The sequence below is a fragment of the Acidovorax sp. SUPP2539 genome (assembly GCF_030158975.1).
GTDB lineage: Bacteria > Pseudomonadota > Gammaproteobacteria > Burkholderiales > Burkholderiaceae_C > Paracidovorax.
The window spans coordinates 449,729-505,182 of record NZ_BQXJ01000001.1; the positions used below are offsets into that span (position 1 = coordinate 449,729).

General features: G+C 65.2%; 55 protein-coding genes, 2 tRNA genes and 1 pseudogene (2 of these 58 running past the window's edge). 28 read left to right on the forward strand and 30 right to left on the reverse strand.

The features are described 5' to 3' along the window. From AVTE2539_RS02095 to pdxA, 3 genes are all read left to right on the forward strand, one after another. On the forward strand, positions 1-38 hold the 3' end of the coding sequence (locus AVTE2539_RS02095; RefSeq protein WP_284393696.1) for a lipoprotein-releasing ABC transporter permease subunit. It extends 1,216 nt beyond the left edge of the window; the window shows 38 of its 1,254 coding nt (coding positions 1,217-1,254); its start codon lies beyond the left edge, outside the window; the stop codon is at positions 36-38. After that, the gene (lolD, locus tag AVTE2539_RS02100) at positions 31-759 is read left to right on the forward strand and encodes a lipoprotein-releasing ABC transporter ATP-binding protein LolD (RefSeq protein WP_284408198.1); all 729 of its coding nucleotides are present in this window, start codon (positions 31-33) and stop codon (positions 757-759) included. Before AVTE2539_RS02095 ends, lolD begins: the two co-directional genes overlap by 8 nt. 81 nt (positions 760-840) lie before the next feature. After that, positions 841-1,902 (forward strand): 4-hydroxythreonine-4-phosphate dehydrogenase PdxA, encoded by a 1,062-nt coding sequence (gene pdxA, locus AVTE2539_RS02105; protein WP_284408199.1) that lies wholly within the window; start codon positions 841-843, stop codon positions 1,900-1,902. Between the two features lie 55 nt (positions 1,903-1,957). Here pdxA and mscL read toward each other — a convergent pair whose 3' ends face one another. Next, a complete protein-coding gene (gene mscL / locus AVTE2539_RS02110; RefSeq protein WP_284393702.1) occupies positions 1,958-2,386 on the reverse strand; it encodes a large conductance mechanosensitive channel protein MscL in 429 nt (142 codons plus the stop codon). A 136-nt stretch (positions 2,387-2,522) separates the two neighbouring features. On the opposite strand from mscL, the gene petA reads away from it, so the two are divergent. The 6 genes from petA (at position 2,523) to AVTE2539_RS02140 (ending at position 6,728) form a co-directional block, all read left to right on the forward strand. After that, positions 2,523-3,122, forward strand: a complete 600-nt coding sequence (petA, locus tag AVTE2539_RS02115; RefSeq protein WP_284408200.1) for a ubiquinol-cytochrome c reductase iron-sulfur subunit — start codon at positions 2,523-2,525, stop codon at positions 3,120-3,122. 11 nt (positions 3,123-3,133) lie between these two features. Continuing rightward, the gene (locus tag AVTE2539_RS02120; protein WP_284405471.1) at positions 3,134-4,549 is read left to right on the forward strand and encodes a cytochrome b; all 1,416 of its coding nucleotides are present in this window, start codon (positions 3,134-3,136) and stop codon (positions 4,547-4,549) included. Between the two features lie 20 nt (positions 4,550-4,569). Next, a complete protein-coding gene (locus tag AVTE2539_RS02125) occupies positions 4,570-5,325 on the forward strand; it encodes a cytochrome c1 (RefSeq protein ID WP_272565533.1) in 756 nt (251 codons plus the stop codon). A gap of 99 nt (positions 5,326-5,424) precedes the next feature. Continuing rightward, entirely contained in the window at positions 5,425-6,036 is a 612-nt protein-coding gene (locus AVTE2539_RS02130) for a glutathione S-transferase N-terminal domain-containing protein (protein WP_272565532.1), read from the forward strand. A gap of 33 nt (positions 6,037-6,069) precedes the next feature. Further along, complete coding sequence (locus tag AVTE2539_RS02135; RefSeq protein ID WP_284409383.1) at positions 6,070-6,603, forward strand: ClpXP protease specificity-enhancing factor; 534 nt, start codon at positions 6,070-6,072, stop codon at positions 6,601-6,603. Positions 6,604-6,652: 49 nt separating this feature from the next. Beyond that, positions 6,653-6,728, forward strand: a tRNA-Thr gene (locus AVTE2539_RS02140). Between the two features lie 48 nt (positions 6,729-6,776). Here AVTE2539_RS02140 and AVTE2539_RS02145 read toward each other — a convergent pair. Further along, positions 6,777-7,076, reverse strand: coding sequence for a hypothetical protein (locus AVTE2539_RS02145; RefSeq protein ID WP_272565530.1), 300 nt, complete (start codon positions 7,074-7,076; stop codon positions 6,777-6,779). Positions 7,077-7,080: 4 nt separating this feature from the next. Here AVTE2539_RS02145 and AVTE2539_RS02150 point away from each other — a divergent pair, with 4 nt between their 5' ends. From AVTE2539_RS02150 to AVTE2539_RS02180, 7 genes are all read left to right on the forward strand, one after another. After that, positions 7,081-8,088, forward strand: a complete 1,008-nt coding sequence (locus AVTE2539_RS02150) for a M23 family metallopeptidase (protein WP_284409385.1) — start codon at positions 7,081-7,083, stop codon at positions 8,086-8,088. A gap of 135 nt (positions 8,089-8,223) precedes the next feature. Continuing rightward, positions 8,224-10,989, forward strand: coding sequence for a preprotein translocase subunit SecA (secA, locus tag AVTE2539_RS02155; RefSeq protein ID WP_284408201.1), 2,766 nt, complete (start codon positions 8,224-8,226; stop codon positions 10,987-10,989). 152 nt (positions 10,990-11,141) lie between these two features. Further along, the gene (locus AVTE2539_RS02160; protein WP_284408202.1) at positions 11,142-12,869 is read left to right on the forward strand and encodes an ABC transporter permease; all 1,728 of its coding nucleotides are present in this window, start codon (positions 11,142-11,144) and stop codon (positions 12,867-12,869) included. A 17-nt stretch (positions 12,870-12,886) separates the two neighbouring features. Next, positions 12,887-14,224, forward strand: coding sequence for an ABC transporter ATP-binding protein (locus AVTE2539_RS02165; protein WP_284408203.1), 1,338 nt, complete (start codon positions 12,887-12,889; stop codon positions 14,222-14,224). A 64-nt stretch (positions 14,225-14,288) separates the two neighbouring features. Then, positions 14,289-15,518, forward strand: a complete 1,230-nt coding sequence (gene argJ / locus AVTE2539_RS02170) for a bifunctional glutamate N-acetyltransferase/amino-acid acetyltransferase ArgJ (RefSeq protein ID WP_284408204.1) — start codon at positions 14,289-14,291, stop codon at positions 15,516-15,518. A gap of 22 nt (positions 15,519-15,540) precedes the next feature. Continuing rightward, entirely contained in the window at positions 15,541-16,413 is an 873-nt protein-coding gene (locus AVTE2539_RS02175; protein ID WP_284408205.1) for an ATP-binding protein, read from the forward strand. Beyond that, entirely contained in the window at positions 16,406-16,861 is a 456-nt protein-coding gene (locus AVTE2539_RS02180) for an NUDIX domain-containing protein (protein WP_284408206.1), read from the forward strand. Before AVTE2539_RS02175 ends, AVTE2539_RS02180 begins: the two co-directional genes overlap by 8 nt. 40 nt (positions 16,862-16,901) lie before the next feature. Here the strand turns inward: AVTE2539_RS02180 and AVTE2539_RS02185 are convergent, their stop codons facing one another. The 8 genes from AVTE2539_RS02185 to AVTE2539_RS02220 all read right to left on the reverse strand — a co-directional run bounded on the left by AVTE2539_RS02185 (position 16,902) and on the right by AVTE2539_RS02220 (position 23,601). Beyond that, positions 16,902-17,150 (reverse strand): DNA gyrase inhibitor YacG, encoded by a 249-nt coding sequence (locus tag AVTE2539_RS02185; RefSeq protein WP_272565521.1) that lies wholly within the window; start codon positions 17,148-17,150, stop codon positions 16,902-16,904. 13 nt (positions 17,151-17,163) lie between these two features. After that, positions 17,164-17,919, reverse strand: a complete 756-nt coding sequence (gene zapD / locus AVTE2539_RS02190; protein WP_272565520.1) for a cell division protein ZapD — start codon at positions 17,917-17,919, stop codon at positions 17,164-17,166. Between the two features lie 64 nt (positions 17,920-17,983). Further along, a complete protein-coding gene (coaE, locus tag AVTE2539_RS02195) occupies positions 17,984-18,604 on the reverse strand; it encodes a dephospho-CoA kinase (protein WP_284408207.1) in 621 nt (206 codons plus the stop codon). A gap of 4 nt (positions 18,605-18,608) precedes the next feature. Continuing rightward, positions 18,609-19,493: a prepilin peptidase gene (locus AVTE2539_RS02200; RefSeq protein WP_284408208.1), complete on the reverse strand. Its 885-nt coding sequence runs from the start codon at positions 19,491-19,493 to the stop codon at positions 18,609-18,611. Beyond that, positions 19,493-20,710, reverse strand: coding sequence for a type II secretion system F family protein (locus AVTE2539_RS02205; RefSeq protein ID WP_272565514.1), 1,218 nt, complete (start codon positions 20,708-20,710; stop codon positions 19,493-19,495). The genes AVTE2539_RS02200 and AVTE2539_RS02205 overlap by 1 nt, the downstream gene beginning before the upstream one ends. A gap of 20 nt (positions 20,711-20,730) precedes the next feature. Further along, positions 20,731-22,461, reverse strand: a complete 1,731-nt coding sequence (gene pilB / locus AVTE2539_RS02210) for a type IV-A pilus assembly ATPase PilB (RefSeq protein ID WP_284408209.1) — start codon at positions 22,459-22,461, stop codon at positions 20,731-20,733. A gap of 113 nt (positions 22,462-22,574) precedes the next feature. Further along, positions 22,575-22,651, reverse strand: a tRNA-Pro gene (locus AVTE2539_RS02215). A 20-nt stretch (positions 22,652-22,671) separates the two neighbouring features. Next, on the reverse strand, positions 22,672-23,601 hold the full coding sequence (locus AVTE2539_RS02220) for a polyprenyl synthetase family protein (RefSeq protein WP_284409387.1): 930 nt from the start codon (positions 23,599-23,601) through the stop codon (positions 22,672-22,674). A 256-nt stretch (positions 23,602-23,857) separates the two neighbouring features. On the opposite strand from AVTE2539_RS02220, the gene rplU reads away from it, so the two are divergent. The 4 genes from rplU (at position 23,858) to proB (ending at position 26,856) form a co-directional block, all read left to right on the forward strand. After that, positions 23,858-24,169, forward strand: a complete 312-nt coding sequence (gene rplU, locus AVTE2539_RS02225) for a 50S ribosomal protein L21 (RefSeq protein WP_092741307.1) — start codon at positions 23,858-23,860, stop codon at positions 24,167-24,169. A 14-nt stretch (positions 24,170-24,183) separates the two neighbouring features. Beyond that, positions 24,184-24,441, forward strand: coding sequence for a 50S ribosomal protein L27 (gene rpmA, locus AVTE2539_RS02230; RefSeq protein ID WP_272548923.1), 258 nt, complete (start codon positions 24,184-24,186; stop codon positions 24,439-24,441). A gap of 123 nt (positions 24,442-24,564) precedes the next feature. Continuing rightward, positions 24,565-25,635, forward strand: coding sequence for an Obg family GTPase CgtA (cgtA, locus tag AVTE2539_RS02235; protein WP_272565511.1), 1,071 nt, complete (start codon positions 24,565-24,567; stop codon positions 25,633-25,635). A gap of 81 nt (positions 25,636-25,716) precedes the next feature. After that, a complete protein-coding gene (gene proB / locus AVTE2539_RS02240) occupies positions 25,717-26,856 on the forward strand; it encodes a glutamate 5-kinase (protein WP_272565509.1) in 1,140 nt (379 codons plus the stop codon). A gap of 55 nt (positions 26,857-26,911) precedes the next feature. Here proB and AVTE2539_RS02245 read toward each other — a convergent pair whose 3' ends face one another. Beyond that, positions 26,912-27,619 carry an RNA pyrophosphohydrolase gene (locus AVTE2539_RS02245; RefSeq protein ID WP_284408210.1) on the reverse strand — a complete coding sequence of 236 codons (708 nt, stop codon included), beginning with the start codon at positions 27,617-27,619 and terminating at the stop codon, positions 26,912-26,914. A gap of 91 nt (positions 27,620-27,710) precedes the next feature. Here AVTE2539_RS02245 and AVTE2539_RS02250 point away from each other — a divergent pair, with 91 nt between their 5' ends. Then, positions 27,711-29,453, forward strand: coding sequence for a proline--tRNA ligase (locus AVTE2539_RS02250; protein WP_284408211.1), 1,743 nt, complete (start codon positions 27,711-27,713; stop codon positions 29,451-29,453). After that, positions 29,450-30,139 (forward strand): lytic transglycosylase domain-containing protein, encoded by a 690-nt coding sequence (locus tag AVTE2539_RS02255; RefSeq protein WP_284408212.1) that lies wholly within the window; start codon positions 29,450-29,452, stop codon positions 30,137-30,139. The genes AVTE2539_RS02250 and AVTE2539_RS02255 overlap by 4 nt, the downstream gene beginning before the upstream one ends. Positions 30,140-30,172: 33 nt before the next feature. On the opposite strand, the gene paeA is transcribed toward AVTE2539_RS02255, so the two are convergent. The 6 genes from paeA to hemA all read right to left on the reverse strand — a co-directional run bounded on the left by paeA (position 30,173) and on the right by hemA (position 36,684). Then, positions 30,173-31,501 carry a polyamine export protein PaeA gene (gene paeA / locus AVTE2539_RS02260; RefSeq protein WP_272565502.1) on the reverse strand — a complete coding sequence of 443 codons (1,329 nt, stop codon included), beginning with the start codon at positions 31,499-31,501 and terminating at the stop codon, positions 30,173-30,175. A gap of 126 nt (positions 31,502-31,627) precedes the next feature. Then, positions 31,628-32,635 (reverse strand): AAA family ATPase, encoded by a 1,008-nt coding sequence (locus AVTE2539_RS02265; RefSeq protein WP_284408213.1) that lies wholly within the window; start codon positions 32,633-32,635, stop codon positions 31,628-31,630. Between the two features lie 155 nt (positions 32,636-32,790). After that, positions 32,791-33,117, reverse strand: coding sequence for a Grx4 family monothiol glutaredoxin (gene grxD / locus AVTE2539_RS02270; RefSeq protein ID WP_272565499.1), 327 nt, complete (start codon positions 33,115-33,117; stop codon positions 32,791-32,793). A gap of 172 nt (positions 33,118-33,289) precedes the next feature. Then, entirely contained in the window at positions 33,290-34,138 is an 849-nt protein-coding gene (gene prmC, locus AVTE2539_RS02275) for a peptide chain release factor N(5)-glutamine methyltransferase (protein ID WP_284409389.1), read from the reverse strand. 62 nt (positions 34,139-34,200) lie between these two features. After that, positions 34,201-35,283, reverse strand: coding sequence for a peptide chain release factor 1 (gene prfA, locus AVTE2539_RS02280; protein ID WP_284408214.1), 1,083 nt, complete (start codon positions 35,281-35,283; stop codon positions 34,201-34,203). Positions 35,284-35,385: 102 nt separating this feature from the next. Then, a complete protein-coding gene (hemA, locus tag AVTE2539_RS02285) occupies positions 35,386-36,684 on the reverse strand; it encodes a glutamyl-tRNA reductase (RefSeq protein ID WP_284408215.1) in 1,299 nt (432 codons plus the stop codon). 73 nt (positions 36,685-36,757) lie between these two features. On the opposite strand from hemA, the gene AVTE2539_RS02290 reads away from it, so the two are divergent. Continuing rightward, positions 36,758-37,033 (forward strand): hypothetical protein, encoded by a 276-nt coding sequence (locus AVTE2539_RS02290; protein WP_284408216.1) that lies wholly within the window; start codon positions 36,758-36,760, stop codon positions 37,031-37,033. Between the two features lie 28 nt (positions 37,034-37,061). On the opposite strand, the gene AVTE2539_RS02295 is transcribed toward AVTE2539_RS02290, so the two are convergent. Next, a complete protein-coding gene (locus AVTE2539_RS02295) occupies positions 37,062-37,700 on the reverse strand; it encodes a LysE family translocator (protein ID WP_284393750.1) in 639 nt (212 codons plus the stop codon). A 348-nt stretch (positions 37,701-38,048) separates the two neighbouring features. Between AVTE2539_RS02295 and AVTE2539_RS02300 the strand changes: the two are divergent. Next, positions 38,049-39,306, forward strand: a pseudogene (locus AVTE2539_RS02300) (IS3 family transposase). Between the two features lie 35 nt (positions 39,307-39,341). On the opposite strand, the gene AVTE2539_RS02305 reads toward AVTE2539_RS02300, so the two are convergent. The 5 genes from AVTE2539_RS02305 to AVTE2539_RS02325 all read right to left on the reverse strand — a co-directional run bounded on the left by AVTE2539_RS02305 (position 39,342) and on the right by AVTE2539_RS02325 (position 41,833). Next, positions 39,342-39,596, reverse strand: a complete 255-nt coding sequence (locus AVTE2539_RS02305) for a phage virion morphogenesis family protein (RefSeq protein ID WP_284408217.1) — start codon at positions 39,594-39,596, stop codon at positions 39,342-39,344. A gap of 63 nt (positions 39,597-39,659) precedes the next feature. Further along, the gene (locus AVTE2539_RS02310) at positions 39,660-39,869 is read right to left on the reverse strand and encodes a hypothetical protein (RefSeq protein WP_284408218.1); all 210 of its coding nucleotides are present in this window, start codon (positions 39,867-39,869) and stop codon (positions 39,660-39,662) included. Between the two features lie 519 nt (positions 39,870-40,388). Further along, positions 40,389-40,919 (reverse strand): hypothetical protein, encoded by a 531-nt coding sequence (locus AVTE2539_RS02315; protein ID WP_284408219.1) that lies wholly within the window; start codon positions 40,917-40,919, stop codon positions 40,389-40,391. A gap of 11 nt (positions 40,920-40,930) precedes the next feature. Continuing rightward, a complete protein-coding gene (locus tag AVTE2539_RS02320; protein WP_284408220.1) occupies positions 40,931-41,290 on the reverse strand; it encodes a DUF6232 family protein in 360 nt (119 codons plus the stop codon). Positions 41,291-41,341: 51 nt separating this feature from the next. Beyond that, a complete protein-coding gene (locus AVTE2539_RS02325; RefSeq protein ID WP_284408221.1) occupies positions 41,342-41,833 on the reverse strand; it encodes a hypothetical protein in 492 nt (163 codons plus the stop codon). Positions 41,834-42,068: 235 nt separating this feature from the next. Here AVTE2539_RS02325 and AVTE2539_RS02330 point away from each other — a divergent pair, with 235 nt between their 5' ends. Together AVTE2539_RS02330 and AVTE2539_RS02335 are read left to right on the forward strand one after the other, a co-directional pair. Continuing rightward, positions 42,069-42,266 (forward strand): hypothetical protein, encoded by a 198-nt coding sequence (locus AVTE2539_RS02330; protein ID WP_284408222.1) that lies wholly within the window; start codon positions 42,069-42,071, stop codon positions 42,264-42,266. A gap of 112 nt (positions 42,267-42,378) precedes the next feature. Then, complete coding sequence (locus AVTE2539_RS02335) at positions 42,379-43,302, forward strand: Bug family tripartite tricarboxylate transporter substrate binding protein (RefSeq protein WP_284409391.1); 924 nt, start codon at positions 42,379-42,381, stop codon at positions 43,300-43,302. Between the two features lie 98 nt (positions 43,303-43,400). Here the strand turns inward: AVTE2539_RS02335 and AVTE2539_RS02340 are convergent, their stop codons facing one another. From AVTE2539_RS02340 to ugpB, 7 genes are all read right to left on the reverse strand, one after another. Then, complete coding sequence (locus tag AVTE2539_RS02340) at positions 43,401-45,860, reverse strand: DUF3772 domain-containing protein (RefSeq protein ID WP_284409393.1); 2,460 nt, start codon at positions 45,858-45,860, stop codon at positions 43,401-43,403. 77 nt (positions 45,861-45,937) lie between these two features. Then, entirely contained in the window at positions 45,938-46,720 is a 783-nt protein-coding gene (gene ugpQ / locus AVTE2539_RS02345; RefSeq protein ID WP_284408223.1) for a glycerophosphodiester phosphodiesterase, read from the reverse strand. 117 nt (positions 46,721-46,837) lie between these two features. Continuing rightward, positions 46,838-47,200 (reverse strand): bleomycin resistance protein, encoded by a 363-nt coding sequence (locus AVTE2539_RS02350; RefSeq protein ID WP_284408224.1) that lies wholly within the window; start codon positions 47,198-47,200, stop codon positions 46,838-46,840. A gap of 8 nt (positions 47,201-47,208) precedes the next feature. Beyond that, positions 47,209-48,213, reverse strand: a complete 1,005-nt coding sequence (locus tag AVTE2539_RS02355; RefSeq protein WP_284393758.1) for a sn-glycerol-3-phosphate import ATP-binding protein UgpC — start codon at positions 48,211-48,213, stop codon at positions 47,209-47,211. A gap of 42 nt (positions 48,214-48,255) precedes the next feature. Beyond that, the gene (gene ugpE / locus AVTE2539_RS02360; RefSeq protein WP_284393761.1) at positions 48,256-49,107 is read right to left on the reverse strand and encodes a sn-glycerol-3-phosphate ABC transporter permease UgpE; all 852 of its coding nucleotides are present in this window, start codon (positions 49,105-49,107) and stop codon (positions 48,256-48,258) included. Between the two features lie 54 nt (positions 49,108-49,161). Next, a complete protein-coding gene (ugpA, locus tag AVTE2539_RS02365) occupies positions 49,162-50,043 on the reverse strand; it encodes a sn-glycerol-3-phosphate ABC transporter permease UgpA (RefSeq protein ID WP_284393763.1) in 882 nt (293 codons plus the stop codon). A gap of 100 nt (positions 50,044-50,143) precedes the next feature. Continuing rightward, positions 50,144-51,454: a sn-glycerol-3-phosphate ABC transporter substrate-binding protein UgpB gene (gene ugpB / locus AVTE2539_RS02370; RefSeq protein ID WP_272565484.1), complete on the reverse strand. Its 1,311-nt coding sequence runs from the start codon at positions 51,452-51,454 to the stop codon at positions 50,144-50,146. Between the two features lie 359 nt (positions 51,455-51,813). On the opposite strand from ugpB, the gene serA reads away from it, so the two are divergent. Both serA and AVTE2539_RS02380 read left to right on the forward strand, forming a co-directional pair. Beyond that, positions 51,814-53,043: a phosphoglycerate dehydrogenase gene (gene serA, locus AVTE2539_RS02375; RefSeq protein WP_284408225.1), complete on the forward strand. Its 1,230-nt coding sequence runs from the start codon at positions 51,814-51,816 to the stop codon at positions 53,041-53,043. 236 nt (positions 53,044-53,279) lie between these two features. After that, positions 53,280-55,454 carry the 5' portion of a DUF3683 domain-containing protein gene (locus tag AVTE2539_RS02380; protein ID WP_284408226.1) on the forward strand. Its footprint extends 1,740 nt past the window's final position, so only the first 2,175 of its 3,915 coding nucleotides appear in the window; the start codon lies at positions 53,280-53,282; the stop codon falls past the right edge of the window.

Consider the following 55,454-nt stretch of genomic DNA (forward strand, 5'->3'; position numbering starts at 1 on the left):
GCCGCGTGAACCCCGCGGAGGCCCTGCGCTATGAATGACCTGTCCACGCCCGGCGCCGCCGCGCCCCATGCCGCTGCCGCCGCCCGCGGGCCGGTGGTCCTGCAGGCCCGGGGCCTGACCAAGCGCTTCACCGAAGGCCGCCTGGACGTCACCGTGCTGCAAGGGGTGGACCTGGACGTGCATGCCGGCGAGACGCTCGCCATCGTCGGCGCTTCGGGCTCCGGAAAGAGCACGCTACTGCACCTGCTGGGCGGGCTGGACGCGCCCACCGCCGGCAGCGTGCAGCTGCAGGGCAAGGCCTTCGACACGCTCTCGGCCGACCGCCAGGGGCAGCTGCGCAACCAGCACCTCGGGTTCATCTACCAGTTCCACCACCTGCTGCCGGAGTTCAGCGCGCAGGACAACGTGGCCATGCCGCTGCGCATCCGCCGCATGCCGTATGCCGACTGCGTGGCGCAGGCGGTCGAGATGCTCACCGCCGTGGGGCTGGCCGGCCGGGTGCAGCACCGGCCGGCCGAGCTGTCCGGCGGCGAGCGCCAGCGCGTGGCGATCGCGCGGGCCTTGGTCACCCGGCCCGCCTGCGTTCTGGCCGACGAGCCCACGGGCAACCTGGACCGGGCCACCGCCGACGGGGTGTTCCAGCTCATGCTGCAACTCGCGCGCGACAAAGGCACGGCGTTCGTGATGGTCACCCATGACGAGTCGCTCGCCGCGCGCTGCGACCGCGTGGTGCGGCTGACCTCGGGCGTGCTGGCGTGAGCCCTGGGCCGGCCGTGGTTTTTAAATGCTATTGAATTAATAGCGGTATGCCCTAGAAATATATGCGCTAGAGCCCGATTCATGCCTTCATCCGACACCCCCCTCGCCCTGCCGCCCCTGGCCATCACCCAGGGCGATCCGGCCGGCATCGGCCCTGAAATCGTGGCCAAGGCGTTCCGCGATGCGCCGGACGACCTGCGCGGCTGCTTCGCCGTGGGCGATCTGGCCACGCTGCGCCGGGCCGCCCAGTGCATCCAGCGGCCCGGGGAGCCGTCGCTGCCCGTGGCCATCCTGCAGGCGCCCACCGACGTGGCCGGCGTGCCGCCGCGCTGCCTGCCGGTGTGGCCCCTGCCGGGGTTGCCGGGGCCGGTGCCCTTCGGGCAGGTGAGCGCTCAGGCCGGCCGGGCGGCGGCCGACTGCGTGGTCTGGGCCGCGCAGGCCGCCCTGCGCGGCGAGATCGCCGCCCTGGTCACCGCGCCGCTGCACAAGGAGGCGCTGAGCGCCGCGGGCGTGGATTTTCCCGGCCACACCGAACTGCTGCAGGCCGAGGCCGCGCGCCACGCCGGCGTGCCGCTGGCCGACATGCCCGTGCGCATGATGCTGGCGAGCGACGAGCTGCGCACCGTGCTGGTGAGCATCCACGTCTCGCTGCGCGATGCGATCGCGGCCGTCACGCGCGAGAACGTGCTGGACTCGCTGCGCATCACCCACGAAGCGCTCTCGCGCAGCCTGGGCCGCGCGCCGCGCATCGGCGTGGCGGGGCTCAATCCGCACGCGGGCGAGGGCGGCCTGTTCGGCCGTGAAGAGTTGGAAGTGATCGCCCCGGCCGTCGAGGCCGCGCGCCGCCTGGGCGTGGACGCGCACGGCCCCTACGCCCCGGACACCATCTTCATGCGGGCACGCCACACGCCGCAGCGCGCGGGCGAGTTCGACGCCGTGCTGGCGATGTACCACGACCAGGGGCTGATCCCGGTCAAGTACCTGGGCGTGGACAAGGGCGTGAACGTGACGCTCGGCCTGCCGCTGGTGCGCACCAGCCCCGACCACGGCACGGCGTTCGACATCGCCGGCCAGGGCATCGCGGATGCCTCCAGCCTGATCGAGGCCGTGCGCATGGCGCGGCGGCTGGCCTCGGCCGCCTGAGCGGCCGGGAGGCCGCCCGTGCCGGGTGCTCCGGGCGCGCCGCGCGCCCTGGCTTTCAGCGCTTGAGGCTGTCGCGGATCTCGCGCAGCAGCACGATGTCTTCCGGCGTCGCCACCGGGGCCGGCGCGGGGGCCGGCGCCTGGCGCTTGAGGCGGTTGATCTGCTTGACCATCATGAAGATGATGAAAGCCAGGATCAGGAAGTTGACCGCCACGGTGATGAAGTTGCCGTAGGCCAGCACCGGAACGCCGGCCTTCTTGAGCGCGTCCAGCGTCTGCGGCACGCCGGGCGGCACGGTGCCCAGCACCACGAACAGGTTGGAGAAGTCCAGCCGGCCGAAGACCAGCCCCACCACCGGCATGATCAGGTCGCCGACCACCGAATCGACGATCTTGCCGAAGGCGCCGCCGATGATCACGCCGACCGCAAGGTCTACCACATTACCTTTGATCGCGAACTCTTTGAATTCCTTTGCGATGCTCATTTCGCCCCTCCTTGATATAGCTGAAAACCCTCGCAGTATTGCGCAGGTTGAGGGGTGTTAACGCCTAGGAATACCCATTTTCACTCCGCTACAATTCCGCGATTGCCCCACCCAGCGAAGTACAACGAGGACACCCATGAGTGAAACTCCTATCGACTCCAGCAAGCGGACGTGGCTCATCGCCTCTGGCTGCGCTGGTGCCGTGGGCGGCGTAGCAACCGCCGTACCGTTCGTGAGCACGTTCCAGCCTTCCGAGAAGGCCAAGGCGGCAGGCGCCGCGGTCGAAGTCGATATTTCCGATCTCAAGCTGGGCGAGAAAATCACGGTCGAATGGCGCGGCAAGCCCGTTTGGATCATCAAGCGCACGCCCGACCAGCTCGCCGCGCTGCCCTCGCTGGATGCACAGCTGGCCGACCCGAAATCGGAGCGCAAGCCGAGCGAACTCACCCCCGAATACGCCCGCAACGAGGCACGCTCCATCAAGCCTGAAATCCTCGTGGCCGTGGGCATCTGCACCCACCTGGGCTGCTCGCCTTCGGACAAGTTCGTGCCCGGTGCGCAGCCCTCGCTGCCCGACGACTGGAAGGGCGGCTTCCTGTGCCCCTGCCACGGCTCCACGTTCGACATGGCCGGCCGCGTGTTCAAGAACAAGCCGGCGCCGGACAACCTGGAAGTGCCTCCCCACATGTACCTGTCGGAGACCAAGCTCCTGATCGGTGAAGACAAGAAGGCATGAGGGAACACGACATGGCCCACGAATTCAAGGACATCTCCCCCAACGCCTCCACCGGCGCCAAAGTCACCAACTGGTTCGAGAACCGGTTCCCGACCGCGTTCGACGCCTATCGCGTCCACATGTCGGAGTACTACGCGCCGAAGAACTTCAACTTCTGGTACATCTTCGGCTCGCTGGCTTTGCTGGTGCTGGTGATCCAGATCGTCACCGGCATCTTCCTGGTGATGCACTACAAGCCCGACGCGGCGAAGGCCTTCGAGTCGGTCGAGTACATCATGCGCGACGTGCCGTGGGGCTGGCTCATCCGCTACATGCACTCCACGGGCGCCTCGGCGTTCTTCGTGGTGGTGTACCTGCACATGTTCCGCGGGCTGCTCTACGGCTCGTACCGCAAGCCGCGCGAACTGGTCTGGATCTTCGGCTGCGCCATCTTCCTGGCGCTGATGGCCGAGGCCTTCATGGGCTACCTGCTGCCCTGGGGCCAGATGTCGTACTGGGGCGCCCAGGTGATCGTGAACCTGTTCGCGGCCATCCCCTTCATCGGCCCCGACCTCGCGCTGCTGATCCGCGGCGACTACGTGGTGGGCGATGCAACGCTGAACCGCTTCTTCAGCTTCCACGTGATCGCCGTGCCGCTGGTGCTGCTGGGCCTGGTGGTGGCGCATCTGCTGGCGCTGCACGACGTGGGCTCCAACAACCCCGACGGCGTGGAGATCAAGGGCCCCAATGCCCCCCGCGACGACAAGGGCCACCCGCTGGACGGCATCCCGTTCCACCCCTACTACACGGTGCATGACATCTTCGGGGTCTGCGTGTTCCTGTTCATCTTCTCGGCCGTGGTGTTCTTCGCGCCCGAGTTCGGTGGCTACTTCCTCGAGTACAACAACTTCATCCCGGCCGATCCGCTCAAGACGCCCGCGCACATCGCGCCCGTCTGGTACTTCACGCCGTTCTATTCCATGCTGCGCGCCATCACCAGCGAGATGATGTACGCCCTCATCGCGTGCGTGGTGCTGGCCGCCGGCTTCGGCGTGGTCAAGGGCCGCCTGCCGGTCTTCATCAAGGTGGCGATCGTGGCCATCGCGGCAGCGGCCATCGCCCTCATGCTGTCGATCGACGCCAAGTTCTGGGGCGTGGTCGTGATGGGCGGCGCCGTCATCATCCTGTTCTTCCTGCCCTGGCTGGACATGAGCCCGGTCAAGTCGATCCGCTACCGTCCGGGCTGGCACAAGTACCTGTACGGCATCTTCGTGATCAACTTCGTCGCGCTGGCCTATCTGGGCGTGCAGCCACCGTCGCCGCTGGGCGAGCGTGTCTCGCAGGTCGGCACGCTGTTCTATTTCGGTTTCTTCCTGCTCATGCCCTGGTGGAGCCGGCTCGGCGAGCCCAAGCCCGTGCCGGACCGCGTGATCTTCAAGGCGCATTGAGCAGGCAGGAGACCCATCCCATGAAAAAAATCATCCTCACGCTGATCGCGGCCCTGGGCATCGCCACGGGCGCGCAGGCCGCCGAAGGCGGCATCGCCTGGGACAAGGCCCCGGTCCAGACCAACGACACGGCCTCGCTGCAAAACGGCGCCAAGCTCTTCGTCAACTACTGCCTGAGCTGCCACTCGGCCGCGTTCATGCGGTTCAACCGCCTGAAGGACATCGGCCTCACCGACCAGCAGATCAAGGACAACCTGCTGTTCACCACCGAAAAGGTGGGCGAGACCATGAAGTCCACCATCGATCCGCGCCAGGCCAAGGACTGGTTCGGCGCCAATCCGCCCGACCTCACGGTGATCGCCCGTTCGCGCGCCGGCCATGGCGGAACGGGGGCGGATTACCTCTATACCTTCCTGCGCACTTTCTACCGCGACGAGACCAAGGCCACGGGATGGAATAATCTCGCCTTCCCGAGTGTCGGCATGCCTCACGTGCTCTGGCAATTGCAGGGCGACCGGCGCCCCGTGTTCGAACAGCAGGAGAGCCATGGCCACAAGACGGAAGTCTTCAAGGGCTGGACGCAGGTGAGTCCGGGCACAATGAGCCCCCTCCAATACGATCAGGCCGTGGGTGATCTCGTCAATTACCTGCAATGGATGGGCGAGCCAGCGCAAAATACCCGGTTGCGCGTCGGCGTCTGGGTTTTGATTTTCCTCGGTGTGTTCACGGTGATTGCCTGGAGGCTCAACGCAGCTTTCTGGAAAGACATCAAGTAACCGCACCAACCGCCTGCGGCGCCAGACCTGGCGCTGCCCAGGTTTTCAGAGTGGACGCATCCTGCGCCCACTCTTTTTGATTTTTAGGAGCCTCTCACCATGATGGTGCTTTATTCGGGTACGACCTGTCCCTTCTCCCATCGCTGCCGTTTCGTTCTGTTCGAGAAGGGAATGGACTTCGAGATCCGCGATGTGGACCTGTACAACAAGCCCGAAGACATCAGCGTGATGAACCCCTACGGGCAGGTGCCGATCCTGGTCGAGCGCGACCTGATCCTGTATGAGTCGAACATCATCAACGAATACATCGACGAGCGCTTCCCGCATCCGCAACTGATGCCCGGCGACCCGGTGGACCGCGCCCGCGTGCGCCTGTTCCTGCTGAACTTCGAGAAGGAACTGTTCGTTCACGTGAACATCCTCGAATCGCGTGCCACCAAGGGCAACGAGAAGGCGCTGGAAAAAGCCCGCGCCCACATCCGCGACCGCCTCACGCAACTGGCGCCCGTGTTCCTCAAGAACAAGTACATGCTGGGCGAGAATTTCTCGATGCTGGACGTGGCCATCGCGCCGCTGCTCTGGCGCCTGGATTACTACGGCATCGACCTGAGCAAGAACGCCGCGCCGCTGCTCAAGTATGCTGAGCGCATCTTCTCGCGTCCTGCGTACATCGAAGCGCTGACGCCTTCCGAAAAAGTCATGCGCAAGTGATTGCGCGATCCTTCCTTCCCGCACGCCACCATGATGAACGCCCAGGACTCCACCTCCACTCGCCCCTATCTCATTCGGGCCTTGTATGAGTGGTGCACCGACAACGGGCTCACGCCCTACGTTGCCGTGCGGGTGGACGACTCGGTGCAGGTGCCGCGCGAGTATGTGAAGGATGGCGAGATCGTGCTCAACATCAGCTACGACGCGACCAGTGCGCTGCAGCTGGGCAACGATTTCATCGAGTTCAAGGCGCGCTTCGGCGGCAAGCCACGCGACATCATGGTCCCCGTGGGCCGCGTGATCGCCATCTACGCGCGAGAGAATGGCCAGGGCATGGCCTTTCCGCCCCCGGTGGACGTGCTGGAGCCGAGCGAAGGGGGCGTGCTGTCTTCCTCGGTCCTCAGTACGGCCACCTCCGCGCCCGCAGAGTCCGAGTCTTCGACGGGCGCGGACGATCGTGTGGTGCAGCTGGTGTCCACCGATTCGCCTCCGGACGACGGTGGCGCGCCGCCCCGGCCCACGTCGCCGGGTGCTGGTGGCCGGCCCTCGCTCAAGCGCGTCAAATAGCGTTGCCGTGCGGCTGCGGCGCATTTCGCGCGGCTAGAATGCAGCCTTCGCCGATTTAGCTCAGTTGGTAGAGCACCCGCCTTGTAAGCGGTAGGTCGTCAGTTCGATTCCGACAATCGGCACCATCTTTCCCTCTTTTCGTCTCCCCTTTGCCATGCCTTCCCTTGCGGGCTTCAGGTTTGGATTTTGAGGCGAATGGAGTTAACCTCCCACCCCCGAGTGCGCAAATGCGCCTGCAAGGCAGGCAGCAGCTGACGCACCTTGGCCGCCGCTGCGTTGCTGCGCACCAGCAGGCACCATGTCGGGCCTTCGATCGGCCCTGCCTGAATGGCGGGCCGCAAAGTGGGGGGGATCAATGGCTCGATGGCCTTGAGCCGCTCCGTGGATTCGCGTGTCAGTGCCGCCAGCTTGGCCAATGTGGGGGATTCCTCCGTGGCTTGAAGCAGGGTGACGGCTTGGTGACGGCGGTTCATGGCAATGCGCCGCGCGGCGCGGAGAAATGTAGTGCACTTGATTATCACGGACGCCCGGCTGGCGCGAAGCCGGGCCATACACCTGACAGGGACACGGCTCATGGCGGCAGGCTTGCTGGTCTCGTTCACCATCATGCTGGTCGCGGCCATGCTCTACCACTGGGTCTTTCTCAAAGGCGCGCGCGAAGGCTGGCCCATCGTCGGGTCGCTGGTCAAGCTGGTGGCCAAGGACGAAATGGAAGAGCGCGACCGCTTCATGCGCGCCAACCTCGACGCCATGGCGCGCAAGGTCGGCGAGATGCAGGCGCGCGTCATGCAGCTGGAATCGCTGGGCGAGCGGGTGCTGGGACTGGCGGGCATGCCGGCGTCGGAACTGTCGCGGCCGCCGGGGCAGGGCGGTGCGCTGGTGTCGGGTCACCCCATGGACATGCAGGAACTGGAGCGCACGCTGGATGACCTGGCCCAGCTCACGGACCGCCGGGTGGATCTGATGACGGTGGTGGAATCGCGGCTGTTCGACCAGCACATCCGAAAGCACATGGTGCCGACGCAGGCGCCGGTGCTGGGCAAGCTCCCCGGCTCGGCGTTCGGCTGGCGCATCGACCCCATCACGGGCCACTCCGCCCTGCACACGGGATTGGACTTCCAGGCGGACACGGGCACGCCCATCCTCGCGGCAGCCGGGGGCGTGGTGGTCGCGCAGGAGTACCACCCCGCCTACGGCAACATGATCGAGGTGGACCACGGCAATCAGCTGGTCACCCGCTATGCGCATGCCTCCAAAACGATGGTCAAGCGCGGCGACCTCGTGCGCCGCGGCCAGAAGATCGCCGAGGTCGGCACGACGGGCCGCTCCACCGGCCCCCACCTGCATTTCGAGGTGCTGGTGCAGGGCGTTCCGCAGGATCCGCAAAAATTCCTGATGGCCGGAGCCCATGCCCCCTCCACCCGCGTGGCCAGTGCCGGACCGCCCCAAAAGGCCGATGGCCAGCCCGTCACCCCGCGCAGGTAAAATCCGCGGTCCGGACCTGCCGACCCGGGTTGCGCAACTTGCAACCCGAGAACGCAGCCCCACCTGAACTCACTTCTTCTTTAGGGATTCTGGTCGCGCCGTACGCCTTCGGGCACGCGGCGCGGTCCTGCTCGCATGGCCACCAATTTCCTCACCAAATTATTCGGCAGCCGCAATGACCGGCTCCTCAAGCAATACCGCAAGACGGTGGCCCGCATCAATGCGATGGAGCCCGACTACGAAAAGCTGAGTGACGAGGCGCTGCGCGCCAAGACCGCCGAGTTCAAGGAACGCGTCTCCAAAGGCGAATCGCTGGACGATCTGCTGCCAGAGGCTTTCGCCGTGGTGCGCGAAGGCTCCAAGCGCATCATGAAAATGCGCCACTTCGACGTGCAGTTGCTGGGCGGCATGGCGCTGCATTACGGCAAGATTTCGGAAATGCGAACCGGCGAAGGCAAGACGCTCACCGCCACGCTGCCGGTCTACCTGAATGCGCTGTCCGGCGACGGCGTGCACGTGGTGACGGTCAACGACTACCTCGCCAACCGCGATGCGCAGTGGATGGGGCGCCTGTACAACTTCCTGGGCCTGACCGTCGGCATCAACCTGCCGCAGGCCCCGCGCGAGGAAAAGCAGGCCGCCTACCAGGCCGACATCACCTACGGCACCAACAACGAGTACGGCTTCGACTACCTGCGCGACAACATGGTGTACGAGTCGCGCGACCGGGTGCAGCGCGGGCTGAATTTCGCCATCGTCGATGAAGTGGACTCGATCCTGATCGACGAGGCGCGCACGCCGCTCATCATCAGCGGCCAGGCCGAAGACCACACGGCGATGTACATCGCCATGAACGAGGTGGTGCCGCTGCTGGTGCGCCAAGAGGGTGAGGCCGATCCGCGCACCGGCGAGGGCGTCACCAAGCCGGGCGATTTCACGCTCGACGAAAAGACGCACCAGGTGTTCCTCACCGAGCAGGGCCACGAAACCGCAGAGCGCGTGCTGGCCAGCCGCGGCTTGATCGCCGAAGGCGCATCGCTCTACGACCCGGCCAACATCACGCTCATGCACCACCTGTATGCGGCGCTGCGGGCCAACCACCTCTACCACCGCGACCAGCACTATGTGGTGCAGGAAGGCGAGATCGTCATCGTGGACGAGTTCACCGGCCGCCTCATGTCGGGCCGCCGCTGGAGCGAAGGCCTGCACCAGGCCGTCGAGGCCAAGGAAGGCGTGGGCATCCAGGCCGAGAACCAGACGCTGGCATCCATCACGTTCCAGAACTATTTCCGCCTGTACAAGAAGCTGGCGGGCATGACCGGCACGGCCGACACCGAGGCCTATGAATTCCAGGAAATCTACGGCCTGGAAACCGTGGTGATTCCTCCGAACCGCCCGAGCAAGCGCAACGACCAGCTGGACCGCGTGTACAAGACCACGCGCGAAAAGTACGAAGCGGCGATCAAGGACATCCGCGAGTGCCATGAGCGCGGCCAGCCCGTGCTGGTGGGCACCACGTCGATCGAGAACTCCGAAATCATCGACCAGCTGCTGCAAAAGGAAAACCTGCCGCACCAGGTGCTGAACGCCAAGCAGCATGCCCGCGAGGCCGACATCGTGGCCCAGGCCGGTCGTGCCGGCATGATCACGATCGCGACCAACATGGCAGGCCGCGGCACCGACATCGTGCTGGGCGGCAACATCGAAAAGGCGCTGGCCGCCATCGAGAGCGACGAGTCGCTCGACGAGGCGACCAAGGAAAGCCGCGTGGCCGAGGTGCGCGCGCAGTGGACGCGCGACCACGAGAAGATCAAGGAGCTGGGTGGCCTGCGCATCATTGCGACCGAGCGCCACGAGTCCCGCCGCATCGACAACCAGTTGCGTGGCCGCTCGGGCCGCCAGGGCGACCCTGGCTCTTCGCGGTTCTACCTGAGCCTGGACGATTCGCTGATGCGCATCTTCGCCGGCGACCGCGTGAAGGCGATCATGGACCGCCTCAAGATGCCCGATGGCGAGGCCATCGAGGCGGGCATCGTCACGCGCAGCATCGAGTCGGCGCAGCGCAAGGTCGAGGCGCGCAACTTCGATGTCCGCAAGCAACTGCTGGAATACGACGACGTTTCCAACGACCAGCGCAAGGTGATCTACCAGCAGCGCAACGAGATCCTGGACGCGACCGACCTGTCCGGCCTGATCGCCAACATGCAGGAAGACTGCCTGACCGATCTGGTGCGCCAGTACGTGCCGGCCGAATCGGTCGAGGAGCAGTGGGACTTGCAGGCGCTCGAGAAGTCGCTGGCCGAGGATTGGCAGATCCAGTTGCCGCTGAAGCAGGAAGTGGACAGCGCGCACGCCATCACCGACGACGAGATCCTGGAAAAGGTGCTCACCGCAGGCAAGGCCGCCTTCCAGGCCAAGCTGGAGCTGGTGGGCCAGGAGAATTTCAACCAGTTCGAACGCGCGGTGCTGCTGCAGAGCTTCGACTCCAACTGGCGCGACCACCTGGCGGCCCTCGATTACCTGCGCCAGGGCATCCACCTGCGCGGCTACGCGCAAAAGCAGCCCAAGCAGGAATACAAGCGCGAGGCGTTCGAGCTGTTCCGCCAACTGATCGATCAGGTCAAGAACGAAGTCACCAAGATCCTGATGACGGTGCAGGTGCAGTCGCCTGCCCAGTTGGACGAGGCTGCCGAGGCCCTGGAGAGCCGTGCCGAGAAGATCGCCAACGTGACCTACACCGCCCCCACCGAAACCGGTGAGGTGGAGGTCCGCTCCGAGGCGGCCATGGCCGCCATGGCGGCCGGTGCGCTCGCGGGCGAAGTGCCCCGTGTCGGCCGCAACGACCCATGCCCTTGCGGCAGCGGCAAGAAGTACAAGAGCTGCCACGGCCGTCTGGACTGACCATGCGGCACCGCCCTGATCGCGGGGCGGGATGCCTGTGCCCCGGGCGCGCAGGGATGGGGCGCGGCGGGCTGCAGCAGTGGGGGCTTCGTCTTCGGCTTGTCACGGGCCGCTGCTAGGCTGTTTCGCGTCACAGGGAGAAGGGCGCAAGGATGATCGACAAGCGGTTTTTCCCGCGGCAGGTGGTGCAGGCCACCGGCAACCGATGGGATTGGGCCCTGCTACCCCTGGTGCTGGCCGTGCTTTTCGCGCTGGCCTGGGGCGGCTCGCAGATGGCGCGGCCCTACCAGGTGGGCGACGTGCTGCCGCTGTCGCTCGATCCGTGGATGCTGCCCTACTATCTGCTGCGCACCACGCTGCGCATGTTCATCGCGCTGGGCGCATCGCTGGTGTTTGCCTGCCTCTTCGCGGCGCTGGCGGCCAAGTACCGCATGGCGGAGCGGGTGATGGTGCCGCTCTTGGACATCCTGCAGTCCATTCCGATCCTGGGCTTCCTGTCGATCACGGTGACGGGGTTCATCGCGCTGTTCCCGGGCAACCTCTTCGGCGTCGAGTGCGCGGCGATCTTCGCCATCTTCACCTCGCAGGCCTGGAACATGGCCTTCAGCCTGTACCAGTCCATGCGCACGGTGCCGGCCGAACTGCGCGAAGCCGCTGCGGTGTTCCAGCTGTCGGGCTGGCAGCGCTTCTGGCGGCTGGAGCTGCCCTTCGCCATGCCAGGGTTGCTGTGGAACATGATGATGTCCATGTCCGGCGGCTGGTTCTTCGTGGTGGCGTCGGAGGCGATCTCGGTATCGCACCAGGACATCAAGCTGCCGGGCGTGGGCTCGTACATCGCCCTGGCCATCGAGGCGCGCGACCTGGGCGCGATCGGCTGGGCGATCGTGGGCATGCTGGTGGGGATCGTGCTGTACGACCAGCTGTTCTTTCGCCCGCTCATTGCCTGGGCCGACAAATTCCGGTTCGAGGAGGGCGGCAGCGAAGCCCAGCCGACCTCCTGGCTGCTGTCCTGGATGCGCCGCACGTCGCAGCTCAAGCGGGTGGTGGCGCTGTTCGTGGTGCCGCTGGAGTGGTCGCTCACGCGGCTGCGTCGGCGCCACGATGGCACCTCGATCCGTGCACGCCCCTCCGTGCCCCATCCCGCCCTGACGCGCGCGGGCGATGCCTTGCTGGCGGCGGCGGTGATGTTGGCGGTGATCTGGCTCGTGCGCTTCATCCACAGCGAGGTGGGCTGGCACGAGGTGGGCCATGTCTTCGTGCTCGGCACGTACACGCTGGTGCGCGTGGTCGTGCTGATCCTGCTGGCGGCGGTGGTCTGGGTGCCGGTGGGCGTCTGGATCGGCATGAATCCGCGCTGGGCGGGCCGGCTGCAGGCCGTGGCGCAGTTTCTGGCGGCCTTTCCGGCGAACCTGATGTTCCCGCTGGCCGTGGTGCTGATCGTGCGCTGGCACCTCGATCCGAACCTCTGGCTGGCGCCGCTGATGGTGCTTGGCACGCAGTGGTATCTGCTCTTCAACGTGATCGCCGGGGCTTCCAGCGTGCCGTCGGAGTTGCGCTATGCCGCGCAGAACCTGGGGCTGTCGGGCTGGCTGCGCTGGAAGCGCTATCTGCTGCCGGCGGTGTTCCCCAGCTTCGTCACCGGTGCGATCACGGCCAGCGGCGGCTCGTGGAACGCGAGCATCGTGGCCGAGTACGTGACCTGGGGCGACACCACGCTGCAGGCCGATGGCCTGGGCAGCTACATCGCCCACATGACGGCGATCGGCGACTTTCCCCGCATCGCGCTGGGCATCGGCGTGATGTGTGTCTTCGTCATGGGCATGAACCATTTCGTGTGGCGGCGCCTCTACGCGATGGCCGAAAACCGCATGCACTCCTGACGCCTGGAACCGAACCCATGGAAACCTCTCCCATGTCCCCCATCGCCGAGCTGGCCCAGGTCGGCAAGTCTTTTCGCTCCAGCGACGGCACCGCACGTTCGGTGCTGGAGGGGGTCGATCTTGTGCTGCAGGAGGGCGAGATCGTCGCGTTGCTCGGGCAGTCGGGGTCGGGCAAGTCCACGCTGCTGCGCATCCTGGCGGGCCTAGTTCCGGTGGATGCCGGCGATGTTCGCTACCGGGGCCAGCCGCTGTACGGCCCGGCGCGCGGCATCGCCATGGTGTTCCAGTCGTTCGCGCTCTTTCCGTGGCTCACGGTGCAGCAGAACGTGGAGCTGGGCCTGGAGGCCCGGGGTGTCGCCCCCGCCGAACGATCACGGCGGGCCGCCGCCGCCATCGAGCTGATCGGGCTGTCCGGGTTCGAAGGCGCTTTGCCCCGCGAACTGTCGGGCGGCATGCGCCAGCGCGTGGGCATTGCGCGCGCGCTGGTGGTGGAGCCCGAGGTGCTGCTGATGGACGAGGCCTTTTCGGCCCTCGATGTACTGACGGGCGAACGGTTGCGCGACGACATTCTGGAGCTGTGGGGCAGCGGCAGCATGCCCACGCGCGCCATGCTCATCGTGTCGCACAACATCGAGGAGGCCGTGCTCATGGCCGACCGGGTTCTGATTTTCGCCAGCAACCCGGGCCGCGTGCGGGCCGAGCTGCCGATCCAGCTGCCTCGACCGCGCCACCCCGACAGCCCCGAGGTGCGGGCCCTCATCGACGAGGTCTACGGGCTCATGACGGCACGCCAGCCGGGCGCGGGCCGCCCGGCCGCCGAGCCGTCCCGCAGGCCCCTGGCCGACCAGTTGCCGCCCGCCGATGTCGGGCGGATGGAGGGGCTGCTCGAGCGGCTGTCCGAGGCGCCTTTCGACGGCCGGGCCGACCTGCCGCGCATGGCCGAAGACGCGGAACTGGCCGACGACGAACTGCTGGTTCTGGCCCAGGCGCTGGCCCTGCTGGGGTTTGCGCAGCTGGCCGACGGCGACCTGCACCTGACCGCGCTGGGCCAGCGCTACGTGCAGGCGCCCAACATCGTGCGGCAGACCCTGTTCGGCCAGCAGCTGCTCGCGCATGTTCCGCTGGCAGCCCACATGCGTCACAGCCTGGAGCAAGACCCTGCGGGCGAGCTGCCGGAAAAGCCGTTCCTGCGCCTGCTGCACGAAAGCCTGGACGAGGCCCAGGCCGAACAGGTGCTGCGCACGGTCATCGAATGGGGCCGCTATGGCGAAGTGTTCGAATACGATTTCCACACCGGACTGATCCACCTGCCCGATGGCGATGCCAGCCAGGCCGCTCCAAAAGCCACGCCCTAGAATCGGCAGTTTTCGCCGTTGACCTTCCTTCTTCTTTCCCCCTTACCCGCCGAGACCCACTGCCATGCCCGTGAACCTGATTGCGCCGAATCCCGCTGACCTGCATCCCGTGCCCGGCGTGCGCCTGGGCGTGGCCATGGCTGGGGTGCGCAAGGCCAATCGCCGCGACCTCACGGTGCTGCTGATCGACGAAGGCGCGACCGTGGCCGGCGTGTTCACGCAGAACCGCTTCTGCGCGGCCCCCGTGCAGGTCTGCCGCGAGCACTTGGCGGGCGGCCAAGCCATCCGCGCCATCGTGGTCAATACCGGCAATGCCAATGCGGGCACGGGCGCCGAGGGCCTGGCACGCGCACGGTCCACCTGCCAGGCTGCGGCCGGCTTGCTGGGCCTGTCGCCTTCGCAGGTGCTGCCGTTTTCCACCGGGGTGATCATGGAGCCGCTGCCCGTCGACCGCATCGAAGCCGGCCTGCCCGCTGCCATCGCGGACGCGCAGCCCGGCCATTGGGCGCAGGCGGCCGAAGGCATCATGACCACCGATACGCTGCCCAAGGCCTTCAGCCGGCAGGTGCAGATCGGCGGCGCCACCGTGACGGTGACGGGCATCAGCAAGGGCGCGGGCATGATCCGCCCCAACATGGCCACGATGCTGGGCTTTCTGGCCACGGATGCGCGCATCGAACCCGCACTGCTGCAGCCGTTGCTGCGCGAACTGGCCGACCGTTCGTTCAACCGGGTGACGATCGACGGCGACACCTCCACCAACGATTCGTTCGTGGCCATCGCCACTCAGCAGGCCGCGCATGCGCCCATCGTGTCGCTGGACAGCGCCGAGGGCCAGGCGCTCAAGGCCGCGATGCTGGACGTCGCGCAGAAGCTGGCACAGGCCATCGTGCGCGACGGCGAGGGCGCCACGAAGTTCATCACCGTCCGCGTCGAGGGCGGCAATACGGCGGAAGAATGCCAACTGGTGGCGTACGCCATCGCGCATTCGCCGCTCGTCAAGACGGCATTCTTCGCCAGCGACCCCAATCTGGGCCGCATCCTGGCGGCGGTGGGCTATGCCGGCATCGCCGATCTCGACCAGACCCTCATCGAGCTGCACCTGGACGATGTGCATGTGGTGACGAAGGGCGGACGCAACCCCAGCTACCGCGAGGAAGACGGCCAGCGCGTGATGAAGCAAAGCGAGATCACCGTGCGCGTGGGCCTCGGCCGTGGCGATGCCGCGGAAACGGTGTGGACCTGCGATTTCAGCCACGAGTACGTGACGATCAACGCCGACTACCGTTCCTGAATCCGGGCTTCCTGCAGCGCTTATGACCGCCACCTTCGAACACCTGATGCTCCGTGCGGAGCAATTGATCTCCCGCATCGAATCGGTACTGCCCCAGGCCCTGACCGCACCGGATTGGTCCCGTGCCATCGCGTGGCGCTATCGCAAGCGCAGCGGCGGCCACGGTGCGCTGGAGCCCGTGCGCCACGTGGGGGGCATGCGTCTGGACGATCTGAAGGAAATCGACGCCCAGAAAGAAAAGATCCAGCGCAACACCCAGCAGTTCGTGGAAGGCCGGCCGGCCAACAACGTGCTGCTAACGGGCGCCCGCGGGACGGGCAAGTCCTCCCTCATCAAGGCGTGCCTCAATACCTATGCGCCTCAGGGGCTGCGCCTGATCGAGGTGGACAAGGCCGATCTGACGGACCTGCCCGACATCGTGGAGATCGTGGCGGATCGGCCCGAGAAATTCATCGTCTACTGCGATGACCTGAGCTTTGAAGAGGGCGAGCCGGGGTACAAGGCGCTGAAGTCGATCCTCGACGGATCGGTGGCGGCTTCCACGCCCAATGTGCTGGTGTATGCCACCAGCAACCGCCGCCACCTGCTACCCGAGTACCACAAGGAAAACCTGTCCTATACCCACACGGAAGATGGTGAGGTGCACCCGGGCGAGGTGGTGGAAGAAAAGATCTCGCTGTCCGAACGGTTCGGCCTGTGGGTCAGCTTCTACCCTTTTAGCCAGGACGAATACCTGGCCATCGTGGCGCAGTGGCTTTCCTTCCTGGGTGTCGCGGATGCGGAGATTGCCGCAGCGCGCCCCCAGGCGCTGGTCTGGGCACTGGAGCGCGGATCGCGCAGCGGCCGGGTCGCCTACCAGTTCGCGCGGGACTATGCGGGGCGCCAGCATGGCTGATCCCGTGGCCCCTGTCGACGCCAGAACGCACACCGAAGTGGCGGTCGGCATCCTGCTGCGTGCGGATGGCGCCATGCTGCTGTCCACCCGGCCTGCGGGCAAGCCTTACGCCGGGTACTGGGAGTTCCCTGGCGGCAAGCTGGAGGCCGGGGAGACCGTGGAAAAGGCCTTGCGGCGCGAGTTGATCGAGGAGCTGGGCGTCACCATCGGTGCGGCATCCGTCTGGAAGGTGACGGAGCACGACTATCCCCACGCGCTGGTTCGCTTGCACTGGTGCAAGGTGTGGGAATGGCAGGGCGACTTCGAAATGCGGGAGGGCCAGACCATGGCCTGGCAGCAGTGGCCCCTGCAGGTCTCGCCCGTACTGCCGGGCGCTTATCCCGTACTGGAGTGGCTGGCCCAGGAGAGGGGAGCAACCTTTGACCCTTCCACGATCAATCAGCTATAAAAATAATAGCTAAACGCCCTAGAAACATATGCCCTGGGGGCTATTTTTCCCAGGCGCCCGGCGGAATGTGCGGAAGCCCGTCGCCCAGGTCGGGGTCTTGGGTCGGCGGTTCGGTAGGCACGCGGAATTCTTCGCTCGCCCAGGCCCCCAGGTCGATCTGCTTGCAGCGTTCGCTGCAAAACGGTCGGAAGGGATTGCTGGGGCCGTAGAGGCTTTCGCCACGGCAGGCCGGGCACGTCACGTACTTGGCGTTGGAGGGGGCCGGTGAACGCGGCTGAGAACGGCTCATGGTCAACGGGCGCTCAGGCGCACAAGGTCAGTTCGAACGCGGCATCTTCGTTGGCAGCATGCAGCTTGCCGTCGTCATGCTGGCGCATCAGCCGCACGGAGACGATCAGGCGGTTGCCGCTGATCTCCGGGATCAGGTCCAGGGAAGGATCGATGCGAAGGCGCAGCAGTTGGAAGGTGCGGCCCTGGGGCAGGGTCTGCTGGAACTGCCCATGGTCCGCGGCCACCTTCTGGGGCACGCCCGAATCACGCAGCAGCTTCAGGAGGACGTACAACGACTCCGCCAGGGGGGCGAGGGTGGTCGCCCAGGCTTCCAGATCCTGCTGGCGCTGCTGGGGGGCATGGTGCTGCCAGGCGTAGTAGGCCGGCAGATCGAAGCCGCAGGTTCCCCCGGGAATGCCCACCCGGCTGCGGATGCTCATCAGCCAGTCGTTTTCCGCCAGGGCCTGGCCTGCCTTGCCCGTCTGCGCATTCAACCCGGCAAAGCACCGATCGAGCTGCGCGATGATGCCGTCCAGAACCGCTTCGGAAATCGAAGGGTTGCCCCGATAGCCATCCAGCTGGTGCTTCTGCTTTTCCAGATCCTTGAGCACATCCGACTTGAGATCGGCGCGCGCCGCGACATCCATGATTTCGAAGACCGTCACCAGTGCGTAGTGGTGGTCCAGGGGATGCTGGCGCGGAATCAACTCACCCAGGCGGCGAAACAGCTGCTCGAGCCGCAGGTAGGTTCTCAGTCGTTCGTTGAAGGGATATTCGTAAAGGATCACGCTGCAGGGTTCCTGGGGCACACGGCTGGCGCTGCCAGCTTCGCGCGTCCGTATATGCCGGGCATCATAGCCCGAACCGCTGGGCGATCTGAAGGACATCAGCTCGCAACCCTTGCAGCGAGATTCCGTCGTTGTAGACCACCAGGTCCGCTGCCGCCCGCCGGATCGCGCGGGGGGCTTGGGACGCCATGATGCCTTCGATCGTCTCGCGCGCCAGGGCGCTGCGCTGCTGCACCCGCGAGATCTGGGTTTCGGCGGTGCAGTCCACCACGAGAATCTGGTCCAGCTGTTGCGCCCAGCGGGCAGACTCGACCAGCAGCGGGATGTCGAAGACGATCAGGGCCGCACCGCTTTGCACGGCGCGCGAAGCGGCTTCCTGCGTTGCCAGGGCCACCAGCGGGTGGACGATGCGCTCCAGGCGCTGACGCGCCGCCGGGTCCGTGAACACGCGTTCCCGCATGCGGTCGCGGTCCATCGCGCCGTGCGCATCGATCAAGGCGTCGCCGAACGCGTCGCGGATGGGTCCGATGGCGGCCCCCCCTGGGGCCGTCACCTGGCGCGAAAGCCGATCGGCGTCGATGAGTGCGGCGCCGTGTTCCGCCAGCATTTGGCCCACCGTGCTTTTCCCGCTGCCGATGCCGCCGGTCAACCCCAGACGGAGAGCGGTCCGCGATCCGGTCGCCATGGGCTCAAAGCCCCAGGCTGCGCAATAGCCCCTGCAGGATCGTTTCCGGCCCGAACACCATGGCTGCGAGCCCCGAGCCGACCAGGAACGGACCGAAAGGGACGTATCCGCCTTCGCGCAACTGGCTGGCGAATTTCATGCCGATGCCAATGAACGCTCCGATGACGGACGCAATGAGAATGATGGGCACCAGCGCCGGCCAGCCGAACCAGGCCCCGAGCGCTGCAAAGAGCTTGAAGTCGCCATGGCCCATGCCTTCCTTGCCTGTCGCGAGCTTGAAGGCCCAATACACCGTCCACAGGGACAGGTAGCCTCCCACGGCCCCCATGACCGCGCTGAACAGCGGAACGGTGGTCCACTGCATCGCGGAGGCGATGAGACCCGCCCAGAGCAAGGGCAGCGTGATGTCATCGGGCAGCAGCGTGGTGTCCCAGTCGATGAACGCCAGAGCGATCAGCGCAGCGGCGAATCCACACCAGGCCACTGCGGTGAGCGTCGTGCCCCAATGCCAGCCGCAAAAGAAGAAAAGGCCGCCCGTGGCCAGTTCGACCAGGGGATATCGGGGACTGATCCGCACTTTGCAGGCGGAGCACCGTCCGCGAAGCCACAGATAGCTCAGGACCGGGATGTTTTCATACCACTGCACCGCATGCCCGCAGGCAGGGCACCGCGACGCCGGTGTCCAGAGGTTGAAGGATTCCACCGGCGCCGCGGGCGCCTCCGTGGAGGCCGCATCCTTGTTCGCCATGGCGGCAAAGTCAGCGCATTCTGCAGCCCACTGCTGCTCCATCATCTTCGGCAAGCGATGGATCACGACATTCAGGAAGCTACCGATGAGCAGACCCAAAATGCCGAGTACCGAAGCGTCTCCCCAAGGTCCCAGTTCCATCAGACGACTTGGCCCAGTTTGAAGATCGGCAGATACATCGAAACCACGATGCCCCCAATGATGGTGCCCAGGAACACGATGATGATGGGCTCCATCAGGCTGGACAGCCCCGCGACCATTTCATCCACTTCGGCCTCATAGAAGTCTGCGGCTTTACCCAGCATGTGGTCGATGGAGCCGGATTCTTCGCCAATGGCGCACATCTGGATCACCATGGAAGGGAACACGTTGGCATTGCCCATGGCAGCCGTCAAGCTCGTCCCTGTGGAGACTTCCTGCTGAATTCTTTCCGTCGCAAGGGCATACACGGAATTGCCGGAAGCGCCGCCCACCGAATCCAAGGCTTCAACCAGGGGAACCCCTGCGGCGAACATGGTGGACAGCGTTCGGGTCCAGCGAGCAACGCATGATTTATCGATCAGGGACCCGAACACCGGAAGCCGCAGCAACAGACGGTCCATGAACATCTGTACTTTTTCGCTGCGGCGCCACGCCTGCATGAAGAAATAAAATCCGCCGCCCAATACGCCAAAAATCAGCCACCACCATTTGACGAATACCTCGCTCATGGCCATCACGAGGAGCGTAGGTGCCGGCAGTTCAGCGCCGAAGGAGGTAAATACTTCCTTGAATGCTGGGATCACAAAGATCATGATCACCGTGACCACGACGAATGCAACGATCACCACCGAAATGGGGTACATCAATGCCGATTTGATCTTCGATTTGATGGCCTCGGTCTTTTCCATGTACATGGCAAGCCGGTCCAGCAGCGCCTCCAAGATACCCGCGGCCTCGCCGGCTTCGACGAGGTTGCAATAAAGGCTGTCGAAGTACATCGGGTACTTGCGGAAGGCTGCATTCAGCGACGTCCCGGTTTCCACGTCACTGCGAATGTCGTTGAGCAATTTGGTGACGCTGGCATTGGTATTGCCCCGGCCCACGATATCGAAGGATTGCAACAGCGGCACGCCAGCCTTCATCATGGTGGCCATCTGGCGCGTGAACAATGCGATGTCCTTGGGCTTGATCTTCTTGCCCGAACGCATGCGCCGCTTCTTGATCTTGGTAGGCAGCACACCCTGTCTGCGCAAGGTCGCCTGGACCTGGTTTTCACCTACGGCGCGCACTTCCCCGCGGACAATCTTTCCACTGCGATCCTTGCCCTCCCATTCAAAGACGAAGTCCTTGATATCCCTCGATGCGGCGGTTGCCATAATGATCCTCGCGATTGGCGCTATTCGTTGGTGACGGCCAGCACCTCTTCGAGAGAGGTCAGCCCCATCTTGGCTTTATAAAGGCCTGCTTCGCGCAAGGAGCGGACCCCCTCCGCCTTGGCCTGCTTGGCGATTTCCAAGGCGCTTCCATCGCGCAAAATAATGCGTTGAATTTCTTCGGAAATCGGCATGACTTGGTAGATGCCCAGCCGCCCCTTGTAGCCATTGTTGCAAGCGGAACAACCGACGGGACGATAGGTCACCCAGGTGCCATCGATTTCATCCTCTTTATAGCCTGCCTCGAGCAGGGTTTCATGTGGAATATCGGCGGGCGCTTTGCAGACCGGGCACAAACGGCGAGCCAGGCGCTGGGCCGTTATCAGAATGACGCTGGACGCAATATTGAATGGCGCAATTCCCATATTGCGCATCCGGGTGAGCGTGGTCGGAGCATCGTTGGTGTGGAGTGTGGACAGCACCAAGTGGCCCGTCTGTGCTGCCTTGATGGAAATATCCGCCGTTTCAAGATCGCGAATTTCGCCGACCATGATGATGTCAGGATCTTGACGCAGAAACGACTTGAGGGCGGTGGCAAAGGTCAGCCCCGCTTTCTCATTGACGTTCACCTGATTGACACCAGGCAAATTGATTTCCGAGGGGTCCTCCGCGGTCGCGATATTAACGCCTGCTTTATTCAACAAGTTCAGGCAGGTGTACAAGGAAACGGTTTTCCCTGAACCCGTTGGCCCGGTCACCAAAATCATGCCGTAAGGCCGGCCGATGGCATGCATCAGCCGTTCTTTTTCTTCCGGCTCGTAACCCAGCGCATCGATTCCCAGCTTGGCGCTGCTGGGATCCAAAATCCGGATCACGATCTTTTCGCCAAAGAGCGTAGGCAGCGTGCTCACCCGAAAGTCGATGACCCGGTCCGGGCCGACTTTGAGCTTCATGCGGCCATCTTGTGGGACACGCTTTTCCGAAATGTCCAATCTGGAAATGACTTTGATTCGGGACGCCAGTTTGTCCTTGATGGCAATGGGGGGCGAAGCGATTTCTCGCAATTCGCCATCGATGCGAAAACGCACCCGGTACTGGTGCTCGTAAGGTTCGAAATGCAAATCGGACGCACGCATATTGAACGCGTCCAAAAGCATCTTGTGAAGGAACTTGACGATTGGCGCATCTTCAACGTCGTTGGCGCTGTCCGAGTTTTCGGGGGCTTCTTCGACCTTGACATCGTCGAATTCGAAATCTCCCCCGCCCGACAGGCTTTCCATCGACTCGCTGACCGACTTGGTATTGGCCTCGATCAGCTTGATGAGCTTGTCGTATTCCGCAATGATCCAGTCCACCCCCATCTGGGTCGTGAATTTGATCTTTTCCGCTGCCTCTTGGTCGGTGGGGTCTGCGGTGGCCACGATCAGCCGGTTGTTGCGCTTGCTCAGGGCCACAACACGATAGGCGATGCAGATCTTCGGATCCAGGAGATCTTTGGGAATCCGAAGGGGATCGATGGCTTCCAGATCCAGCAAGGGCGCACCGAATACGGCAGAAACCGTGTGCGCCAGATCGGCAGAGGAAACAGCCCCCGACCCGGTCAACTCGGCAATGAAGCTTGTTTTGCCGACTTGTGACTTGCGAAAGATATCTTCGGCTGATTTTTGACTCAGCTTGCCGGCTGACATCAATGCCCGGCCTAAACCTGGCAGGGCAATTGCGGCGCCTTCTTTGGGTGCGGTATCAACGGCCATGTAACCAGCAGAATCAATGTGGATGGAAAGGAAACCATCCTAACATCGTGCGGATGTTCGGGCCATGGGATCAACGGGATAGAGTGCGGCGAAACCACGAAGGTGTAACAACGTGGTCGGGGTGAGAGGATTCGAACCTCCGGCCTCTACGTCCCGAACGTAGCGCTCTGCCAGGCTAAGCTACACCCCGATGTGTTGTTTTCAAGGCAATTACAGGCGCCGCTCCAGCAATTGCGAGGCCAATTCTAGCAAACCTTCCGTGTAGCGATTGGAGGGCAATTGCCTTGCGGCATCGACTGCCTGCTGTGCTTGGGCCGCAGCGGCAAGTCGAGTTGCTTCCAGGGCCCCGGTACTCTTCACAATTTGCACGATGGCTGGGAGTTCTTCCACCGCGCCCGTCTGTATGGCGTTTTCTATCAGGCGCCGCTGGTCCTGGGTGCCGCGCTGTATGGCAATGATCAGGGGCAGGGTCACTTTGCCCTCCCGAAGATCATCTCCCAGATTTTTCCCCATCTCTGAAGAGTCGCCGTCGTAGTCGAGCACATCGTCAATGACCTGGAATGCGGTGCCGAGCGCCTGACCGTAATCTGCGCAGGCTTTCTCAAGATCCGGTGAACTGCGAGCCAGAATCGCTGCCAGCCGGGCGCTTGCTTCGAAGAGTTTGGCCGTCTTCGACCGGATGACCTCCAGATAGCCCTGCTCATCCAGCGATGCGTCATGGGTGTTCATGAGCTGCTGCACTTCCCCTTCGGCGATGACATTGGTGGCCTCTGAAAGAATCTGCATCACGCGCATGTCATCCGCATCGACCATCATCTGGAAGGCACGCGAGTGCAGGAAATCGCCGACCAGCACGCTTGCCGGATTGCCGAAGTTCTCGTTGGCTGTTGGGCGCCCTCGCCGCAGCGTGGACTCATCCACCACATCATCGTGCAGCAAGGTCGCGGTATGGATGAACTCCACCACCGCTGCAAGATTGAAGCGCTGAAGTCCCTTGTAACCGAGCGCTCCGCACATCAGCAAAAGCAAGGCTGGACGCAGGCGCTTGCCACCTGCGGAAATGATGTAGCGGGCAATGTCTCCCACAAGAGAGACTGACGAATTCAGCCGGGCGGCAATGACTTTGTCCACCTCGTGCATGTCGTCGGCGATCAAGGCGAGGGTTGCTGAAGTGCTGGAGGTGGTGGTGGACAAGATGAGCGTGTGCAGCGACGAAAAATGGATTATAGGAATCGCTTTGTACCGACTCGGGTGCTCCTGGCTTGCCCACCACAAAAGACGACTTTTCCGGTTGCGGCCTGGTCGGACGCGGCCGGCTGGCTAAAAAGGTTGCCTCGTGCTATAGTCGTCGGCTCTGCGGAAATTCGTCCGCAGAACTCCATTCAAAGAGGTTCACATGTACGCGGTCATAAAAACCGGCGGCAAGCAGTATCGCGTTGCTTCCGGCGAAAAAATTAAAGTAGAACAGATTGCTGCGGACGTAGGCCAGGAAATTGTGATCGACCAGGTTCTGGCCGTCGGAAACGGCGCTGAAATCAAGGTTGGCACCCCCCTGGTGTCCGGCGCAACCGTCACGGCAACCGTCGTGGCGCACGGCAAGCACGACAAAGTGCACATCTTCAAGATGCGCCGTCGCAAGCACTATCAGAAACGCCAAGGCCATCGCCAGCAGTTCACCGAACTGCAAATCGGTGCGATCGCCGGTTAAAAGGAGCTGATGTCATGGCACAGAAAAAAGGCGGCGGCTCTACGCGAAACGGGCGCGATTCCAAGCCCAAGATGCTCGGTGTGAAGGCTTTCGGCGGCGAATTGATCAGCGCGGGCTCGATCATCGTTCGCCAGCGCGGTACGCGTTTCCACCCCGGCACTAACGTCGGTGTGGGCAAGGACCACACGCTGTTTGCACTGGTCGATGGCCACGTGTCCTTCGGCACCAAGGGCGCACTGTCCAAGCACACCGTCAATGTGACGCCGGCCTGACGCCTGCCACTTGATGCTTTCGAAGCCCCGACCTGTCGGGGCTTTGTCGTTTTGGAAGTGTTGGCTGCCGGATGAATCGGCATCGCGTCGCTTTCCGAACCCTGTTTTGTAAACTGGATCCCCATGAAGTTCGTCGACGAAGCCTTTATCGACATTGCTGCCGGCGACGGCGGCAATGGTTGTGTGTCGTTCCGGCACGAAAAGTACAAGGAGTTCGGCGGTCCCAATGGGGGCGACGGCGGCCGGGGCGGGCATGTCTTTGCCGTGGCCGATCCGAATCTGAATACGCTGGTGGATTTCCGCTATTCCCGCCGCCACGAGGCCAAGCGCGGCGAGCACGGCATGGGCTCCGACATGTTCGGCGCCGCTGGCGATGACATCACGTTGAAAATGCCAGTGGGCACCATCATCACCGATGCCGAGACGGGCGAAGTGCTGTATGAACTGTTGGTGCCGGGCGAGGTGATTACCATCGCCAAGGGCGGCGATGGCGGTTTTGGCAACATGCGGTTCAAAAGCGCCATCAACCGTGCGCCGCGCCAGAAAACACCAGGATGGCCTGGCGAGAAAAAAAATCTCAAGCTGGAGTTGAAGGTGCTTGCCGATGTCGGCCTGCTGGGCATGCCCAACGCCGGCAAATCCACCTTGATCGCTGCCATTTCCAATGCGCGGCCCAAGATCGCCGACTACCCCTTCACGACGTTGCACCCCAATCTGGGCGTGGTTCGGGTGGGGCCGGAGCAGAGCTTCGTCGTCGCCGACATTCCTGGGTTGATCGAAGGCGCTTCTGAAGGGGCGGGGCTCGGGCACCAGTTCTTGCGCCACCTGCAGCGCACGCGTTTGCTGTTGCACGTGATCGATCTGGCGCCTTTCGACGACGCTGTCGATCCTGTTGCGCAAGCCAAGGCCATTGTGGGCGAGCTCAAGAAATACGACGCAGGCCTCTATGACAAGCCGCGCTGGCTGGTGCTCAACAAGCTGGACATGGTTCCCAAGGAAGAGCGTGAAGCGCGCGTCCGGGATTTCGTGAAGCGGTTCAAGTGGAAGGGGCCTGTTTTCGAGATTTCGGCTTTGACGCGCGAGGGCTGTGAGCCGTTGATCCATGCCATTTACCGGCATGTGCAGGTTCAGCAGAAGGCCGAACAGACGCCGGAAGAGGTGGATCCACGTTTCGTGGGCGATCGGCCCGAGTGATCCGTTTGCTTCGCTACTCCTGCTACTTATTCAATAGCGTTCATCGCTTGTCCATCCAGCGCTGACGCCAATACTGTCCATATGGTTTCCAGCATATTGCGCGACGCGCGCCGCATTGTCGTCAAAGTAGGGTCGAGTCTCGTGACCAACGAGGGCCGTGGCCTGGATGAGGCTGCCATCGGCGAATGGAGTCGCCAGCTGGCGGCGCTGGCGCGCGGTGAATCGGGTGGGCGGCGCGAGGTGGTCATGGTGTCCAGCGGCGCGATTGCGGAGGGCATGAAGCGCCTGGGTTGGGCGACGCGTCCGCATGAGATCCACGAACTCCAGGCGGCTGCGGCGGTCGGCCAGATGGGGCTGGCGCAGATGTACGAGACCAAGTTGAGGGAACAAGGGCTGGGCAGTGCGCAAGTGCTCCTCACGCATGCCGATCTGGCGGATCGGGAGCGGTATTTGAATGCCCGGTCCACGTTGCTCACCCTGCTGCGCCTGGGCGTGGTGCCTGTGATCAACGAGAACGATACCGTGGTCACGGATGAGATTAAATTCGGCGACAACGATACGCTCGGTGCGCTGGTGGCCAATCTGGTGGAGGCCGATGCCTTGATCATCCTGACGGATCAAAAAGGGCTTTACACGGCAGATCCACGGCGCAATCCGGACGCACAGTTCGTGCACGAAGCCCAGGCGGGCGATCTCGCCCTGGAGGCGATGGCGGGGGGCGTGGGCTCCAGCATCGGCCGGGGCGGCATGATCACGAAGATCATTGCCGCCAAGCGGGCCGCGGGTTCAGGCGCCTCCACCGTGATCGCGTGGGGCCGCGAGACCGATGTGCTCGTTCGCCTGACCCAGGGCGAAGCCATCGGAACGCTGCTGGTCGCGCAAACGCAGAAAAAGCAGGCGCGCAAGCAATGGATGGCGGACCATCTGCAACTCCGTGGCGCTGTGACCGTGGACATGGGAGCGGCGGTCAAGCTGCGAACCGAGGGAAAAAGCCTTCTGCCGATCGGCATGACCGCCGTGGAGGGGGATTTTTCTCGCGGTGACGTCATCGCCGTGCGTGACGAGACCGGGGCGGAAGTGGCGCGGGGGCTTGCCAACTACGCCAGTGCGGAGGCCCGTCTGCTGTGCCGCAAGCCCTCGGCGGAATTCGAACGGTTGTTGGGGTATGTCGCCGAGCCGGAGATGGTGCACCGCGACAACATGGTGCTGGCAAACGCCTGACGCACAGGCATGGGCTTGCGGGCTGCCTTTTCCTTTCGGAGAAGGCAGCGGCGCGTCAAACCAATTTGGGCAGGAACTGCGAAGGCGACAGTGGAATGCCAGCTCCCTGTTCCGAAGGAGGCGAGGTGGATTTGCTCTTTTGAGGGTCGGGATCGAAGCTGGCACCCGGGGGCATTTCCATGCCAGGACTGACCAGCAGGGAGCCTGCCCGGTGCATGGGCATGCCGCTGGGCAAGCCTTCGCCTTCACGGGAGCGCATGCCGCTGCGCAGATAGCGATTGCGTTGCTCGTGGCGCGGCAGAAAGCGCGCCAACTCGGTGAGCGCCATTTCATACACGCCGCGCTTGAACTCCACCACCACATCGAGCGGCACCCAGTAATCGTTCCAACGCCAGGCGTCGAACTCGGGGTGGTTGGTGGCGCGCAGATTCAGGTCCCAGTCATGGCCCAGCAGCTGCAGCAAATACCAGATTTGCTTCTGGCCCTTGTAGTGTCCGCGCGCATCGCGGCGGATGTACCGGTCAGGCACCTCATAGCGCAACCAGTCCCTGGTGCGGGCAACCACGCGCACATGGCCCGGCTGCAATCCCACTTCTTCGTGCAGTTCGCGGTACATTGCCTGTTCGGGAGTTTCCCCCCTGTCGATGCCGCCCTGCGGGAACTGCCAGCTGTGGGTGCGGATCCGCTTGCCCCAGAACACCTGGTTTTTCTGGTTGAGCAGGATGATGCCGACGTTCGGCCGAAAGCCGTCCCGGTCAAGCATAATCTAACCCCAATTTTTTAAACTGTGACCATTATGCACGGCGCCTTGTGCGCAGCAAGCAGACCGGGCGCAATTGCATGAAATCCCCCCAATGAAAGCGTCCCAATTCTTCGTCTCCACCCTCAAGGAAGCCCCGGCCGATGCGGAAGTGGTCAGCCACAAGCTCATGACGCGGGCGGGCCTCATCAAGAAGCTGGGGGCGGGCATCTACAACTACATGCCCATGGGACTGCGCGTCATCCGCAAGGTGGAGGCCATCGTGCGGGAAGAAATGAACCGGGCCGGCGCCGTCGAGGTCGCCATGCCCGTGGTGCAGCCGGCAGAGTTCTGGCAAGAGACCGGCCGCTTCGACAAGATGGGCCCGGAACTGCTGCGCATCCAGGACCGGCACGGGCGCGATTTCGTGATCCAGCCCACGAGCGAAGAAGTGGTCACTGACATCGCCCGCCAGGAACTTCGCAGCTACAAGCAACTGCCCAAGAACCTGTACCAGATCCAGACCAAGTTCCGCGACGAGCGCCGCCCGCGTTTCGGGCTGATGCGGGGCCGCGAGTTCATCATGAAGGACGCCTACTCCTTCGACCGCGACCAGGAGGCCGCCAAGGCCAGCTATCAGGTGATGGCCCAGGCCTACCGCCGCATTTTCGATCGCTTCGGCCTGACCTACCGGGCCGTGGCCGCGGACAGCGGCGCGATCGGCGGCGACCTGAGCGAGGAATTCCAGGTGATTGCTGCCACGGGCGAGGACGCGATCGTCTACTGCCCCCAGAGCGATTACGCCGCAAACATGGAAAAGGCCGAGGCGCTGGCCCCCGCAGGCCTGCGGCCAGCGGCAGCCCAGGCCCTGGCCAAGACGCCCACGCCGGGCAAGAGCACCTGCGCGGATGTGGCGCAACTGCTGGGCGTGGCGTTGCAGACCACCGTGAAGTCTCTGGTGCTCGCCACCGACGAGACCAACGAGGCCGGCGAGATCGTCAAGACGCAGGTCTGGCTGCTGCTGCTGCGCGGTGACCACGACATGAACGAGATCAAGGTGTCCAAGGTGCCGGGCCTGGCGGGTTTCCGTTTTGCCACCGTGGGCGAGATCGAAGACCACTTCGGCTGCAAGCCGGGCTACCTGGGCCCGCTGCAACTGCAAAAGCCGGTGAAGCTGGTGGTGGACCGCGAAGTGGCCGTGATGGCCGACTGGATCTGCGGCGCCAACGCGATCGACTTCCACATGACGGGCGTGAACTGGGGGCGCGATCTGCCGGAGCCCGAGGTGGTGGCCGACCTGCGCAACGTCGTGGCGGGCGACCGCTCGCCGGACGGCCAGGGTGAACTCGCCATCGAGCGCGGTATCGAAGTCGGCCATGTGTTCTACCTCGGGACCAAGTACAGCAAAGCCATGAACGCCACCTTCCTGGGTGAGGATGGCAAGCCCGCATTCTTTGAGATGGGCTGCTACGGCATCGGCATCACCCGCCTGCCGGCCGCCGCCATCGAACAGAACCACGACGACCGCGGCATCATCTGGCCCGATGCCATCGCCCCCTTCACGGTGGTGGTGTGCCCGATCGGCATGGACCGCAGCGCGGAGGTCAAGGCCGCGGCCGAACAGTTCTACGGTGATCTGCTGGCGGCCGGCGTGGACGTGCTGCTGGACGACCGCGGCGAGCGCCCGGGCGCGATGTTCGCCGACTGGGAGCTGATCGGCGTGCCGCACCGCGTGGTGATCTCCGACCGTGGGCTCAAGGAAGGCCAGCTCGAATACCAGCACCGCCGCGATACCACCGCGACCAAGGTCGCCACGGCCGACATCCTGGCGCACATCAAGGGCCGGCTGACACCATGAGCGCGATGAAAGGCGAGGCCGGGGCGGTTTCGCGCCGGGCCTGTCTGGTGTCCTTGTCCGCCGGGCCGGCGGCCTGGCTGGCGGCCCCCCAGGCCGCCCATGCCGGGGGGCAACTGGAAGAACCCCTGATCGACTCCGTGCGCACTGCCTTGAGTTCCGCAGTGCTCAATCAGGCGCCGCCCGAGCCCCAGTTCGGCACGACGGAAGCGCGGCTGCACTACCTGCGCTGGCTGGGCACCATGAGCGACCGGCTGCGCCGCCGCAAGCCGGATTGGGAGGTGCGCCGGGATTTCCTGCAGACCGTCTGGTACGAGTCCAAGCGGGCAGGGCTCGATGTATCACTGGTGCTTGGCCTGGTGCAGGTCGAAAGCGCATTCCGCAAGTTCGCCGTGTCCAGCGTGGGCGCGCGGGGCTACATGCAGGTGATGCCTTTCTGGACGCGGGTGATCGGCGACGGCGATCCGGGCAAGCTTTTTCATATGCAGACCAACCTGCGCTTCGGCTGCGTGATCCTGCGCCACTACCTCGATCGGGAGCGTGGCGATCTGTTCATGACGCTGGGCCGCTACAACGGCAGCCGCGGCCGGCCGCAGTACCCCGACGCGGTGTTCGCTGCGCAGCGCAACTGGGTGTTCCAGGACCGCATCACCACCGCAGCCGAGGGCCTCGCACCGGCCGGTGGATAGTCGCCCGGTCGGGCCTCCTGGGTGCCGCCGCCCTCAGATGGCGCTGGCCGCGGCGATGGGCACGCCGTTCGCATCCTGCAGCCGCGACACCATGATCTGGTCGATGCGGTAGCTGTCCACGTCCAGCACCTCGAACTTGTAGCCGCCCCAGTTCACGCTGTCGGTGCGCCGGGGCACGCGGCGCAGCATCACCATGAGGAAGCCGGCCAGCGTTTCGTACTCTTCGGCGTGGGGCAGTTCGTCCAGGTTCAGTGCGCGCAGCACGTCTTCGACCGGGGTGACGCCGTCGATGAGCCAGGAGTTCTCGTCGCGGCGCACGATCTGCTCCTCGTCGGCCGGGCCCATGACGAGGTCGCCCATCACGGTGCTCATCACGTCGTTCAGGGTGACGACACCCACCACCAGGCTGTATTCGTTCACGATGACCGCAAAGTCTTCGTGCACCTGGCGAAACTGCTCCAGCACTTCGGACAGGGACAGCCGGTCCGGCACGATGAGCACCTTGCGCACCAGGCCCTCGTCGGCCAGCGAGATGGGCTGGTTGTTCAGCACGCGCTGGAAGAGGTCCTTGGCGTCCACGTAGCCGACCACGTGGTCGATGTCGCCGTCGCACACGGGATAGGTCGAGAAGGGCTCTTCCGCGATGCGCGCTCGGATCACGGTATCGGGATCGTCGCGCAGGAAGTACGCGATGCGGTCGCGCTGCGACATGGCGCTGCCGACAGTGCGCGTGTCCAGCTCGAACACGTTCTCGATCACCTGCTGCTCCCGCGCGGCCAGCACGCCAGCGCGGGCACCGGCCTCCATCATGGCCAGGATGTCGTCGGAGGTGACCCGGTCGTCCCGCAGCGACGATAGCCCCAGCATGCGGAACAGCAGGTCCGCGCTGCGGCTGTAGAGCCAGACCACGGGCCGCAGCACGGTCATCAGCAGCTTCATCGGCGCCGACACGCGCAGGGCCAGGCGTTCGGGATTGGCCATGCCCAGCCGCTTGGGAAACAGGTCGGCCAGCAGGATGAACAGCGAGGTGATGATGGTGAACGACGCCAGGAAGCCCGCGGTCTCCGCGCGTGCGTTGCTCAGCCAGTAGGCGAACAGTTCGGTGAAATGGGGGCTGAGCGCGCCTTCACCCACGATGCCGCCCAGGATGGCGACGGCGTTCTGGCCCACCTGCACCACGGTGAAATAGTCGCCGGGCTGCTCCTGCATGCGCATGACGCGGTCGGCGCGGGTGTCGCCTTCGTCGGCCATCTGGCGCAAGCGCAGGCGGCGCGAAGCCGCCAGGGAGATTTCCGCGATGGAGAAGAACGCGCTGGCCACGATGAGGAGGCCGATAACGAAGAGACTTTGGGACAGGGTCATGGGACGGCAGGCGCCGCCATGATCGTGCTGTGCGCCAGCGTGCCGAGTGTAGCCGCCCTGCCGCGCGCCTTCGCGCGCCCGCATGCAGGGGATGCAAGCGGGCGGCGAGGGCGGCGGGGGGCTACTTCACTGCAGGAAGCCGATGCGCGATTTGCCGCCTGCGCTGCGCGGCAGGTCGCCCACTTCGACCGCGCTGCGGTGCTGCAGGCGCGCGTTGCCGAAGCCCGTCATCAGGGCGCGGCGCATTTCGCGCGGGGGCATTTGCGCGAGCACGTCCAGCACGTCGGACTGCGGCTCGGGGTCGAGCATGCGGCCCCAGTCGTGGCCGTTGCGGATGCCCTGGTAGAGGTTGCGCGCAATGGCGCGGGCCTGCTCCGGCGTGGGCGTCTGCACCTCGAACACGTTCATGCGGTTGAGGATGGGGTCGGGGATGCCGCGCTCGTCGTTGGCGGTGGTGATCCAGATGACCTGGCTCGCGTCGATGGCGACCTCGGCGAACTCGTCGGTGAAGCTCTGCGCCGTGTCGTGCTCCAGCAGGCCGTAGAGCGCGCCCAGCGGGTCGTACTGCGCGTCGCTCGCGGCCTTGTCGATCTCGTCCACGACGATGACGGGGTTGGCGTATTCGCCCTCCACCAGCGCCTCGAACACCTTGCCGGGCCGCGCGCCCTTCCACTGCGAGGACGAGCCCGACAGCAGCCAGCCGGCGGTCATCGAACTCATGGGCACGAGGTTCAAGCCGGTGCCCAGCAGCTCGGCCAGGTGCCGCGCGAAGTGGGTCTTGCCGATGCCGGGCGGGCCCAGCAGCAGCATGGGCGTGACTTCGAGCCCGTCGCGGCTGTCCTGCGCCAGGGCCACGTGGCGCTTCACATCGTCGAGGACGTCGGTGAAGTTGGGCAACTGGTCATAGAGATGGGCCATGTCCGGCACGCCGGAAGGCTTGACCTGGAAGCGTTCGGGCCCGCGTTCCAGCATGCGTTCATACACCGCGCGCAGATTCTCGTATTCGCGCTGGCTGCCGCCGTCCTGCAGCCGCGTGAGCTTGCGCTCGACGTCGCAGGGGTGGAACACGTTGCGCAACTGGGCCACCGGCAGGCTCAGGGCCGGCGTTTGCGGAACAAGGCTTTGTGTCGTCATGGCGCGCTCCTGTGTGAGGAAGTCACGCACCCATTCAAGCACACAACATGCCTGGTCTCAACGGCGGAAAAACCCCGTCAACCCGCCCCTGTTGTTCCCATGCAAAAGGCCGCCCGGGGGCGGCCTTCGGTCAATGCAGCCGCCGGGGCTGCCGGTCACTCGCCCTGCGTGCCCAGCACCTGCTTGAGTTCGCCCGACTCGTACATCTCCATCATGATGTCCGAGCCGCCGATGAATTCGCCCTTCACGTAGAGCTGCGGGATGGTGGGCCAGCTGCTGTATTCCTTGATGCCCTGGCGGATCTCCGGGTCGTCCAGCACGTTCACCGTGGCCACGCTCTTAGGGTCCACGCCGCAGGCCTTCAGGAGCTGGATCGCGCGGCCCGAGAAGCCGCACATCGGAAAACTCGCGCTGCCCTTCATGAACAGCAGGATGTCGTTGGATTTGACGAGGGCGTCGATGCGTTGCTGGGTGTCGCTCATGGGTTGCTCCTGAAAGTGGCCGTGGATCGGCGGCAAGGCGTGATTATTTCACTGTCGGCGAAGGCCGGTGGGCGCCGCGGTGATCCGGGGCATGCCCTGGCGGCGGTGCGCAGGCTCCACATGGGGGCGCCGCGGGCGCTTTCCAGTGCCGGCGGCCAGGGGATGGATCGCATCACGGCGCGGGCGGGCGGCGGCCGCCGGTGCAGCGCGCATGCCCGGCCAGATCGGTGCGGCTTTGCACCTCGGTGAAGCCGGCCTGGCGCAGCAGCGCCTGCACGGCCTCGGCCTGGTCCCAACCGTGCTCCAGCAGCAGCCAGCCGCCGGGCACCAGATGGATCGGCGCCTGCACCGAAATGGTGCGGATGTCGTCCAGGCCGTCCGCGCCGCTGGCCAGTGCGTTCAGGGGCTCATGGACGAGCGCCGCCAGGTGCGGGTCGTCCGCTGCGATGTAGGGAGGGTTGGAGACAATGGCATCGAATTCCGCGCTGCCGCTTAGGCCCGCGAGCCAGTCGCCTTCGGCGAAGCGCACCGGCAGGCCCAGCCGCTCTGCATTGGCCCGGGCGACCTGCAAGGCCTGGGCGCTGGCATCGACCGCCAGCACCTGCGCGTCGGGCCGCTGGTGCTGCAAGGCAAGGGCGATGGCGCCGCTGCCGGTGCCCAGGTCGGCCACGCGCGGGGCGGCGATGGGCTGGAGCACCTGCAGCGCCCAGTCCACCAGGGTTTCGGTGTCCGGTCGCGGGTCCAGCACGCGGGCATCGACCTGCAGCGCCAGGCCGTAGAACGCCTTGCGGCCCGTCAGGTAGGCCACCGGTTCGCCGGCCACGCGGCGCCGGCACAGCGCCAGGAAGGCGTCCATCGCCGGCGGGGGCACGGCGTCGGTGTCGTGCGCCAGCAGCCAGGCGCGGCCGGCCTCGGGGCGGCCGAGCGCGTGCAGCAGCAGCAGCTGGGCGTCGATGCGTGCCAGCCCCAGGGTGTGGGCCTGGCCCAGCGCCTGGGCCAGGGTCGGCGAGGCATTTGCTATTGAATTGGTAGCATCCAAGGCAATGAATCCTTCGGCATCGGGGTGGTTGGGCTGGAAACCGATCAGGCCGTGGTTTCCAGCTCGGCCAGTTGCTCGGCCTCGCGCGCGTGGCGCAGGGCGTCCAGCACGTCGGCAAGGTCGCCTTCCATGATGGCCAGCAGCTTGTAGAGCGTGAGGTTGATGCGGTGGTCGGTCAGGCGCCCCTGCGGGAAGTTGTAGGTGCGGATGCGGTCGCTGCGGTCGCCCGAGCCGATCAGGCCCTTGCGCAGGGCGGCCTCCTTGGCGGCGCGCTCGCTGCGCTCCTTTTCCTGGATGCGCGCCTGCAGCACCTGCAGGGCCTTGGCCTTGTTGCTGTGCTGGCTGCGCCCGTCCTGGCATTCGGCCACGATGCCGGTGGGCAGGTGGACCACGCGCACTGCCGAGTCGGTCTTGTTGATGTGCTGGCCGCCGGCGCCGCTGGCGCGGAAGGTGTCGATGCGCAGGTCGGCGGGGTTCAGGGTGATGGCCTGGTGCTCGTCGGGCTCGGGCATCACGGCCACGGTGCAGGCGCTGGTGTGGATGCGGCCCTGCGTCTCGGTGGCGGGCACGCGCTGCACGCGGTGGCCGCCGGATTCGAAGCGCAGCGCGCCGTAGGCGCCGTCGGCCTCCACGCGCAGCACCACTTCCTTGTAGCCGCCGATCTCGTTCTCGTTGGCGCTCAGGATCTCGATCTTCCAGCCCACGTTGGCGGCATAGCGGGTGTACATGCGCGCCAGGTCGCCCGCGAACAGGGCCGACTCGTCGCCGCCCGTGCCCGCGCGGATTTCGAGGAAGGCATTGCGGGCGTCGTCGGGGTCCTTGGGCAGCAGCAGGCGCTGCAGCTCTTCTTCCAGCTGCGCCAGCTCGGCTTCGGCGGCGGCGATCTCCTCCTGCGCCATCTCGGCCATGTCGGGGTCGGCGAGCATCTCGCGGGCGCCGGCCAGGTCGGCCTCGCGCTGCTGGTGGCGCGCGTAGCGGCCCGCGATCTGCGTGACCTCGGCGTGCTCGCGGGAGATGGTGCGGTACTGCGCCATGTCGGACATGATGTCCTCGCGCGAGAGCAGGAAGTCGAGCTCTTCAAGGCGCTGCGCATAGCGCTCGAGCTGGGTTCTGAGAAAGGGCTTCATCGTCGGGGGAAAGAAATTGCTACGGTTTTTGTAGCTGATAGCGCTAGTGGAATCTGCGCTGGGGGCGTTTTTGGCCTGATGGCAGGCCGCGCAGCCGCGTCGCTACAGGCCGGTCTTGCTTTGCGAGCGCAGGAACAGGCGCGAGACGGTCTGGGCCGTCTGGGCGCGGGTCTCGGCGTCGCCGGCCCGCAGTTCGGCCAGGGTGCCGTGCAGCATCTTCTGCGTGAGGCCGCGCGACAGGGCCTCCAGCACCGCGTCCATGTCCTCGCCCTTGGCCAGGAGCTTCTTGGCGCGGGCGATCTCCAGCGCGCGCCACTCGTCGGTCTGGGCGTTGAGCTGCTGGATCAGCGGCACCACGCCGCCGGTGGGGCTGCGCTGGTCCATCCAGTGCATGAAGCTCTGCACGCCCGCGTCGATGATGGCCTCGGCCTGGGCCACGGCGGCCTGGCGGTGGGCCTGGGCGGTCTGCACCACGCCGGCCAGGTCGTCCACGGTGTAGAGATAGATGTCCTCCAGCGCCTTGACCTCGGGCTCGATGTCGCGCGGGACCGCCAGGTCGACCATGAACATGGGACGGTGGCGCCGCTTTTTCAGGGCGCGCTCCACGGCGCCCAGGCCGATGATGGGCAGGCTGCTGGCGGTGCAGCTCACCACGGCGTCGAACTCGTGCAGGCGGTCGGGCAGGTCGGCCAGGCGCATGACCTCGCCGCCGAAGCGCGTGGCGAGCTTTTCACCGCGCTCCAGCGTGCGGTTGGCCACGGCGATGGCCTTGGGGTTCTTGGCCGCAAAGTGGGTGGCGGCCAGCTCGATCATCTCGCCCGCGCCGACGAACAGCACGCGGATCTCGGACAGGTCCTCGAACAGCTGGCCGGCCAGCCGCACGGCCGCGGCCGCCATGCTGATGCTGTGGGCGCCGATCTCGGTGCTGGTGCGCACTTCCTTGGCGACGGCGAAGCTGCGCTGAAAGAGCTGGTTGAGCGTGGTGCCCAGTGCGCCGGCGGTTTCGGCGGCGCGCACGGCGTCCTTCATCTGGCCGAGGATCTGCGCCTCGCCCAGCACCATGGAATCGAGTCCGCTGGCCACGCGGAAGGCATGGCGGGCCACCAGGCCGTCTTCCAGCGCGTAGGAGTGCGAGCGCAGCAGCGCGGGGCTGACGCCGCCGCTCTGGGCGAGCCAGCCCAGCGTGTGGTCCAGCGCGGATTCGTTGCCGGCGCAGTAGATTTCGGTGCGGTTGCAGGTGGAGATGATGGCCGTCTCGACGCTGGGATGGCGGTTGGCGCCGCCCAGCGACTGGCGCAAACCCTGCAGCGTGGGCGCGATCTGATCGAGCGCGAACGCAAAACGACCGCGCAGATCGAGCGGCGCGGTCGTGTGGTTGATGCCAAGGGCCCAGACTGCCATAAGCGGCGATTATAAAATTGCCGGCCCGATGCAGGGGGCTATGCCTGTAATAGTCTTGATCTGGGTCATGTCCATGGATGCTTTGTCCGCCGTCAACCATCTGCTGAATTTCGTGCTGCCCGCGTTCGCCGTGGCGTTGCTGCTGGTCGCCGGCTGCAAGGTCTTCCTGCGAAAGCGGGCGGCCACGCGTGGAACGCTGGCCCAGCTGGGCGTGCTGTTCGGGGTGGGCTGCCTCGTGCTCGCGGCCGGTCTGGCGTGGTGGGGGCGCGACGGAAAGATGCTCACCTATGCGGCGCTGGCGGTGGGCTGCGCGACCGCGCAGTGGCTGCTGCTGCGCGGCTGGCGCTGAGAAAGACGCGCCCCGAAGGCCCGGGCCCTCAGCCCAGCTTGTGCCGGGTCTGCAGCAGGCCCACGCCCAGCGCCATGAAGGTGCCGCCCACGATGCGGTTGAACAGCTTGGCGCGCGCCACCACGTGGCCCTTCACCAGCGAGATCAGCACCACATAGAAGGCGTGCGAGATCAACGCGCAGACGGCGAACGTCGTGGTCAGCAGCAGATACTGCGTGAACAGCGGCTCGCCGGGCACGATGAACTGCGGGAACAGGGCCGAGAAGAACAGGATGGCCTTGGGGTTGGTCAGCGACACGCCCAGCCCCTGCGCCACCAGCTGCCAGTTCTTGCGCTCGCGCCGCAGGGTGGGCGCCAGGCCGGCATCGCTGGCGATCAGCGCGTCCTGGCTGCGCCAGCGCTTGATGCCCAGCCAGATCAGGTACAGCGCGCCGACGACCTTCATCACCAGGAACGCGTTCGCCGACAGGCTGAGGATGGTCCCCATGCCGACCATCGCGAGGCCCGAGACGGCGAAGATGCCGGCCGAGCTGCCGAGCGAGCTGAACGCCGTGCGCCGCGCCCCGACATCCACCGAGTTCGACACCGCCAGCAGCACGGCCGGGCCGGGGGTGAAGCACATCAGCAGCGAAACGCCGCAGAAAACGAGCCAGTGGGCGAGGGTCATGGTGAGGGGCTTTCGGCGGCGGTGGACGAGCGGGTATTTTCACCGAGCAGGGCCTGCCGTGAAGGGGCTTTGCGGGTAAGACCCCGTGCCGGGCGATGGAGGGCGGCCCTAAGCTGCGGCTGATCCCATCCAGACACAAAAGAAGGAGACTTTCGCATGCGCCTGCGCACCTGCTGAACGGGAGTGAGATAAAGGAAGAGAGGGAGGTGCGATAAATGGGAAGTTCCGGGAAGAACTGGGGCGAGGTGGGCCCGGAACTCTGCAATTCTCTTTCCTGACGGGAAATAGTGGCGCTGACCCGTCCTGAATGAGGTTGACACCTTTCTGTTCATCAGAAAGGAAAGTCAAGTGGATCAATGGGTTAAGAGAACGCAGAAGGACTACACACTGGCCTTTAAGCTGGCGGTGGTGGATCAGGTAGAAAGAGGCGAGTTGACGTGCGGGCAAGCCCGGGAGCGCTACGGCATCCAGGGTGCCTCGACCGTGCTGGTTTGGTTGCGCAAGCATGGCCGCCAGGACTGGAAGGCTGCATCATCGGGCTTCAAAGGACCCGGCCCCATGCAAGAGCCATTCAAGCCGCTGACACCCGAGCAGCGCATCAAGGAACTGGAAGTGCAACTGAAGCAGGCGCAGGAGAAAGCGCAGTTCTTCGAGGCGGTGGTCCATGTGCTCAAGCGCGACCATGGGGTAACCGTCACAAAAAAGCCTGCTGGCAAGTCCTCCAAGAAAAGCTCGTCCAAGGGCTGAACGTTGTGAGGGCTTGCCGGTACATGGGCATCAGCCGGCAGGCGCACTACAAGGCCCTGGCCTGCCAGCGGCTGCGCGATGAACAACAGGCCAGCGTGGTGGCCATGGTCGATGAGAAGCGGCGGCACCAGCCGCGCATCGGCACACGCAAGCTGCACTTCATCCTGAAGGCGCCGCTGCAGTACGCAGGCATCAAGCTCGGTCGCGATGCCTTGTTTGACATCCTGCGTCACGAACGGATGCTGGTCTTGCCGAAGCGGGCGTACCACAAGACCACCAACAGCCACCATCACTTCAGGCGCCATCCCAACCTGCTCAAAGAAGCAGCGACCAAGGTGGTGCCCAGCGGCTGCGAACAACTGTGGGTGGCCGACATCACCTACCTGTCCACCAAAGAAAAGCCGGCCTACCTGAGCCTCGTAACGGATGCCTATTCCCGCAAGATCGTGGGTTGGCACGTACATGAAGGGCTGGAGACTGCCCAGGTCAGTCAGGCGCTGAAAATGGCCCTGCGCTACAGGCAAACCAGCCAGCAACTGGTGCACCACTCCGATCGGGGCATCCAGTACTGTTCGGCGGAGTACCAGCGCATCCATGCCCGCCATGCGATCACCTGCTCGATGACCGATGGCTACGACTGCTACCAGAATGCCCTGGCAGAACGGGTCAACGGCATCCTGAAGATGGAATTCCTGCTGCACCGCCCCGCAAACATCCAGCAGGCAAGGACCATGGTGAGCGAGTCAGTGCGCCTGTACAACGAGCAGCGGCCCACCTGTCCCTAGAATACAAAACGCCCGATGCGGTGCACCGGGCGTCTCTTGCAAGCCAATTACGGCTAGGGTTCAGTCCCGCATAGGTGTCAACCTATTCCAGGACGGGTCAGGACCGCAATCAGCCTTCCATCAGGTAGCTCTGCACCAGGCTGACGATGTTTGCCTTGTCTGAATCCGATGCGCCCAGAAATGGCCGGGCGGGGATGTCGCCCCACGGGATCGGGAAGCTCCCCACGCGGGTGGTGTACAGCCCGAAGCCGAACTCACCCGACTTCGCACCGTGCTGGTCTGTGGCCGCATAGACCATGGGACTGCCGATGCCTACCGCGCCAACATCGCGGACCTGGTAGTTGATCGTCGTGGCCATCGTCATTCAATGCCGAACTTCGAATCAGCATGAATCGTGAAGCACCGCACCAAGCCCATGCAAGGGCATTCAATGTCGCGTCAACGTGCCCGAAGAATCGCCTTCAGGATGCTCATCGCCGACAACATCATCGGCCAATGCCGCCACGGCTAGTTCCAGCGCTGCGTATGCCTGCCTCCAGTTGTTCGCCGCACCTGCCACCGTTTTTAAATCGACGGCTCGCAGCGCGCGCTGCAGATTTTCGGTTGCAACATAGAACGCATTCGCGCTGGGGCGCAAAGGCTGCTAGGCCGGTCAGCGCAACGGCATAAGCTTGCCCGGCGGCATGGATGGGCAATTCTTGAGCAGATACGTCAACTCGTTTTGGATCTGGAAGTCCCTCAACAGGAGTTCGCTCCAAAACGTCTAGGAACTGCCAACGCACGGTCAAAACATGGTCCCACAGCTCGCGCAACCGCGCGTCCTGAAGTTCCTCTTGGCGTTGCGCTTCCTTGCGTTGGAGCTCCTCCCGCCTTAACGCTTCGCTTCGTTGCCATTGCAACGCTTCTCTCTGCTCTGCGCGGTCTGCTTGTCTACCGGCTGCTCGTGTGGCTAGGACCTAGGACTTGGGTGACGAGTGCTGTGACCAGCGCTGCGCTCGCACTAATGAGAGCCACCCATACGACTTCGTCATCTGCAGACCGAAGTGTGCATTGCAAGACCCCTTGCACGTACCCGGCCTGCCAAGTGAAAGAAGTGCCTTGGATCGCTGGTCGGGACACTTTAGGCATGCCTTTCACGGCTGGGGAAGGTGCGCGGTTAATCATCGCTGGACATGGATGACGTTTTCTCAAGCCTTTGAGCAAACTGCTCGATCCCTGCCGTGAGTTTGAGTGACACGGCTTCTAATCGCTCCCACGCGGCTTCTTCATCAGCTACTTGGTTGAACCAAAATGCAGCTTCTACCTTTACTACTTCGATATGGTAATCACGAGCATAGGGGCGGATATCTGGAAAATATAAAAGCGCAAGCCCATAAACCGTGCTTGCTGCAGTCGCTGCCGAATCCTTCGCCTCTGGTGGCTCAATCTGGCCGCCGATATTTTTCTTGAGAAAACCATCCGACAAACGTTGCCGGGATAGCGCTACAGCGTTCCAAAGCTCCACTAGCTTTGCCAACTTATTTTGCGCCTGTGCCGCACGGGCATCAGCTGCCTTTTCGTCTTGACGCAGCCGTGCTTTTCGTTCTTCTCTTTTAGATTCAAACCATGCGCTGAGACTCTGGGCAAAAAGTGAACCGATCAGCGTCAATATGCCCGTTGCGATAGCGACCTGTGCTGTTTCAGACATCACATGCCCTCTCAGCCGCGATGGACGATGGCCTGGTTCAGCGCGCCGACCACATGATTGAAGTACTCCAGTTCTTCGGTGGTCAGCGCTTTGGTTTCGCCGCCAGCGGTGTGCAGCATCACGTGGTACTTGGTCTTTTGCAGGTACAAGAACAATGCGCAGATTGCCACCACGATGCCACCAAAGATCGGCGAGGTGAAAGTGATCAACACCCCGACGATCAGTACAAGGATGAGCACGAATCGGCTGGGCGGCTCCGTCGCCGGATTGACCGAAGTGATGTTGCTCATCGCGAAGGTTTGCGCACCTACGACGAACCTGGCATTCGTGACCTTGACGCCCTCACGTTCAAAGAAAACTTGTTCTTCCATTTTTGAATTCCCCCTTGTAGATTCTGGTTATATCGTGGCAGTGATTGCCGGCTACTTCGATGCTGTCAATTCGCGCAGTTCCTTCTCAAGGCTTTCCAATCTAGCGCGGAGGTCTCTCGCCTTCGTGTCGCAGGTTGTCGCCGCTGCCTGCATTTCAGCCGAAATAGATTGCTCGAAGGTTGCACCAGCGAGATTGTTGTTTGCTAATGCTTTGCGCTGCGAAAGAGCTTGCTGCTGTTGCTCACAACGGGTGAAGTGTGATTGCAAATCGGCCCTTGCATTGCGGATCAGATGCTGCTCCAGATCAGTCTTGCGGCGCCATGTCTCCCCGAACGCGCCTTCTTTTTGTGCTGCATTGATCTGGCTCTGAGCTGGCACCAACGGTGCCTTACCACTCGCTGGTTTCACGTCGATGATTTCGCCTTTCCCCGTGCAAGGGGCGTCCTGAAACACGGTTTTTCCCTCTGCGCTGGTGCATTTGTTAATGGCCCAGGCAGGTGTAATTGCAAGTGCTGCGATCAGCAGCACGGCGTGCTTGATCATGCCTTTTCCCTCCCTTTAGTTCGGCGGTGGATTGTCTCGACGTAACGCCGTACGCGCAATAGCTGCGCGGGGGCCAGATCAATCACCATGCGAGTGCCAAAAGTTTTCTCCATGAAAAGAAATACCCCCTTGATGTCGTGCAACCGGCGGATCAAGCGCAAAACTTCCCGTTGCTCCGGCGAAGTTAAAGACGCGGGTGCCCTATGTGGAAGGGGAGGCATAGGACAATGCGTCCATGACTACCTTTCAAAAAAACGACACCGTTCGGATCACGTCCAAGGGCGCATTGGGCGATGAGTACACCGTGGTTGGGCAGGTTGGCAATCAAGTGATTTGTCAGCCTAGTGCAGGACCTGAGGAACACATCGCTGCGGACAAGTTGGAGCTTGCTCCGCCGCCTCGTTCGCAACTGATCGTCACAACCCGCCTGTAATGCAATTTACTTTCGCCACGCGAAAGTAGGCCGCTGTCGATTTATCTCAGTTCTGTGAGATCAAATATCGCGGCGCGCTTCAACCTGCCTGGCGGCCGCCACCCTGGCCTGCCTGTCCGTGGCCGCCCTGGCCCAGGGCTTTCCCTCCCGGCCCATCCGAATCGTGATCGGCTTTCCAGCGGGCGGGCCGCTGGACCAGCATGCCCGCCTGCTCACCGACAAGCTGCAGGCCGTGCTCGGCCAGCCCGTGGTGGTGGACTACAAGTCGGGCGCGGGCGGCACCGTCGGCGCACAGGACGTGATGAAGGCGCCGCCCGACGGCCACACGCTGATGCTGGCCAACACCGGCGTGATGGTGATCAACCCGGCGCTCTACAGCCGGCTGCCCTACCAGACGCTCAAGGATTTCACGCCCGTCGCGCGCACCGCCATGCAGCCGCTCGCGCTGCTGGTCAACCCGAAGCTGCCGGCGAAGACGCTGCCCGAATTCATCCAGTACGCACGGGCCAAGCCGGGCCAGGTCAACTTCGGCTCGGCGGGCAACGGCGGCATCAGCCACCTGGTGCCGGAGATGTTCAAGACGGCCACGGGCCTGTTCATGGTGCACATCCCGTACCGCGGCAGCGCCCCGGCCTTCACCGACCTGATGGCCGGCCAGGTGCAGTTCATGGCCGAGAGCATTCCGCAGGCGGCCGCGTACCACAAGCAGGGCAAGGTGCGCGCCCTGGCGGTGACCAGCCGGCAGCGCAACCCGGCCCTGCCGGACGTGCCCACGGCGATCGAGAGCGGGCTCAAGGGCTTCGAGGTGGTGGGCTTCTACGGGTTTCTCGCGCCGGCCGGCACGCCCAAGGACGTGGTCGCCAAGCTGAGCGATGCGTTCGGCCAGGTGCTGCAGTCGCCCGAGGTGCGCGAGCGCATGGTGTCGCAGGGCGCCGATCCGGCCTTCCTGGGGGCGGACGCCTTCGCGGCCTTCCTCGCGACCGAGATGCCGCGCTGGGCCACCGCCGTGGCCCAGTCGGGCGCGAAGCTGGATTGAGGCTTTCGAGCCAAATCGCCCTCCAGCACATATTCCACTAGGGCATTGTGCTATTGAATTTATAGCGATTCGCTGCGGCCGGGGTGGCCGCGCCCCGGTCAGACCACCGTCGTGCCCGGCGCGTTGCCGCCCTGCGGCTGCGGCACCGCCACGGTCGGCGAGGTCGGCGTGGGGTGGGTGAGCGACGTGGTCGCCGGCGGCGACAGCGCCAGGCCCGCGCCGCGCAGGTTGTCCAGGATGGTGAACAGCAGGTCGCTGCGCACGCCGCCCGAGTTGCGCGGATTGCTCACGTAGCCGATGGCCAGGAAGGTGAGCGTGCCGTTCAGGATGCCTTCGAGCTGCACGATGGGTTCGGGGTCTTCCATGATGCCTTCGTGGGCGTGGAAGGCCTGCAGGATCACCTCGCGCATGCGCTGCGCATCGGTGTCCAGCGGTGCGGGCAGGCGCAGCAGCACGCGGCCCGGCGCGCCGGTCAGCGTCATGTTGCGCACGGTCTTGGTGATGAACTCCGAGTTGGGCACGATCACGGTGGACCGGTCGCCCAGCTGGATCTCGGTGGCGCGCACGTTCACGCGGCGCACGTCGCCCTCGGTGTCGCCCAGCACCACCCAGTCGCCCACCTTCACCGGCCGCTCGGCCAGCAGGATCAGGCCCGAGATGAAGTTCTGCACGATGGCCTGCAGCCCGAAGCCGATCCCCACCGACAGCGCGCTGGCCACCCAGGCGATGCGCTCCACGCTGATGCCCAGCGCCGCCAGCGCCGCGGCCACCACCAGCACGCCGCCCACGTAGCCCAGCAGCGAGACGATGGAGCTGCGCATGCCGGGCTCGAGCGACGTGTTGGGAAAGTAGCGGTCGCTCAGCCAGCGCTTGAGCACGCGGATGGCCACGAACCCCGCCGCCACCACGGCCAGCGCGGTGAGCAGGGCCTGGGGCGCGAGCGCGAAATTGCCCACCTGCAGGCCGTTGTTGAGGCTGCTGCCGCGCCGGAAGACCTCGTCCGGCCCGGTGCCGAACGGCGCCATCAGCGCGATCACCATGTAGAAGAACAGCACCACGCGCAGCACGCCCGAGCCCAGCACGGCCGCTTGGTCGAGCAGGCCCGCGTCGATGCCCATGCCGGAATGCAGCCGGCGCCCGAAGCTGCCCTTGGACGACAGCACGGCCTCGCACACGTCGTCGGCCAGCTGGTAGAGCAGGTAGGCGGTGGCGAAGACGATGGCGCTCCACACCATCTGCCGCGCCAGCGTGCTGGCCAGGGCGACGAAGCCCAGCGCCACCAGCACCAGGGTCGCCACCGAGGCGAAGCCCGCGCAGGCCACGAGCAGGCCCACCCACAGTGGGCGCGGGGGCGCGGCAGCGGCCTCGGCGGGCTCGCTGCCGCCCTCCGCCGCGCCGTCCTTGGCCGTGGTACGCGGGGTGTGCAGGTGGCGCAGGCAGGCGATGGCGATGAGCGCGACCAGCAGCGCCGTCACGGCCTGCGTCGTCACCTCGGCCGCGAGGCTGGCGCCCACGGCGGTGTTGATTTCGGTGATGAGTCCGCTGGTGATGGCGACCAGGGCGATCCACCAGGGGTAGGGGCTCAGCCGCCGCGCCAGGTCGTCCGACAGCGAAGGCAGCCGCCAGGAGCTGCGCCGGCGCGATAGCAGGGCGTGCCCCAGTCCGATGGCGAACGAGGCGAAGATGGCCAGGCGCACCGCCGTGCTGCCCAGGCCGTGCAGCCGGTCGCCGAGGTTGTCGCCCACGTCGACGCCGCTGAGCGCCAGTTGCGCCGCCAGCCCGATCAGCAGCACATGCACCACGACCGACACCGCCGCGAGCAGCGAGCGCCGCAGGCGCCCGGACGGCAGCCGCGTGGGCGCCACGCGCACCAGCACGCGCTTGGCCAGCCAGTTGCCCAGCACGGCCAGCAGCAGCGCGCCGGCCAGGCTGCCGAGGAAGGTGGCGCGCCGGGCGGGCTCCATCGCCCGCTCCAGGGCCTGGCGGATCTCGACCGCCAGCATCGACAGGCGGGCGGTGTCGGAGGGCCAGGCGTTGCGCAGCGCGCGCCAGTAGGTGGGGCCCAGCGGCGAGTCGATGCGGGCGGTCAGCGCATCCTGGAACTGCTGGCGGCGCTGGCGCACGAGGTCGGCGCTGCGCTGGTCGGCATCGACCACGATGAGGCGGGCGAGCTTGAGGTCGGCGTCCACGACGGCGCGCTGCTTGGCCAGTCCGGCCCGCTGCTGCGCCACGTCGGGGGAGTCGGCGGGCGCGCCTTTCTCGGGCGAGGGGCCGAGCCCGGCCAGGCGCGTGTCCAGGTCGGCCAGCTCTTCGGTGCGCTGCGCGACGAGTTGCTCGGCGGCCGTGCCGATGGCATAGACCTCGTTGACGAGCTTGCGGCCGTCGTCGTCCGGATCGAGCTTTTTCGGGACGGCGTCGAGCTGCTTGCGCAGGTCGTCCACCGAACGAGGGGCCGGATCGCCGGCCCGGGGGGCCGTGGCGCTGGCGGCCGGGGCCGGGGCGGATGCCGCCGCGGTCCGGTCCTGCGCCGCCGCGGGGTGGGACAGGGCCAGGCCCATGAGCAGGCCGGCCAGCAGGGTTCTGAAAAAGGAAGGAAGCAAGGGCGAGTCCGTGCGTACAAGGACCCGAAAGCGTATCACTGCCCCGGGCTGAACAGGTCCACCCGGTCGGTGATGATGCCGTCGGTGCCCAGGTCGATCAGGCGCTGCGCCGCCCATTCGTCGTTCACCGTGTAGCTCAAGGCGCGCAGCCCGGCGCCTTTCACCTGGGCCACGGTCTCGGTATTCCACAGCGCGTGGTTGCAGACGATGGCCACGCAGCCGAGCTGTTGCGCGGTGTCCAGCCAGCCGGCGCCCAGCGTGTCCAGCAGCAGGCCGCGCGGCAGCAGCGGCGCCGCGTCGCGTGCACCGGACAGCGCGCGCACCTGGAACGAGGTGAGCAGCGGCGGCACCGCGGCGCCCTGCCACAGGCGCGCGGCGTGCGCGGCGACCACGCGGCCGGTTTCCTCCTCGGTGCCGGGCGTGGGCTTGATCTCGATGTTCAGCAGGTGGCCGTTGGCCCGGCAAAAGCGTGCCACGGCGTCCAGCGTGGGCAGCGGCTCGCCGGCGTGGGCGCGCGAATGCCAGGCGCCGGCGTCCAGGCGCGACAGGTCGCTCCAGGCCTGCTCGCCCGCCGTGCCCCGGCCGCAGGTGGTGCGCTCCAGCGTGGCGTCGTGCAGCAAAAAGGGCACGCCGTCGCTGCTGAGCTTGGCGTCGCATTCGAACATGCGGTAGCCGTGGTGCGCGCCCAGGCGGAAGGCGGCCAGCGTGTTCTCGGGCGCGAGCTTGCCGGCGCCGCGGTGGGCGATCCAGCGCGGATAGGGCCAGTCGGACGCGGAAACGGCGGGCGCAACGGCAGCAGCAGCGGAAGGGGCGGTCATGTCAGTGAACGAGGGTTGGGAATGCTGTCGCGGCGTTCGAAGCTGGCACGGCCCGAGCCGTCCGATGGCCGCGGAGCAGGCCGTGCCCGCAGGCGCCGGTGGCGACTGCGGGGGGCTTCATAGACTTTCGCCGAACTTGAGCAGGTTGCCGTGCGGGTCGATCACGTACAGCTCGCGCATGCCCCAGGGCTGCTCGCGCGGGGGATCGACGGCCAGGCCGCGCGCGGCGAAGTCGGCATGCAGCGCGCGGGTGTCGCCCCGCACGTAGCAGGAGGTGTTCTCGGCGATGTGGCGCTCGGTGCAGAGCCAGAAATGCAGCTCGCAGCCGTCGCGCTCGGCGATGAGGTAGTCGCCCGTGCGCAGCCGGGGCGCGAACCCCAGCCGGTCGGCGCAGAAGGCCGCGCTCTCATCCAGGTCGAGCGAGGCCAGCACGGGAACGGTCGCGTGCACGAGCCGGGCCGGCGCGGGTCGGTGGCTCACGGGGCTGCTCACATCCGCTTGCCGGTGGCGGCGTCGAACCAGTGCAGGCGCGACGGGCGCGGTGCGACGTGGATGGTGTCGCCGGGCTGGGGCGAGTGCGTGCCTTCTTCCACGCGCACGATGAGGGATTCGCCGTTCATGCGGGCGTACACCAGGCGTTCGGCGCCCAGCAGCTCGACGGTTTCGACCTGCACGGCCCAGCCGGTGGCGCCGATGTCCAGGTGCTCGGGGCGGATGCCGAGGATCGCGCCCTGCTTGCCGCCTTCCGCGTTCTTGAGCAGGTTCATGGGCGGCGAGCCGATGAAGCTGGCCACGAAGGTCGAGGCGGGCGAGTGGTAGACCTCCTCGGGCGTGCCGAACTGCTCCATCACGCCGCCGTTCATGACGATCATGCGCTGCGCGAGCGTCATCGCCTCGACCTGGTCGTGGGTGACGAACAGGCTGGTGATGCCCAGCTCGCGGTGCAGCTTCTGGATCTCCAGGCGGGTCTGCGCGCGCAGCTTGGCGTCCAGGTTGGACAGCGGCTCGTCGAACAGGAACACCTGCGGCTGGCGCACGATGGCGCGGCCCATGGCCACGCGCTGGCGCTGGCCGCCGGACAGCTCGCGCGGCTTGCGCTCCAGCAGGTGGCCCAGCTCCAGGATCTTGGCGGCCTTGTCCACGCGCCGCTTGATCTCGTCCTTGGGCACCTTGGCGATCTTCAGGCCGTAGGCCATGTTGTCGAAGTTCGTCATGTGCGGGTAGAGCGCGTAGTTCTGGAACACCATGGCGATGTCCCGCTCGGCGGGCTCGAGGTTGTTCACCACGCGCGGGCCGATGGCGATCTCGCCGCCGCTGATCTCTTCCAGGCCCGCGACCATGCGCAGCAGGGTGGATTTGCCGCAGCCCGACGGGCCGACGATCACGATGAATTCGCCATCCTGGATTTCGGCGCTGACGCCGTGGATGACCGGGGTGGCCTTGGGGCCGGCGCCGTAGCGCTTGATGACGTTGCGAAGCGAGAGGGATGCCATATCTTTGGGATTCTTGTCAGATCGATCGGTGGTCGTTGACCGTTATTTCTCGGTGTCCACGAGGCCCTTGACGAACCACTTCTGCATGAGCATCACCACCACGGCCGGCGGCAGCATGGCCAGGATGGCCGTCGCCATGACGATGTTCCATTCGTTCTGGCCGTCTCCGCCGGCGATCATGCGCTTGATGCCGATCACCACCGGGTACATGTCTTCGCTCGTGGTGGCCAGCAGCGGCCACAGGTACTGGTTCCAGCCGTAGATGAACTGGATCACGAACAGGGCGGCGATCGAGGTCTTGGACAGCGGGATCAGGATGTCCTTAAAGAACCGCATCGGGCCCGCGCCGTCCATGCGCGCGGCCTCCACCAGCTCGTCGGGCACGGTCAGGAAGAACTGGCGGAACAGGAACGTGGCCGTGGCCGAGGCGATCAGCGGCACGGTCAGGCCCGCGTAGCTGTTGAGCATGCCGAGGTCGGACACCACCTGGTACGTCGGGCCGATGCGCACTTCCACGGGCAGCATCAGCGTGATGAAGATCAGCCAGAAGCACAGGCCCTTGAAGGGAAAGCGGAAGTACACGATGGCGAACGCCGACAGCAGCGAGATGGCGATCTTGCCGAAGGTGATGACCAGGGCCGACACCAGGCTCACCCACATCATGCGGGCCACGGGGGCGGTGGAGCCGGCGCCAGCATCGCGGCCGAACAGGGCGGCCTTGTAGGTCTCCCAGAAGTGGCCGCCGGGCAGCAGCGGCATGGGGGCCTGCACGATTTCCTGCGCGGTGTGCGTGGAGGCGACGAACGCCAGGTACAGCGGAAAGGCGACGATCAGCACGCCCAGCACCATGATCACATGGGCCAGGATGCCGGCGGTCAGGCGGCGCTCAACCATGGGCGGCCTCCATCGAGAAAACGCTTTGCGCCAGGCATTGCATCGGGCGTTGCATCAGTAGTTCACTTTCTTTTCGACATAGCGGAACTGCACCACGGTGAGCGCGACGACGATCAGCATCAGCACCACCGATTGCGCGGCGGAGCCGCCCAGGTCCATGGCCTTGAAGCCGTCGTAGTAGACCTTGTAGACGAGGATGGCCGTGTCCTTGCCCGGGCCGCCCTGGGTGGCCGCATCGACGATGGCGAAGGTGTCGAAGAAGGCGTAGACCACGTTGATCACCAGCAGGAAGAACGTGGTGGGCGACAGCAGCGGGAACTGGATGGTCCAGAAGCGGCGCCACGGGCGCGCGCCGTCGATGGCCGCGGCTTCGATGAGCGACTTGGGGATCGACTGCAGCCCGGCCAGGAAGAACAGGAAGTTGTAGGAGATCTGCTTCCACACCGAAGCCATCACGATCAGCGTCATGGCCTGGCCGGAGTCGAGCAGGTGGTTCCAGTGGATGCCGACCTTCTCCAGGCCGTAGGCCACCACGCCGAGCGACGGCGAGAACATGAACACCCACAGCACCGCGGCCACGGCGGGCGCGACGGCGTAGGGCAGGATCAGCATGGTCTTGTAGAACATGGCCGCCTTGACCACGCGGTCGGCGAAGATCGCCAGCATCAGCGACAGGCTGATGCCGATGCCCGCCACCAGCACCGAGAACATGGCCGTGGTCTTGAACGACTCCACGTAGCTGCCGTCGTTGAAGAGCTGGCGGAAGTTGGCCAGGCCCACCCATTCGGTGGAGGTTCCGAAGGCGTCCTGCAGCTGCATCGACTGCACCAGCGCCTGGCTGGCGGGCCAGAAGAAGAAGACCAGGATGATGGCCATCTGCGGCGCGATGAGCAGCCAGGGCAGCCAGGCAGATTTGAAACGGACGCGTTTTTCCATGGGACGGAAGGTTGGGAGAAATCGGCGCTTCCCAAAGCAAAAAGCAGATGGATGACCCATCTGCTTTTTACGGTTGGCGAAACGGTCAGTTTAAGCCGTATTACGACTTGTTCGCCTTCTGGAAGCGTTCCAGTTGCTCGTTTCCACGCTTGACGATCGTGTCCAGCGCTTCCTTGGCGGTCTTCTTGCCGGACCACACCTGTTCGAGCTCTTCGTCCTCGATCGCGCGGATCTGCACGTAGTTGCCCAGGCGGATGCCGCGGCTCTTGTCGGTCACCTTGCGGATCATCTGCGTCACGGCCACGTCGGTGCCGGGGTTCTGCTGGTAAAAGCCCGACTTCTCGGTCAGCTCATACGCGGCCTTGGTGACGGGCAGGTAGCCGGTGCGCTTGTGGCTGGCGGACTGCACTTCAGGCGTGGAGATGAACTGGAAGAACTGCGCCACGCCCTTGTATTCGGCAGGCTTCTTGCCGGCCATGACCCACAGGCTCGCGCCGCCGATCACGGTGTTCTGCGGTGCGCCGGGCACGTCGGGGTAGTAGGGCAGGGGAGCCAGGCCGTAGGCGAACTTGGCGTTCTTGGCCACGTTGCCGTAGAAGCCCGACGACGTGTTGATCATGGCGCACTCGCCGGACACGAAGCTGGCCTCGGGCACGTTGCCGCGGCCCTTGTAGACGAACAGGCCCTGCTTGGCCATGTTGGCCAGGTTCTCGATGTGGCGCACGTGCAGGGGCGAATCGACCTTCAGGCGCGCGTCCAGGCCCTGCAGGCCGTTGGACTTGCTGGCGAACTCCACGTTGTGCCAGGCCGAGAAGCTCTCGACCTGCGTCCAGTTCTGCCAGGCCGTGGTGAACGGGCACTTGTGGCCCGAGGCCTTGAGCTTGGCCGCCGCGTTGACCACTTCGGGCCAGGTGGCGGGCGCCTTGTCGGTGGGCAGGCCGGCCGCCTTGAAGGCGTCCTTGTTGAAGTAGAAGATGGTGGTGGAGCTGTTGAACGGGAAGCTCAGCATCTGGCCGTTGGGGGCCGTGTAGTAGCCGGCCACGGCGGGGATGTAGGCGGCCGGGTCGAACTTGGCGCCTGCGTCCTGCATCACCTTGCCCACGGGCACGATGGCGCCCTTGCTGGCCATCATGGTGGCCGTGCCGACTTCGAACACCTGCAGGATGTGCGGTGCGTTGCCGGCGCGGAAGGCGGCGATGGAGGCCGTCATGGACTCGTCATACGTGCCCTTGTAGGTCGGCACGATCTTGTATTCCTTCTGGCTCTCGTTGAACTGCTTGGCCAGGTCGTTCACCCACTCGCCGTTGACCGCGGTCATCGAATGCCACCATTGGATCTCGGTCTGTGCCTGCGCCGTGGCGCAGAGCGAAGCGGCGATGGCGGCAGCGGCCGCCAGGTGCTTGAATTGCATGAAAACTCCTCGAATCGATACGAAATGCACGAAGCGCCGATGGTAGGACGCATTTCGTGACACGAATATGTCGTTGTCGCATAGGCCCACGCAGCGATCAAGCGGGGAAACCCGTCGCGGCGCAGGGCCCCGCCATGGCCGCCAAACGGGCGCCAGCGCTGGCGATTTCGTGACAATTCCGTGACAGATCGGCGGTGGCCGGAGTCGCCTTGGCGACTGGTGCCGTGCACCATTTCAGCGAATTGCAAGGATGCCAGCAGGGTTTTGTGCGGTGCACAATGATCTCGCGTCCCCATTTCGGGGCTGATCGCGGGGCCGAATCCCGCGCCTTTTCCTTTTCCGATCCTCCGGACCTTTCCATGGCCAAAACCTCTCTGGACAAAAGCAAGATCAAGTTCCTGTTGCTCGAGGGCATCCACCCGTCCGCGCTCGACGTGCTGCGCGGTGCGGGCTACACGCAGATCGAGGCGATCTCCGGCGCGCTGCCCGACGACGAACTCAAGCGCAAGATCGCCGATGCGCACTTCGTGGGCATCCGCTCGCGCACCCAGCTGACGGCCGAGGTTTTCTCCCACGCGCACAAGCTCGTGGCCGTGGGGTGCTTTTGCATCGGCACCAACCAGGTGGACCTGAACGCCGCCCGCGAGCGCGGCATCGCCGTGTTCAACGCGCCGTACTCCAATACCCGCTCGGTGGCCGAACTGGTGCTGGCCGAGGCCATCCTGCTGTTGCGCGGCATTCCCGAGAAGAACGCGGTGGCGCACCGCGGCGGCTGGCTGAAGTCGGCCGACAACGCCTACGAGATCCGCGGCAAGACGCTGGGCATCGTGGGCTACGGTTCCATCGGCACGCAGCTGTCGGTGCTGGCCGAGGGCCTGGGCATGCACGTGATCTTCCACGACGTGGTCAACAAGCTGCCCCTGGGCAATGCGCGCCAGGCGCCCTCGCTGCACGCGCTGCTGGGGCAGGCCGACATCGTGAGCCTGCACGTGCCCGAGCTGCCTTCCACGCAGTGGATGATCGGCGCGGCCGAGATCGCGGCGATGAAGCCCGGCGGCATCCTCATCAACGCCGCGCGCGGCACGGTGGTGGAGATCGAGCCGCTGGCCGAGGCGCTCCGCGCCAAGAAGCTGCTGGGCGCCGCCATCGACGTGTTCCCGGTCGAGCCGCGCACCAACAAGGACGAGTTCCTGTCGCCGCTGCGCGGGCTGGACAACGTGATCCTCACCCCGCACATCGGCGGATCGACCATGGAGGCGCAGGCCAACATCGGGCTCGAAGTGGCCGAGAAGCTGGTCAAGTACAGCGATAACGGCACCTCGATCTCATCGGTCAACTTCCCCGAGGTGGCGCTGCCCGCGCACCCGGGCAAGCACCGGCTGCTGCACATCCACCAGAACGTGCCGGGCGTGCTGTCGCAGATCAACCAGATCTTCTCGGACAACCGGATCAACATCGCCGCCCAGTACCTGCAGACCAACGAGAAGGTGGGCTACGTGGTGATCGACATCGACGCCCAGTCGTCCGACCTGGCGCAGGACGAGCTGGCCAAGGTGCCGGGCACGATCCGCAGCCGCGTGCTGTTCTGACCGGCCGGGCCGGCCGCCAGGGGTTCCGCCGGCCTGCCTTGGGATTGGGGGGTAAAACGGCCTCCAGCACAATGAAAACGCCGGCATGACGCTATAAAAATAGTAGCGGCCGGGGTGCGATCGTTGCCGCACTGGCTGGCGGGGCCGTCCCGGCCCACGGGACCGCCCGGAGGCTGGCATAAAATCGCGGCCCCGAGGCACAGGGGCGCCCCACGCGCCCGACCCAGGTTGACCCCATGAACGTTCCCATAGCGCTGGCTGCCCTGCAGGCGCAGGCCGCCGAGCCCGCCCGCCTGCGAGAGATTCCCTACAACTACACCTCGTTTTCCGACCGGGAAATCGTCATCCGCCTGCTCGGGTCTCCGTCCTGGGACGTGCTCGACCAGTTGCGCCGCGAGCGCCGCACCGGCCGCTCGGCCCGCATGCTCTATGAAGTGCTGGGCGACATCTGGGTGGTGCAGCGCAACCCTTATCTGCAGGACGACCTGCTGGACAACCCCGACCGGCGCAAGCTGCTGGTCGAAGCGCTGGAGCACCGGCTGGCCGAGATCGGCAAGCGCCGCACGCCGGCCGACGACTCCAGCCGCGACCAGCTCGTGGGCCAATTGGTGGAGGCCGCCCGCCGCGCCATCGCCGAGTTCGACGCCACCTTCATCGAGGCGGCGCAACTGCGACGCCAGGTGCAAAAGCGCCTGGGCCGCCACACGGCCAAGGACAACATCAAGTTCGACGGCCTCTCGCGCGTGTCCCACGTGACCGACGCGACCGACTGGCGCGTCGAATACCCGTTCGTGGTGCTCACCCCCGACACCGAGGCCGAGATGGCTGCGTTGGTCAAGGCCTGCATCGACCTGGAGATGACCATCATCCCGCGCGGCGGCGGCACCGGCTACACCGGCGGCGCCATTCCGCTCACCTGGCGCAGCGTGGTCATCAACACCGAAAAGCTCGAAGCCATGACCGAGGTGGAAATGCGCCGCCTGCCGGGCATGGACCGCGAGGTCGCCACCGTGTGGACCGAGGCCGGCGTGGTCACCCAGCGCGTGGCCGATGCGGCCGAGCGCGCGGGCTACGTGTTCGCCGTGGACCCGACCAGCGCCGAGGCGTCTTGCATCGGCGGCAACATCGCCATGAACGCCGGCGGCAAGAAGGCCGTGCTGTGGGGCACGGCGCTCGACAACCTCGCCAGCTGGCGCATGGTGACGCCCGACGCCCAGTGGCTGGAGGTGACCCGTGTGAACCACAACATGGGCAAGATCCACGACGCCGAAGTGGCCAGCTTCGAGCTGCAGTACTTCGAGGCCGACGGCAGGACGCCGATCCGCACCGAGCGCCTGGACATCCCCGGCAAGACCTTCCGCAAGGAGGGCCTGGGCAAGGACGTGACCGACAAGTTCCTGTCGGGCCTGCCCGGTATTCAGAAAGAGGGCTGCGACGGCCTCATCACCAGCGCGCGCTGGGTGGTGCACCGCATGCCTGAGCACACGCGCACCGTGTGCCTGGAGTTCTTCGGCAACGCCAAGGATGCGGTGCCCAGCATCGTGGAGATCAAGGACTTCATGTTCGCCGAGCAGCAGCGCAGCGGCGTGCTGCTGGCGGGCCTGGAACACCTGGACGACCGCTACCTGAAGGCCGTGGGCTACGCCACCAAGAGCAAGCGGCACGGCGGCGGCCTGCCGAAGATGGTGCTGTTCGGCGACATCGCGGGCGACAACGCCGACGACGTGGCGCGCGTGACCAGCGAGGTCGTGCGGCTGGCCAATTCGCGCTCGGGCGAGGGCTTCGTCGCCATCAGCCCCGAGGCGCGCAAGAAGTTCTGGCTGGACCGCAAGCGCACGGCCGCCATCAGCCGCCACACCAACGCCTTCAAGATCAACGAAGACGTGGTGATCCCGCTGCCGCGCATGGCCGAGTACACCGACGGCATCGAACGCATCAACATCGAGCTGTCGCTGCGCAACAAGATCGCGCTGTGCGATGCGCTGGAAGACTTCTTCCTGCGCGGCAACCTGCCGCTGGGCCGCCAGGACGACGCGCACGAGATCCCGTCGGCCGAACTGCTGGAAGACCGCGTGGGCCAGGCCGTGGCGCTGGTGGGCGAGGTGCGCGCGCTGTGGACCGGCTGGCTGCGCGATGTGGAGCCGCTCTTCGCCCAGCTGCAGGACCACACGCTGCGCGCCAGTTGGAAGACCCAGCTGCGCGAGCCGCTGGCCAAGATCTTCGCCGGCGCCGCCTTCCAGCCCATCATGGACGAGGCCCAGGCCATCCACCAGCGCGTGCTCAAGGGCCGCGTGTGGGTGGCGCTGCACATGCATGCCGGCGACGGCAACGTGCACACCAACATCCCGGTCAACAGCGACGACTACCGCATGCTGCAGACGGCCCACGAGGCCGTGGCGCGCATCATGGTG

Excerpts from the sequence above, each read along its gene's own strand:
- lolD (WP_284408198.1), top strand. The coding sequence starts at position 31 with ATGAATGACCTGTCCACGCCCGGCGCCGCCGCGCCCCATGCCGCTGCC.
- AVTE2539_RS02130 (WP_272565532.1), top strand. The coding sequence starts at position 5,425 with ATGATGGTGCTTTATTCGGGTACGACCTGTCCCTTCTCCCATCGCTGC.
- AVTE2539_RS02205 (WP_272565514.1), bottom strand. The coding sequence starts at position 20,710 with ATGGCAACCGCCGCATCGAGGGATATCAAGGACTTCGTCTTTGAATGG.
- pdxA (WP_284408199.1), top strand. The coding sequence starts at position 841 with ATGCCTTCATCCGACACCCCCCTCGCCCTGCCGCCCCTGGCCATCACC.
- AVTE2539_RS02185 (WP_272565521.1), bottom strand. The coding sequence starts at position 17,150 with ATGAGCCGTTCTCAGCCGCGTTCACCGGCCCCCTCCAACGCCAAGTAC.
- AVTE2539_RS02220 (WP_284409387.1), bottom strand. The coding sequence starts at position 23,601 with ATGCACGAGGTGGACAAAGTCATTGCCGCCCGGCTGAATTCGTCAGTC.
- AVTE2539_RS02175 (WP_284408205.1), top strand. The coding sequence starts at position 15,541 with ATGACCGCCACCTTCGAACACCTGATGCTCCGTGCGGAGCAATTGATC.
- rpmA (WP_272548923.1), top strand. The coding sequence starts at position 24,184 with ATGGCACAGAAAAAAGGCGGCGGCTCTACGCGAAACGGGCGCGATTCC.
- AVTE2539_RS02120 (WP_284405471.1), top strand. The coding sequence starts at position 3,134 with ATGGCCCACGAATTCAAGGACATCTCCCCCAACGCCTCCACCGGCGCC.
- secA (WP_284408201.1), top strand. The coding sequence starts at position 8,224 with ATGGCCACCAATTTCCTCACCAAATTATTCGGCAGCCGCAATGACCGG.
- argJ (WP_284408204.1), top strand. The coding sequence starts at position 14,289 with ATGCCCGTGAACCTGATTGCGCCGAATCCCGCTGACCTGCATCCCGTG.
- AVTE2539_RS02200 (WP_284408208.1), bottom strand. The coding sequence starts at position 19,493 with ATGGAACTGGGACCTTGGGGAGACGCTTCGGTACTCGGCATTTTGGGT.
- AVTE2539_RS02145 (WP_272565530.1), bottom strand. The coding sequence starts at position 7,076 with ATGAACCGCCGTCACCAAGCCGTCACCCTGCTTCAAGCCACGGAGGAA.
- AVTE2539_RS02295 (WP_284393750.1), bottom strand. The coding sequence starts at position 37,700 with ATGACCCTCGCCCACTGGCTCGTTTTCTGCGGCGTTTCGCTGCTGATG.
- ugpB (WP_272565484.1), bottom strand. The coding sequence starts at position 51,454 with ATGCAATTCAAGCACCTGGCGGCCGCTGCCGCCATCGCCGCTTCGCTC.
- ugpE (WP_284393761.1), bottom strand. The coding sequence starts at position 49,107 with ATGGTTGAGCGCCGCCTGACCGCCGGCATCCTGGCCCATGTGATCATG.
- AVTE2539_RS02355 (WP_284393758.1), bottom strand. The coding sequence starts at position 48,213 with ATGGCATCCCTCTCGCTTCGCAACGTCATCAAGCGCTACGGCGCCGGC.
- AVTE2539_RS02150 (WP_284409385.1), top strand. The coding sequence starts at position 7,081 with ATGCGCCGCGCGGCGCGGAGAAATGTAGTGCACTTGATTATCACGGAC.
- hemA (WP_284408215.1), bottom strand. The coding sequence starts at position 36,684 with ATGGCAGTCTGGGCCCTTGGCATCAACCACACGACCGCGCCGCTCGAT.
- rplU (WP_092741307.1), top strand. The coding sequence starts at position 23,858 with ATGTACGCGGTCATAAAAACCGGCGGCAAGCAGTATCGCGTTGCTTCC.
- AVTE2539_RS02330 (WP_284408222.1), top strand. The coding sequence starts at position 42,069 with ATGACTACCTTTCAAAAAAACGACACCGTTCGGATCACGTCCAAGGGC.
- prfA (WP_284408214.1), bottom strand. The coding sequence starts at position 35,283 with ATGAAGCCCTTTCTCAGAACCCAGCTCGAGCGCTATGCGCAGCGCCTT.
- AVTE2539_RS02125 (WP_272565533.1), top strand. The coding sequence starts at position 4,570 with ATGAAAAAAATCATCCTCACGCTGATCGCGGCCCTGGGCATCGCCACG.
- AVTE2539_RS02245 (WP_284408210.1), bottom strand. The coding sequence starts at position 27,619 with ATGCTTGACCGGGACGGCTTTCGGCCGAACGTCGGCATCATCCTGCTC.
- AVTE2539_RS02135 (WP_284409383.1), top strand. The coding sequence starts at position 6,070 with ATGAACGCCCAGGACTCCACCTCCACTCGCCCCTATCTCATTCGGGCC.
- AVTE2539_RS02315 (WP_284408219.1), bottom strand. The coding sequence starts at position 40,919 with ATGTCTGAAACAGCACAGGTCGCTATCGCAACGGGCATATTGACGCTG.
- AVTE2539_RS02255 (WP_284408212.1), top strand. The coding sequence starts at position 29,450 with ATGAGCGCGATGAAAGGCGAGGCCGGGGCGGTTTCGCGCCGGGCCTGT.
- ugpQ (WP_284408223.1), bottom strand. The coding sequence starts at position 46,720 with ATGACCGCCCCTTCCGCTGCTGCTGCCGTTGCGCCCGCCGTTTCCGCG.
- AVTE2539_RS02160 (WP_284408202.1), top strand. The coding sequence starts at position 11,142 with ATGATCGACAAGCGGTTTTTCCCGCGGCAGGTGGTGCAGGCCACCGGC.
- AVTE2539_RS02180 (WP_284408206.1), top strand. The coding sequence starts at position 16,406 with ATGGCTGATCCCGTGGCCCCTGTCGACGCCAGAACGCACACCGAAGTG.
- AVTE2539_RS02165 (WP_284408203.1), top strand. The coding sequence starts at position 12,887 with ATGGAAACCTCTCCCATGTCCCCCATCGCCGAGCTGGCCCAGGTCGGC.
- AVTE2539_RS02325 (WP_284408221.1), bottom strand. The coding sequence starts at position 41,833 with ATGATCAAGCACGCCGTGCTGCTGATCGCAGCACTTGCAATTACACCT.
- mscL (WP_284393702.1), bottom strand. The coding sequence starts at position 2,386 with ATGAGCATCGCAAAGGAATTCAAAGAGTTCGCGATCAAAGGTAATGTG.
- AVTE2539_RS02320 (WP_284408220.1), bottom strand. The coding sequence starts at position 41,290 with ATGGAAGAACAAGTTTTCTTTGAACGTGAGGGCGTCAAGGTCACGAAT.
- cgtA (WP_272565511.1), top strand. The coding sequence starts at position 24,565 with ATGAAGTTCGTCGACGAAGCCTTTATCGACATTGCTGCCGGCGACGGC.
- ugpA (WP_284393763.1), bottom strand. The coding sequence starts at position 50,043 with ATGGAAAAACGCGTCCGTTTCAAATCTGCCTGGCTGCCCTGGCTGCTC.
- AVTE2539_RS02265 (WP_284408213.1), bottom strand. The coding sequence starts at position 32,635 with ATGACGACACAAAGCCTTGTTCCGCAAACGCCGGCCCTGAGCCTGCCG.
- AVTE2539_RS02305 (WP_284408217.1), bottom strand. The coding sequence starts at position 39,596 with ATGACGATGGCCACGACGATCAACTACCAGGTCCGCGATGTTGGCGCG.
- serA (WP_284408225.1), top strand. The coding sequence starts at position 51,814 with ATGGCCAAAACCTCTCTGGACAAAAGCAAGATCAAGTTCCTGTTGCTC.
- AVTE2539_RS02290 (WP_284408216.1), top strand. The coding sequence starts at position 36,758 with ATGGATGCTTTGTCCGCCGTCAACCATCTGCTGAATTTCGTGCTGCCC.
- pilB (WP_284408209.1), bottom strand. The coding sequence starts at position 22,461 with ATGGCCGTTGATACCGCACCCAAAGAAGGCGCCGCAATTGCCCTGCCA.
- petA (WP_284408200.1), top strand. The coding sequence starts at position 2,523 with ATGAGTGAAACTCCTATCGACTCCAGCAAGCGGACGTGGCTCATCGCC.
- proB (WP_272565509.1), top strand. The coding sequence starts at position 25,717 with ATGGTTTCCAGCATATTGCGCGACGCGCGCCGCATTGTCGTCAAAGTA.
- AVTE2539_RS02250 (WP_284408211.1), top strand. The coding sequence starts at position 27,711 with ATGAAAGCGTCCCAATTCTTCGTCTCCACCCTCAAGGAAGCCCCGGCC.
- coaE (WP_284408207.1), bottom strand. The coding sequence starts at position 18,604 with ATGGCGACCGGATCGCGGACCGCTCTCCGTCTGGGGTTGACCGGCGGC.
- AVTE2539_RS02340 (WP_284409393.1), bottom strand. The coding sequence starts at position 45,860 with ATGGGCCTGGCCCTGTCCCACCCCGCGGCGGCGCAGGACCGGACCGCG.
- paeA (WP_272565502.1), bottom strand. The coding sequence starts at position 31,501 with ATGACCCTGTCCCAAAGTCTCTTCGTTATCGGCCTCCTCATCGTGGCC.
- grxD (WP_272565499.1), bottom strand. The coding sequence starts at position 33,117 with ATGAGCGACACCCAGCAACGCATCGACGCCCTCGTCAAATCCAACGAC.